Consider the following 50,984-nt stretch of genomic DNA (forward strand, 5'->3'; position numbering starts at 1 on the left):
GGCCGCGGGCGTCGGCTGCTCGGGCGGCGGCGCAGCGGCCCCCGCCGCCCCGTCGCCCGACGCCGCGGGCTGCATGCCCGGCTGCGCCATCGCGAGACTCGCGAGCTGATTGAATTGCGCCTGCAGCAGGTTCCACCAGCCGGCCGGGTCGAACGCCTGCGGCGCGGCGCCACCTTCCGGCGACGCATCAGAACCGGCCGCATCGCCGCCCGACGTAGCTGACGCAGCCGCCGCGGACGCCGCCGCATCCGGCTGTCGCGGCGCTTCGCCGAGCGGCGCGGATGCGGCCTTCGCGGCCGCCGTCGCCGCATCTTCGGCCGCCGACATCGAGCTTTGCGCGAACGCGCCGAACGCGCGCAGCGTCGCGAGCGTCGCGCGCTGCACTTCGAGCGCCTGGATCGCGGACTGCAGCATCCCGAGATTAAGCTTCAGCCACTGCTCGACCGCGCGCAGATCGGTGATCCGCTTGTCGAGCTCCTCGACGCTCGTGAGCGGTGCCATCATGTCGGACATCGCCGACAGCGACGGCGGCAGCCCCGCGGGCGCGCCGGGAAACGGCGCCATTGCGCCGAACGGCGACATCCGCATCATTTCCCACATCCGGTCGAGCATGTCGGCGGGCTGGAAGCCGGCAAAGCCGGCGAAAGGATTGGAGCCGGAGGCATCAGTCGTCATACGGGCATCCTGGTTGGCTGGGGAGCGGGCGGCCGGCATGCGCTGCACGGCCGCCGTGGTTCGATCATAGCGCGCGTCAGAACGGCGCGTCGCCGCGGAAATCGGGCGGCCGCCGCTCGCGCAGCGAACGGACGCCTTCGTGCACGTCCGGTCCGGAAAAGCCCATGAATTCGAGCGCGAGCGACGTATCGAACGCGGGCCCGGCGGTGCGCAGCCAGTTGTTCAGCGCGTACTTCGTCCAGCGGATCGCCGTCTGCGATCCGTTCGCCAGGCGCTCGGCCACTTCGTACGCCTTCGGCAGCAGATCGGCGGGCTCCACCGCGAGCGATACGAGACCGATCCGCTCGGCTTCGTCGCCGCTCACCGGCTCGCACAGCAGCAGGTAGTACTTCGCCTTCGCCATCCCGCACAGCAGCGGCCACACGATCGCCGCGTGATCGCCGGCCGCGACGCCGAGCCGCGTATGGCCGTCGATGATGCGCGCGTCCTTCGCGGCGATCGAGATGTCGGCGAGCAGCCCCGCGACGAGCCCTGCGCCCACAGCCGGCCCGTGCATCGCCGACACGATCGGCTTGCTGCAGTTGATCACGTTGTACACGAGGTCGCGCGCCTCGCGCCACACGCGCGCACGCACGTCGAAGTCGTTCGCCATCTGCTCGACGAGCGCGAGATCGCCGCCCGCGGAGAAGCCCTTGCCTTCGCCGCGGATCACCGCGACGCGCGTGTCGGGGTCGCGGTCGACGTCGCGCCAGATGTCGGCGAGCTCGCGATGCATGCGCGCGTCGGCCGTCGCGAGGCCGCTGCGGTTCGCGCCCTCGCCGCTCATCACGATGTCGAGCACGCCGTGGTCGCGGCGCGTCACCTTCAGTGCTTCGTAACTGCCGTATGCGGCGAGATCGGCCATGCGCGGCTCCTTGCTGGGTCTGTTTCGATCGGGAACGCGCGTGCGCAGCCGCGACAACGGTCGCATGCGATGCGCATCGCTGCGCGGCGAGCGGGCGCGTGCGTGCCTGAATCGAGTGTAGTCAAGCGCGCGCGGCCGAGCATCGGGCGAAACCCGGCGCGCGGCGCGGCCGCGCTTCGCGCTTCGCGCGTTCGCGTGCGCGGCGCGCGTCAAGCCGCGCCGTCCGGCGGCGCGACCGACTGCTCGATCGCACCGAAGATCGACTTGCCGGCCGCATCGAACATCTCGATGCGCACGGTGTCGCCGTAGCGCATGAATTCGGTCTGCGGCGCGCCGTGCTCGATCGTCTCGAGGCAGCGCTTCTCGGCGATGCAGCAGTAGCCGCGCTTCGCGTCCTTGTTCGACACCGTGCCCGAGCCGACGATCGAGCCGGCGCGCAGGTTGCGCGTCTTCGCCGCATGCGCGATCAATTGACCGAAGTGGAACACCATGTCCGTGCCGGCGTCCGGCTGGCCGACTTTCTTGCCGTTCCAGTGAACGATCATCGGCCGGTGCATGCGGCCGTCGTGCCATGCGTCGCCGAGTTCGTCGGGCGTCACGGCGACCGGCGCGAAAGCGGTGGCCGGCTTGCTCTGGAAGAAGCCGAAGCCTTTCGCGAGCTCGGCCGGAATCAGATTGCGCAGCGACACGTCGTTCACGAGCGTGACGAGCCGCACGGCCTTCAGCGCGTCGTCGGGCGACGTGCTCATCGGCACGTCGCCGGTGATCACCGCGACTTCGGCTTCGAAGTCGATGCCCCATGCTTCGGACGGACACACGATGTCGTCGCGCGCGCCGAGGAAATCGTCGCTGCCGCCCTGGTACATCAGCGGATCGGTCCAGAACTCGGGCGGCATCTCGGCGCCGCGCGCGCGGCGCACCAGCTCGACGTGATTCACGTATGCGGAGCCGTCGGCCCACTGGAACGCGCGCGGCAGCGGCGCCATGCAGTTGGCCGCATCGAACGCGAACGCGTTGCGCGCGCGGCCGTGGTTCAGCGCGTCGTACAGCTCGCGCAGCTGCGGCGCGTAGAACGCCCAGTCGTCGAGGACGCGCTGCAGCGTCGGCGCGATCGCGTCGGCGATCGCCGCGGTGTGCAGGTCGCGCGATACGACGATCAGCTGGCCGTCGCGCGTGCCGTCCTTCAGCGAAGCAAGTTTCATAGCGGGAGTCTGCCGTTGTAGTGACGATGGAGGGAATCTATTTTACGATGGTGAATCCGTGCGCCGCGCAACGATCGGGCGCGCCGCTTCCGTTCGATCCTAGCCGCGTTTTTTCGCCTCGCTGCCCATGCCTGCCAGCCCGCCTCCCGACGACGATCTCGTCGACCCCGACACCGACGACGCCGCGTCCGGCGACAACGGCGAAAAGGTCCGCTCCGGCATCCAGTCGATCGAGGTCGGCTTCCGGCTGCTCGACGTGCTGACGAGCGAGCCGCGCGCGATGATGCTGCGCGACCTCGCGCAGCGCGCGGGCATGAGCCCTGCGAAGGCGCACCGCTATCTGGTCAGCTTCTCACGGCTCGGCGTCGTGTCGCAGGATCCCGTGTCGGGACGCTACGAGCTCGGCGGCTTCGCGCTGCAGATGGGGCTCGCGCGGCTCGCGCGCGTCGACGGCGTGAAGCTCGCGCGGATCGCGCTGACCGAATTCCGCGACCGGCTCGATCAGACGGTCGGCATCGCGGTGTGGGGCAATCAGGGGCCGACGATCGTCCACTGGATGGAATCGAGCCATCCCGCGAAGGCGTCGCTGAAGCTTGGCGACGTGATGCCGCTGCTCGGCTCCGCGACCGGGCTGCTGTTCGCCGCGTACCTGCCGCGCAGCAAGACCGCGGCGATGATCGAGCGCGAGCTCGCCGACACGCGCCGCTCGCCGCATCATGGCGGCCCGCGCACGCTGGAAGAAGTCGAAGCGGTACTCGCGGACGTGCGCAAGCATCAGGCCGCGCGCGTCGAAGGGATGCTGCTGCCGACGATCCACGCGTTCTGCATGCCGGTGTTCGACGCGGTCGGCGAGCTGGCGCTCGCGATCGTCGCGCTCGGGCAGGAAGGCACGTTCGACATCGCGTGGGGCGGCGAAATCGACACCGCGCTGCGCGCGTGCGCGCAAAAGCTCTCTTACGAACTCGGCTATAGTTCGGACGCGCGCGACGCGTAGCACGCTGCACGGCGCGCGCGATGCATCGCGAACGCGTCGCGCATCCCGCGGTCCGACGCCTGTGGCTCGCCGTACGTGCCGCCGAATCACCGCTCAACCCGTTCCGATTGCCGATGTCGCGTGCCGATACCCGTTTTCGCCATACCTCGCCGCGCCGCTGGCTGCGTGCGGGCGTCGCGCTCGTCGTCGTGCTGGTACTGCACGCGCTCGCCGCATCGTGGCTCGTGCACAATCGCGAATCGTTCACGCCGCCCGACGCCGCCGACGTGCCGGTGCAGGTCGAGCTGCTGAAGCCGCAGCCGATCGAGCGCCGGCCGGCAGCCGCCGCGCCGAAGCCGGCCGAGCGCGCCGCGGCGCCGGCGCCGAAACCGGCCGCGCCGCAGCCCGCAGAGTCTCGCGAACCGGTGCTCACGTCGACGCAGACGGACGAACGCGGCGAACCGCCGCCCGCCGCGTCGGCGGCGAGCGCTGCATCGGGCACATCGGGTGCGTCGGGCACGCAGCCCGCATCGGCCGCCGGCGCAGGCAGCGCGGCGACGCCCGGCCCCGCGACGAACGGCGTCAAATTCTCGGTGCCGCCGTCGGCCGACCTGCAGTACGACACGTTCTACAACGGTATGCAAAACATGATCGGCACGATCCACTGGCGCACCGACGGGCGGACCTACGATCTGTCCGTGTCGATGCCGGTGCCGTTCGTCGGCCCGTTCAACTATCGGAGCGAGGGCCGCATCGACGCGTTCGGCATCGCGCCCGACCGCTATGTCGAGCAGCGCGGCAGGCGACCCGAGGACATCGCGATCTTCAACCGCGAGATCCACCAGGTCGTGTTCACGCGCACGCCGAACAATGCGCCGCTGCCGGACGGCGTGCAGGACCGCTTCAGCATGCTGATCCAGCTGTCGGCCCTCGTGCGCGGCAATCCGTCCGCGTACAAGCCCGGCGTCACGCAGCAGTTTTTCGTGATCGACAACAACAGCGGCGAAACGTGGCCGATCGCGGTGATCGGCGACGAGCGCGTGCAGACGCAGGCAGGCATCGTCGATGCGCGGCATTTCATGCGGCTGCCGCGCCGCGACGGCGACACGCGCCGCATCGACATGTGGCTCGCCCCGTCGCTCGGCTGGCTGCCGGTTCGACTCGTGCAGACCGAGCCGAACGGCGCGCAGATCGAGCTGCTGTGGCATGGCGCGCTCACGCCGCCGGGCGCGGGCGCGGACGTTGCACCGGAACGGCGCACGACGGACGCGCCCGCGGGCGCGTCGACGCCTGCGTCGCCATCGCCATCGCCATCGCCATCGCCATCGCCATCGCCATCGCCATCGCCATCGCCATCGCCATCGGCTTCGGCTTCGGCTTCGGCTTCGGCTTCGGCTTCGGCTTCGGCATCGCCATCGGCTTCGGCTTCGGCTTCGCCATCGGCAGAATCGACACAGTCGCCGCCCGCCGCCGCGCCGTCGGGGCCTTCGGCACCGGCTTCCGCGCCGTGAACGTGCCCGAATCGGCAATTTCGACCGATTAAAGTCCCGCGTGAAATAGCCGATGACATTCTTTAACAACTATTTCAGTCCACGGACCGACAATAAGAAACGTTTGATAGACATCGGCTTCTAACCGATACACCCCACGCACGCGGGAACGGGGTGTGCAGCGCAAGCCCCTTGAAACCGGCAACGCCTGCCCCACGTATGGGACAACAAGGCCAGATGCCACTGCGAAGAGGAGTGCCGCCATGCAAATGATCTACAACAGCCCCAACTACTGCGTCGTCGAGTTCGCGCCGCAGGCCGGCCACCATCTGATGAATGCCGGCGGATACGAAATCGTCGACAAGAACGCGCAGCGCGAGATCTTCATCGACGGCGAGCTCGCCGAACGCTTCCGCGCGCACGTGAAGCAGCTGATCGAGGAAGAACCGTCGCTCGATGAAGTCGACGAATTCCTGGGGCAATTCGACAGCCTGATGATGATGCCGGTCGTGCTGCACTGACCGGCCGCGGCCCGGCGCGCGAAGCGGCCAAGCCGCTCGTCTTCGCCACCGTTGCGCGCGGCGCCGCGCGCACTCCGATCATGCCCCCGCCCGGCCGCCGGACGGGGGTTTTCGTTTCCGAAGCGCGCACGCGGCGCGGTGCGCACAGGTTGCGCATACAACGCTCGCCATTCCACACGCGACACCGGCTCGAAACGTCGCGCCGCGTGCAATCCGCGTGCCGCTTCCCGCGGGCCGGCGCGCCCGCGCCGCGCCCGGCGGTGCGCCGGCGCAGCAGCTACAATGACGGTTTTCCCGTTTTCGACGGTCCCCCGCCATGTCTGCGACTCCTTCCGCCGCTTCCGCCGCCCCGCTCGACGCGCACTACACGCGCGGCGCCGAACTGCCCGCGCTGCTGAATTCGCGCATCCTGATCCTCGACGGCGCGATGGGCACGATGATCCAGCGCTACAAGCTCGACGAGGCCGCGTATCGCGGCGAGCGCTTCAAGGATTTTCCGCGCGACGTGAAGGGCAACAACGAGCTGCTGTCGATCACGCAGCCGCAGGTGATCCGCGAAATTCACGATCAATATTTCGCGGCCGGCGCGGACATCGTCGAAACCAACACGTTCGGCGCGACGTCGGTCGCGCAGGCCGACTACGGGATGGAAGACCTCGTCGTCGAGATGAACGTCGCGTCGGCGAAGCTCGCGCGCGAATCGGCCGCGAAGTACGCGACGCCGGACAAGCCGCGCTTCGTCGCGGGCGCGATCGGCCCGACGCCGAAGACGGCAAGCATCTCGCCGGACGTCAACGATCCGGGCGCGCGCAACGTCACGTTCGACGAGCTGCGCGACGCGTACTACACGCAGGCGAAGGCGCTGCTCGACGGCGGCGTCGACCTGTTCCTCGTCGAGACGATCTTCGACACGCTGAACGCGAAAGCCGCGCTGTTCGCGCTCGACCAGCTGTTCGAAGACACCGGCGAACGGCTGCCGATCATGATCTCCGGCACGGTGACCGACGCGTCGGGCCGCATTCTGTCGGGCCAGACCGTCGAGGCGTTCTGGAATTCGCTGCGCCATGCGAAGCCGCTCACGTTCGGGCTGAACTGCGCGCTCGGCGCGGCGCTGATGCGCCCGTACATCGCCGAGCTCGCGAAGCTGTGCGACACCTACGTGTCGTGCTACCCGAACGCGGGCCTGCCGAACCCGATGGCCGACACCGGCTTCGACGAGACGCCCGACGTCACGTCGGGCCTGCTGAAGGAATTCGCGCAGGCCGGCCTCGTGAACCTCGCGGGCGGCTGCTGCGGCACGACGCCCGAGCACATCGCGGAGATCGCGAAGGCGCTCGCCGACGTGAAGCCGCGCCGCTGGCCGAGCCAGTACAGCGAAGCCGCCTGATCCGATCGCCCCACCGCCCTTCATCACACGAATTCGCACCGCCATGACCGATCACATGATGCGCCTTGCCGGCCTCGAGCCGTTCAACGTCACGCCCGGAACGCTGTTCATCAACGTCGGCGAACGGACCAACGTCACCGGCTCGAAGGCGTTCGCGCGGATGATCCTCAACGGCCAGTTCGACGAGGCGCTCGCCGTCGCGCGCCAGCAGGTCGAGAACGGCGCGCAGGTGATCGACGTCAACATGGACGAGGCGATGCTCGATTCGAAGGCGGCGATGGTGCGCTTTCTGAACCTGATCGCGTCGGAGCCGGACATCGCGCGCGTGCCGATCATGATCGACTCGTCGAAGTGGGACGTGATCGAGGCCGGGCTCAAGTGCGTGCAGGGCAAGGCGATCGTGAATTCGATCTCGCTGAAGGAAGGCGAGGAAGCGTTCCGCCATCACGCGAAGCTGATCCGCCGCTACGGCGCGGCGGCCGTCGTGATGGCGTTCGACGAGCAGGGCCAGGCCGACACGTTCGCGCGCAAGACCGAGATCTGCAAGCGCTCGTACGACTTCCTCGTGAACGAAGTCGGCTTCCCGCCGGAAGACATCATCTTCGATCCGAACATCTTCGCAGTCGCGACCGGCATCGAAGAGCACAACAACTACGCGGTCGACTTCATCGAGGCGACGCGCTGGATCAAGCAGAACCTGCCGTACGCGAAGGTGAGCGGCGGCGTGTCGAACGTGTCGTTCTCGTTCCGCGGCAACGACCCGGTGCGCGAGGCGATCCACACCGTGTTCCTGTACCACGCGATCCAGGCCGGGATGGACATGGGGATCGTGAACGCCGGGCAGCTCGGCGTGTACGCGGAGCTCGACCCGGAACTGCGCGAGCGCGTCGAGGACGTGATCCTGAACCGCCGCCCCGATTCCACCGATCGGCTGCTCGAGATCGCCGACAAGTTCAAGACCGGCGCCGCGAAGAAGGAAGAAAACCTCGAGTGGCGCAATCAGCCGGTCGAGAAGCGCCTCGCGCACGCGCTCGTGCACGGGATCACGAACTTCATCGTCGAAGACACCGAAGAAGCGCGCGTGAAGATCGCCGCAGCCGGCGGCCGCCCGATCAACGTGATCGAAGGGCCGCTGATGGACGGGATGAACATCGTCGGCGACCTGTTCGGCCAGGGCAAGATGTTCCTGCCGCAGGTCGTGAAGTCCGCGCGCGTGATGAAGCAGGCGGTCGCGCACCTGATCCCGTTCATCGAGGAAGAAAAGCGGCTGCTCGCCGAGGCGGGCGGCGACGTGCGCGCGAAGGGCAAGATCGTCATCGCGACCGTGAAGGGCGACGTGCACGACATCGGCAAGAACATCGTGTCGGTCGTGCTCCAGTGCAACAACTTCGAAGTCGTCAACATGGGCGTGATGGTCCCGTGCAACGAGATCCTCGCGAAGGCGAAGGTCGAGGGCGCGGACATCGTCGGGCTGTCCGGCCTGATCACGCCGAGCCTCGAGGAAATGGCGTACGTCGCGTCCGAGATGCAGCGCGACGACTACTTCCGCGTGAAGAAGATCCCGCTGCTGATCGGCGGCGCGACGACGTCGCGCGTGCACACGGCCGTGAAGATCGCGCCGAACTACGAAGGGCCGGTCGTCTACGTGCCCGATGCGTCGCGCTCGGTGTCGGTCGCGTCGAGCCTGCTGTCCGACGAAGGCGCGGCGAAGTACCTCGACGAGCTGAAGGCCGACTACGAGCGCATCCGCGATCAGCACGCGAACCGCAAGGCGCAGCCGATGGTCACGCTCGCCGAAGCGCGCGCGAACAAGACGAAGATCGACTGGGCGAACTACACGCCGGTGAAGCCGAAGTTCATCGGCCGCCGCGTGTTCAGGAACTACGACCTGAACGAGCTCGCGAACTACATCGACTGGGGCCCGTTCTTCCAGACGTGGGACCTCGCCGGCCCGTATCCGGCGATCCTGAACGACGAGATCGTCGGCGAATCGGCGCGGCGCGTGTTCTCGGATGCGAAGTCGATGCTCGCGCGGCTGATCCAGGGCCGCTGGCTGACCGCGAACGGCGTGATCGCGCTGCTGCCGGCGAACACCGTGAACGACGACGACATCGAGATCTACACCGACGACTCGCGCTCCGAAGTGCTGCTCACGTGGCGCAACCTGCGCCAGCAGAGCGTGCGTCCGGTGGTCGACGGCGTGATGCGGCCGAACCGCTCGCTCGCCGACTTCATCGCACCGAAGGCATCCGGCGTGGCCGACTACATCGGGATGTTCGCGGTGACGGCCGGGCTCGGTGTCGACGCGAAGGAAAAGCAGTTCGAGGCCGATCACGACGACTACAGCGCGATCATGCTGAAGGCGCTCGCCGATCGTTTCGCGGAAGCGTTCGCCGAAGCGATGCACGCGCGCGTGCGCCGCGAGCTGTGGGGCTACGCGAGCGGCGAGACGCTCGACAACGATGCGCTGATCGCCGAAAAGTACACCGGAATCCGCCCGGCGCCCGGCTACCCGGCGTGCCCGGACCATCTCGTGAAGCGCGACATGTTCGCCGCGCTGCAGGCCGACGAGATCGGCATGAGCGTGACCGACTCGCTGGCGATGCTGCCAGCCGCGAGCGTGTCGGGCTTCTATCTCGCGCACCCGGACAGCCGGTATTTCTCGGTCGGGAAAATCGGGCAGGACCAGCTCGAGGACTACGCGCAGCGGATGGCGCTGTCGCTCGACGACGCGCGCCGCGCGCTCGCGCCGCAGCTCTGATCCGCCGTTTGGTCAGACGAAACGAAAAGCCCGCTCGAGAGCGGGCTTTTTTGCATTCCTGCGCGGCCTGCCGCCGCTCGACGGCGCTCAGAAGCCCCAGTGCACGTCGGCCTGAGCGGCCTTCGCTTCGCGCAGCATCGTGAGGAACGGCGCGACACGCTGCGCGAGACTCGGCGGCACTTCGTGGTGCGCGTGGTCGGCTTCGTCCTCGTGGTAATGGCCGGCGTGCTCGGCGCGCTCCTGCTTCGCCTGCGCGACCGCGTCTTCCAGCTTCGCGATCGCGTGGTCGAGTTCTTCGTGCGTAATCACGCCGCGCTCGCCGAGCTGCTTGCCGACGAGGCCCAGCACGTACACGGCGAAATCCTTCAGCACGTCGAGATCCTGTGCCGCCTTGCTCTTGAACGTAATCATGACAATTCCCTTTTCATCTTGTTGTGCCTGCGCGGCGAGGTTGGGGAACGCCGGCAGGCCGGCGTCCGGCCTCGCGGACGCGGGGCGCCTGAGCGGCATATTAGCACCTGTTAAAATTCTGCGATCCCTGAAACGCGCGCTTAAAAAGCCCGCCGGCGCGCCGGCATTTCCGGCCGCCACCAACGAAGCCTCCTACCAGCATGCTGCCAGCACACAAACAGACTCTCGAAGCCCTGCTCGCGGATAGCGTCAAGCAGGTCGCACACGCGCTGAAAGGCGCCGACGCGGCGTTCGTCCCCCCGGCCATCACGCTGGAGCGCCCGAAGGTCGCCGCGCACGGCGACGTCGCGTGCAACGTCGCGATGCAGCTCGCGAAGCCGCTCGGCACGAACCCGCGCCAGCTTGCCGAGCAGATCGTCGCGGCCGTCAACGCGCATCCGGCCGCGCAAGGGCTCGTCGAAGCCGCCGAGATCGCCGGCCCCGGCTTCATCAACCTGCGTCTGACGGCCGCCGCGAAGCAGGCGGTGATCGGCGCCGTATTCGCGCAAGGCAGCGCGTTCGGCACGTCCGACCGCGAGAAGGGCAAGCGGGTGCTGCTCGAATTCGTGTCCGCGAACCCGACCGGCCCGCTGCACGTCGGCCACGGCCGTCAGGCCGCGCTCGGCGACGTGCTCGCGAACGTGATCGCGAGCCAGGGCTACGCGGTGCATCGCGAGTTCTACTACAACGACGCCGGCGTGCAGATCGGCAACCTCGCGATCTCGACGCAGGCGCGCGCGCGCGGCCTGAAGCCGGGCGACGCGGGCTGGCCGGAAGCCGCGTACAACGGCGAATACATCGCCGACATCGCGCGCGACTACATGAACTGCGAGACGGTCGCCGCGAAGGACGGCGAGCCCGTGAAGGGCGCGGGCGACGTGGACGATCTCGACGCGATCCGCAAGTTCGCGGTCGCCTATCTGCGCCACGAGCAGGACATGGATCTGCAGGCGTTCGGCGTGAAGTTCGACCAGTACTACCTCGAGTCGTCGCTGTACAGCGAAGGCCGTGTCGAGAAGACGGTCGACGCGCTGATCAAGGCCGGCATGACGTACGAGCAGGACGGCGCGCTGTGGCTGCGCACGACCGACGAAGGCGACGACAAGGACCGCGTGATGCGCAAGTCCGACGGCACGTACACGTACTTCGTGCCGGACGTCGCGTATCACGTGACGAAGTGGGAGCGCGGCTTCACGAAGGTCATCAACATCCAGGGCTCCGATCACCACGGCACGATCGCGCGCGTGCGCGCGGGCCTGCAGGGCCTGCACATCGGAATTCCGAAAGGCTATCCCGACTACGTGCTGCACAAGATGGTCACCGTGATGCGCGACGGCCAGGAAGTGAAGATCTCGAAGCGCGCGGGCAGCTACGTGACGGTGCGCGACCTGATCGAATGGTCGGGCGGCGCGGCGCCGGGCCAGGAAGCGGCGCCCGATCTGATCGACGAAGCGACGATCACGCGCGGGCGCGACGCCGTGCGCTTCTTCCTGATCTCGCGCAAGGCCGACACCGAGTTCGTGTTCGACATCGATCTCGCGCTGAAACAGAACGACGAGAACCCGGTCTACTACGTGCAGTACGCGCATGCGCGGATCTGCTCGGTGCTGAACGAATGGCAGTCGCGCTACAACGGCGATCTCGCGCAGCTGCCGCATGCGGATCTGTCGCAGCTCACGAGCGCGCAGGCCGCATCGCTGATGCAGAAGCTCGCCGAGTATCCGGACATGCTCACGCACGCGGCGAACGAACTGGCGCCGCACGCGGTTGCGTTCTACCTGCGCGATCTCGCTGGTGAATTCCACTCGTTCTACAATGCGGAGCGCGTGCTGGTCGACGACGAAGCGCCGCGCAACGCGCGCGCCGCGCTGCTCGCCGCGACGCGTCAGGTGCTCGCGAACGGTCTGGCGATGCTCGGCGTGTCCGCGCCGGCCAAGATGTAAAGCGGCGCGAAACGCGCAGCGCACGGCTGCGGCAGCGCGCGGCACGCAATTCCGCCACCGGATCGCGCGCCGCAGGCCGCAGCCCTTTCACGATTCTTTTTGCAGGTGACTCAAGCAATGGCACAACCACGCCGCACTTCGAAGCAATCGAAACAAGCCGGAGGAACATTTCTTGGAATCGTGCTCGGCCTGATCGTCGGGCTCGCGATCGCCGTGGTGGTGGCGCTGTATATCACGCGTTCGCCGTCGCCGTTCGTGTCGAAGGTCGCGCCGCCGTCGGCCGACAACGGCGCGAGCCAGCCGCAGCAATTCGATCCGAACCGCGCGCTGCAAGGCAAGACGCCGGGCCAGCCGGTGCCGCAGGCCGCGCAGCCCGCGCCGCCCAATACCGCGCCGGGCCAGGCCGCGAACCAGACGCAGGGCGGGCTGCTGCCCGAGCCGCAGATCGTCGAAGTGCCGCCGTCGGCAAGCAGCGCCGGCAGCACGAGCGCGTCGAACAATGCATCGAACAACGGCGTCGCCGTCGCGCCGAAGCCGGCCGAAAACACGCCGCCGAAGAAGACGCAGCCGCCCGCGGGCGAAGACGACCTCGCGCGCTTCGCCGCGCAGAAGCAGGCGCAGCAGCAGGCCGCCGCGCAAAAGCAACAGCAACAGCAGCAGCAGGCAGCGAACGCATCGAAGCCGACGTCGTCGGCAACGGCCGCCGCGGCAGCGAAGCCGCCGAGCGCGAACGATGCGAATACCGGCTACTTCCTGCAGGTCGGCGCGTACAAAACGGAAGGCGACGCCGAGCAGCAGCGTGCGCGTCTCGGCTTCCAGGGCTTCGAATCGAAGGTGTCGAAGCGCGACGTGAGCGGCGTCACGTATTACCGCGTGCGCGTCGGTCCGTTCTCGAAGTTCGAGGATATGAACTCGGCCCGTCAGCGCCTGTCCGACGCTGGTGTCGACACGGCGGTGATCCGTTTCACGAAGCAGTAAGCAACCGGCCGCTCCCACGCAGAACCCGTTACGTTCCGTAACCCGAACAACCGATTCGACGCTCACAACATGAAAAAACTGCTTAGCACGCTCCTTCTGTCCCTGGGTCTCGTGGCCGGCCTCGCGCACGCGACGCCTGCCGCGCCGGTCGCCGGCAAGGACTTCGAGGTGATGAAGTCGCCGCAGCCGGTGTCCGCGCCGGCCGGCAAGGTCGAAGTGATCGAGTTCTTCTGGTACGGCTGCCCGCACTGCTACGAATTCGAGCCGACGATCGAAGCATGGGTGAAGAAGCAGGGCAGCAACATCGACTTCAAGCGCGTGCCGGTCGCGTTCCGCGACGACTTCGTCCCGCACTCGAAGCTGTTCTACGCGGTGTCCGCGCTCGGCATCGCCGAGAAGGTCACGCCGGCGATCTTCAACGCGATCCACAAGCAGAAGAACTATCTGCTGACGCCGCAGGCGCAGGCCGACTTCCTCGCGACGCAAGGCGTCGACAAGAAGCAGTTCATGGACGCGTACAACTCGTTCAGCGTGCAGAGCCAGGTCAAGCAGTCGGCCGAACTGCTGAAGAACTACGCGATCGACGGCGTGCCGACGATCGTCGTGCAGGGCAAGTACAAGACGGGTCCCGCTTACACGAACAGCATCCCCGGCACCGCGCAGGTGCTCGACTATCTCGTGAAGCAGGTTCAGGACAAGAAGCTCTGAGCGCCGCCCGCGCGCCGGCATGACCGCCCCGCTGAAAGTCTTCATCACCGGCGCATCGAGCGGCCTCGGCCTCGCGATCGCCGACGAATATGCGCGCCAGGGCGCGACGCTCGCGCTGGTCGCGCGGCGCGTCGACGCGCTCGAAGCGTTCGCGCGGCGTTTCCCCAAGCTGTCGATCTCGATCTACGCGGCCGACGTGCGCGATGCCGACGCGCTCGCGACGGCCGCCGCGTCGTTCATCGCCGCGCACGGCTGCCCGGACGTCGTGATCGCGAACGCGGGTATCAGCCAGGGCGCCGTCACCGGCCAGGGCGATCTCGCGACGTTCCGCGACGTGATGGACGTCAACTATTACGGGATGGTCGCGACGTTCGAGCCGTTCGTCGGCCCGATGACGGCCGCGCGGCACGGCACGCTGGTCGGCATCGCGAGCGTCGCCGGCGTGCGCGGCCTGCCCGGCTCCGGCGCGTACAGCGCGTCGAAATCCGCGGCGATCAAGTATCTCGAAGCGCTGCGGGTCGAATTGCGCCCGGCCGGCGTCGGTGTCGTGACGATCGCGCCCGGCTATATCCGCACGCCGATGACCGAGCACAACCCGTACCGGATGCCGTTCCTGATGGACGCCGATCGCTTTGCCGCCCACGCGGCGCGCGCGATCGCGCGACAGCACGCGTTTCGCGTGATTCCGTGGCAGATGGGCATCGTCGCGAAAGTGCTGCACGTACTGCCGCGCTGGCTCTACGACCGCCTGTTCGAAAAGGCGCCGCGCAAGCCGAAAGCCGGCACGCACTGACTGCCGGCCGGCGCATCGTGCGTGGCCGGCGCGCTTCCGCCGTCGCGCCGCGCGAACGCAGTACGGTTGCGCACGCACCGGTCGCACCGGGCGCCGCCGCCCTTCCCGCCTCCGTTCGTTCATCGGCCGCTTCGATGCGCGAACGCCCGTTCCGACGCGAACGCAGCCGTTTTTCGGCCAATTTGCCGCGTTCCGGCGCCTTTTTTCACGCGTCGCGCGCTTTGACGGTATGCTATTCGCCAGCCGCGCCGGCCGCCGCTTTCCCGGCCGCGCCCGCATCCGTCATCAAGCAACCAGCGCTCGTCACGTGGGAGATCCTATGCACGTCAAGCTGTTCGCCGCGGCCGCCATCGCCGCCGCCCTTGCCGCCCCCGGCGTCGTCGCCGCCAAGCCGCTCACCGTCTGCACGGAGTCGAGCCCGGACGGCTTCGACGTCGTGCAGTACAACTCGCTCGTCACGACCAATGCATCGGCCGACGTGATCTTCAACTCGCTCGTGTCGTACGACGAAGCCGCGAAGAAAGTCGTGCCCGCGCTCGCCGACAAATGGGAAGCGAGCGCCGACGGCCTCACGTACACGTTCCATCTGCGCCCGAACGTCGCGTTTCAGACAACCGACTACTTCAAGCCGAGCCGCCCGCTGAACGCGGACGACGTCGTGTTCACGTTCAGCCGGATGCTCGACGATTCGAATCCGTGGCACAAGGTCGCCGGCGCGAGCGGCTTTCCGCACGCGCAGTCGATGGGGCTCACGAAGCTCGTGAAGTCGGTGACGAAGGTCGACGACAGCACGGTGAAGTTCGTGCTGAACGAGCCGAACGCGACGTTCGTGCCGATCCTGACGATGGGTTTCGCGTCGATCTACTCGGCCGAATACGCGGACCAGCTGCTGAAGGCCGGCAAGCAGGCGGACCTGAACGCGAAGCCGATCGGCACCGGCCCGTTCGTGCTGAAGAGCTATACGAAAGACGCGCTGATCCGCTACGACGTGAATCCGACGTACTGGGGACCGAAGCCGAAGATCGACCGGCTGATCTACGCGATCACGCCCGACCCGTCGGTGCGCATGCAGAAGGTGAAGGCCGGCGAATGCCAGATCGCGCTGTCGCCGAAGCCGCAGGACGTGCTCGCCGCGAAGGGTGAAAGTGCGCTGAAGGTCGTGCAGACGCCCGCGTTCATGACCGCGTTCGTCGCACTGAACACGCAGAAGAAGCCGCTCGACAACGACAAGGTGCGCGAGGCGCTGAACCTCGCGTTCGATCGTGCGACGTATCTGAAGGTCGTGTTCGACAACACGGCGACGGCGGCGAACAATCCGTACCCGCCGAACACGTGGAGCTATGCGAAGGACGTCGCGCCGTACCCGTACGATCCCGCGAAGGCGAAGCAACTGCTCGCGTCGGCGGGCTTTCCGAACGGTTTCTCGACGACGATCTGGACGCGGCCGACCGGCAGCGTGCTGAACCCGAACCCGAAGGCCGGTGCGGAACTGCTGCAGGCCGATCTCGCGAAGATCGGCGTGAAGGCCGACGTGAAGGTGATCGAATGGGGCGAGCTGATCAAGCAGGCGAAGCTCGGCCAGCACGACATGCTGTTCATGGGCTGGGCCGGCGACAACGGCGACCCGGACAACTATCTGACGCCGCTGTTCAGCTGCAACGCGGTGAAATCGGGCATCAACTTCGCGCGCTTCTGCGACGCGCAGCTCGACAAGCTGATCGCCGACGGCAAGACGACCGCCGATCAGGCGAAGCGCGCGAAGCTGTACGAAGCCGCGCAGAAGATCATCCACGACGAAGCGCTGTGGATTCCGCTCGGCTATCCGACCGCGGCCGCGCTCACGCGCGCGAACGTGAGCGGCTATCGCGTGAGTCCGTTCGGACGTCAGAACTTCACGACGGTCGCCGTGCAGTAACGCGTAACCCGCGCCGCAACCGACGGCGATTGTCCGTCGCTTGCGGCGCACGTGCGGTGCTTGCTACACTGCGCACCTGTTTCCTCATACCGGACGCCAGCCAAAGTGAACAACTGAGCCTTCCCTAAATGTTTTCGCCGACGTGCGCCGCACGCCGCGCGAAGTGTTCCACGCATTTTCGGAGGTGCTCATGGCTGCTGCCACGCCGACCGGCGCGCTCGTCGCGCTTCATCACGTTTCCTTCCGCTTCGACGACGGCTTCACGCTGTTCGATTCGCTCGACCTCGTCGTCGACCGCGTGCCGACCGGCATCGTCGGCCGCAACGGCGCGGGCAAGAGCGTGCTCGCGCAACTGATCGCGGGCCGCTGCGCGCCGAGTTCCGGCGCGATCGACCGGCAGACGTCCGTCGCGTACGTCGCGCAGCAGCACGCCGACATGCCGGCCGGCTCGCAGAGCGTCGCCGCGATTGCCGAGCTCGACGTGCCGCTCGCGGCGCTTGCGCGGCTCGCGCAGGGCGAGGCCGACGCGCACGACTTCGACTCGATCGGCGAGCGCTGGGATCTCGCCGAACGGCTGCGCGCGGCGCTCGATGCGGCGGGCCTGCACGACGTGCAGCCCGACGCCGCTGCCGACACGCTGAGCGGCGGCCAGCTCGCACGCGTCGCGCTGATCGGCGCGCTGCTGTCCGGCGCGGGCCTGCTCGTGCTCGACGAACCGACCAACCACCTCGACGCGCCCGGCCGCGCATGGCTGCGCGCGGCACTCGACGGCTGGCGCGGCGGCCTCGTCGTCGTCAGCCACGATCGCGCGCTGCTCGGCAGCCTGCAGCGCATCGTCGAAGTGACGCCGCACGGCGTGCGCTCGTACGGCGGCAACTACGCGCTGTATCGCGCGCAGCGCGACGCCGAGGACGCCGCGGCGCAGGCTGCGCTCGATCACGCGCGCGCCGGGCGCAGCCGCGAGAAGAAACGGCTCGAGCGCGAGCACGACACGATCCAGCGCCACGCCGCCGGCTCGCTGCGCGACGCGAAGACGGCCAATCTGTCGTCGATGGCGCGCCAGAGCCGCAAGGGTGCCGCGCGCAGCATCATGGGCACGGTCCGGCGTCATCACGGCGAACTGAAGGCGACGCTCGACGAACGCGTACACGAAGCGGCCGCACGCGTCGACGCCGGCGCGCCCGTGCTCGTGTCGCTGCCGGGCACCGAAGTCAGCGCACGCCGGCAGTTGTTCACGCTCGAATGCGCGCAGCCGCCGTGGCCGGCCGACGCCGACGCGCCGCCGATCACGTGGTCGGCCAGCGGCGCCGTGCGCATCGCGCTGACCGGCCCGAACGGCTGCGGCAAATCGACGTTGCTGCGCATGCTCGCCGGCGAACTCGCGCCGCGCGCGGGCGAATGCCGCACGCACGTGAGCGCCGCGTATCTCGACCAGCGGCTCGCGCTGCTCGACCGCGACCGCTCGATCGTCGAGCAACTCGGGCTGCTCGATACGCCGCTCGCCGAAGGCGAGCTGCGCAGCCGTCTCGCACTGCTGCAGCTCGATGCGTCGCGCGCGACGCAGCCGGTGCATCGGCTGAGCGGCGGCGAGCGGCTGAAAGCCGCGCTCGCGTGCGCGTTGTGGCGCGGCACGCCCGCGCAGCTGCTGCTGCTCGACGAGCCGACCAATCATCTGGATCTCGAATCGGTACGCGCGATCGAAGCCGCGCTGACAGGTTTTCCCGGTGCGATCGTGGTCGCGTCGCACGACGCCGCGTTTCTCGCGGCGCTCGACCCGACGCACACGATGCAATGGCACCGCGACGGATGGCGCTACGAGCCCGTCGCGTCGCTCGCGTGACGACGGTGAAAAAACGCGTCAGTGCGCAATGCGAAAGCGCAGCACGCCGTCGTCGCGCTGCTCGCGCACGAGCTCGCCCGCGAGCCACAGCAGGTTCAGGTGCGCGATCGCCTCGCCGAGCGCGAACGTCATCTGATGAATGTCGAGCTCGCGGCGGCGGAACATGATCGGCACGATGTCGGCCGCGCTCATCGGCTGTTCCGCGCATGCGGCGCGCACCTCGTCGAGCCGCGCGTCGTGGTGCGCGCGCAGCTGCGCGATGCGCGTGCGCACGCCGCGAAACGGCTTGCCGTGCGACGGCAGCACGAGCGTGTCGGGCGCCATCGTGTCGTAGCGGCCGAGCGACTGCAGGTACAGCGCGAGCGGATTCGCTTCGGGCTCGAGGTCGAACACCGACACGTTCGTCGAAATGCGCGGCAGCACCATGTCGCCGGAAATCAGCACGCCGTCCACTTCGCTGTGCAGCGCGCAATGTTCCGGCGAATGGCCGTAGCCGGTAACGACGCGCCACGTGCGCGCACCGATCGTCACCGCGTCGCCGTCGCGCAGCCGCCGGTAGCGCGGCGGCACCGCGGGCACGAGATCCGAGTAGTAGCTGCGGCGGTTGCGCAGCTTGTCGAGCGCGGCGGAATCGGTCAGCCCGTGGCGCGCGAAGTGCTCGGCCGCAGCCGCGCCGCCGGCGTTCGAGCCGTTGCCGGCCGCCATCAGGCAGCCGAACAGGTATTCGCCGAGCGTCATCCACAGCCGCACGTTCCAGCGCTTTTTGTCGCCGCCTTCGCACAGCCAGTGCGCGAGGCCGAAGTGATCGGGGTGGCAGTGCGTGACGATCACGCGCAGCACCGGCAGCCCGTCCAGCTGCGTGTCGAAGATCCGTTCCCAGTGCGTGCGGATCGCGTCCGACGCGATCCCGCAGTCGACGACGGTCCAGCCGGCCTGTCCGTCGATTTCGTCGCGCAGCAGCCAGAGATTGATGTGATCGAGCGAGAACGGCAGCGGCATGCGCAGCCAGCGCACGCCGGGCGCGACTTCGAACGTGTCGCCCGCGGCGGGCAGCGTGTCGGCAAACGGATAGTCGAGTTGGTGTTCCAGGGCGTTCATCGGTAGGGCGTCTCGTCGTTGTCGGAGCGCGCGCGGCCGGCGGCCGCGGCGCGCGTTCCGCCGATTCTATCGCCGTATCGCCCGACGAGTCGCCGCCGCGACGGCGCAGAGTTCGCGCCGGAACCGCGCGTGTACCCGGATCTTTACGCGAAGATGCGCCGAACGGCTGCGAACGGCGCGCAACATGACGATCGAGCGCCGCGGCTGCGTCGGCGCAAAACGGCTTGAAACGCGCGCTTGAGCGCTAAAATGGCGAGGCTACAGCCCTTCCGGACGAGCGTGCCGCGATGAATCACTTCCCCAAACTGCTGTCGTCGCAGATCGGTTTCGACGTCGCGCAGACGATGCTCGAATACTTCGACCGCCACTACCGGATCTTCCGCGAAGCGGCCGTCGAAGCGAAGACGCGCTTCGAGCACGCCGACTGGCACGGGCTGCAGCGGCTCGCGCGCGAGCGGATCACGTCGTACGACGATCGCGTGAAGGAATGCGTCGAGGTGCTGCAGGACGAATACGACGCGGAAAACATCGACGACGAAGTGTGGCAGCAGATCAAGCTGCACTACATCGGCCTGCTCACGTCGCACCGGCAGCCCGAATGCGCGGAAACTTTCTTCAACTCCGTCTGCTGCAAGATCCTGCACCGCTCGTACTTCAACAACGACTTCATCTTCGTGCGGCCCGCGATCTCGACCGAGTATCTCGAGAACGACGAACCGGCCGCGAAACCGACCTACCGCGCGTACTACCCGGCCGCCGACGGGCTCGCGGTCACGCTCGAGCGCATCGTCACGAATTTCCAGCTCGAACCGCCGTTCGAGGATCTCGCGCGCGACATCGCGTGCGTGATGCAGGCGATCACCGACGAATTCGGCCGCTTCGACGAAGCGCCGAATTTCCAGATCCACGTGCTGTCGTCGCTGTTCTTCCGCAACAAGAGCGCGTACATCGTCGGGCGCATCATCAACGCCGACCGCGTGCTGCCGTTCGCGGTGCCGATCCGCCACGTGCGCGCCGGCCTGCTCGCGCTCGACACGGTGCTGCTGCGCCGCGACCAGCTGCAGATCATCTTCAGCTTCTCGCACTCGTATTTCCTCGTCGACATGGACGTGCCGTCCGCGTACGTGGATTTCCTGTGCACGATCATGCCGGGCAAGCCGAAGGCCGAGATCTACACGTCGGTCGGGCTGCAGAAGCAGGGCAAGAACCTGTTCTACCGCGACCTGCTGCATCACCTGTCGCACTCGAGCGACCGCTTCATCGTCGCGCCGGGGATCAAGGGCCTCGTGATGCTCGTGTTCACGCTGCCGTCGTTCCCGTACGTGTTCAAGATCATCAAGGACCACTTCCCGCCGCCGAAGGAGACGACGCGCGCGCAGATCATGGAGAAATACCAGCTCGTGAAGCGGCACGACCGCCTCGGCCGGATGGCCGATACGCTCGAGTATTCGAGCGTCGCGCTGCCGCTCGCGCGTCTCGACCATGCGCTGGTGCGCGAGCTCGAGAAGGAAGTGCCGTCGCTGCTCGAATACGAAGGCGACAACCTCGTGATCAAGCACCTGTACATCGAGCGCCGGATGACGCCGCTGAACCTGTATCTGCAGAACGGCACCGATGCCGACGTCGAGCACGGCGTGAAGGAGTACGGCAACGCGGTGAAGGAGCTGATGAAGGCCAACATCTTCCCCGGCGACATGCTGTACAAGAACTTCGGCGTCACGCGCCACGGGCGCGTCGTGTTCTACGACTACGACGAGATCGAGTACCTGACCGACTGCAACGTGCGCCGCGTGCCGCCGCCACGCAACGACGAAGACGAACTGTCGGGCGAGCCGTGGTATACCGTCGGCCCGCACGACATCTTTCCGGAAACCTACGGGCCGTTCCTGCTCGGCGACCCGCGCGTGCGTGCCGTCTTCATCAAGCATCACGCGGATTTCTTCGACCCCGCGCTGTGGCAGGCGAGCAAGGACAAGCTGCTGCAGGGCGAACTGCCCGATTTCTATCCGTACGACACGTCGCTGCGCTTTTGCATGCGCTACCCGGAGCGCTTCGCGGCGCGCGCCGGCGACCAACGCGACGGCGAAAGCGAAAGCAGCGCGCAACGTGCCGCATGACGCAGCGCGTCGACCGCGGTCGCGCCCGATATCACCCGATTCCCGCAGAGACCACACACCGATGAACACTCCAGACAACCCGCTCTCGCATCTGTTCGACAACAACGACGCGTGGGTCAAGCGCCAGCTCGCCGACGATCCGCAGTTCTTCGCGCGCCTCGCGGACCAGCAGGCGCCCGAATATCTGTGGATCGGCTGCTCGGATTCGCGCGTGCCCGCGAACCAGATCATCGGCCTGCCGCCCGGCGAAGTGTTCGTCCATCGCAACATCGCGAACGTGGTCGTGCACAGCGACCTGAACTGCCTGTCGGTGATCCAGTTCGCGGTCGACATCCTGCGCGTGAAGCACATCATGGTGGTCGGCCACTACGGGTGCTCGGGCGTCAACGCAGCGCTGCACAACCGGCGCGTCGGGCTCGCGGACAACTGGCTGCATCACGTGCAGGACGTGCGCGAGCGGCACGCGGCGCTGCTCGACGAATGGCCGGTCGGCGAGGCGCGCTATCGCCGGCTGATCGAGCTGAACGCGATCGAGCAGGTCGTCAACGTGTGCCGCACGACGATCGTCAACGACGCGTGGGCGCGCGGCCAGTCGCTGACCGTGCACGCGCTCGTATACGGCGTGCACGACGGACGGATGCGCAACCTCGGAATGGCCGTGTCGAACTTCGACGCGCTCGACGCGACGTATCGGCGCTGCGTCGCCGCGCTCACCGCGCGCGGCCAGCATGCGCCGGACAACGACATGGTCGCCGCCGACGCGGCGCGCCTCGACGAAGTCGCGCAGGCGGTCGCCGACACGCTGAAGCCCTGCGACGACGCGAAGTAGCGCGCGAACGTCGCGCGGCCGCGCCCGACGGCACCGCGCCGGGCACGGCCTGACACCGACACGCAACACGAAAGGAGCCGGGAACATGAAAACCGTACTGATCGTCGGCGCATCGCGCGGCCTCGGCCGCGAATTCGTCCGGCAATACCGGCGCGACGGCTGGAACGTGATCGCCACCGCACGCGACGACGCGTCGCTCGCCGCGTTGCGCGACCTCGGCGCGCACGCGCACGCGCTCGACATCACGCAGCCCGAGCAGATCGCGGCGCTCGGCTGGAAGCTCGACGGCGAACGGCTCGACGCGGCCGTGCTCGTTTCCGGCGTGTACGGGCCGCGCACCGAAGGGGTCGAAACCGTGACCGCCGAGGATTTCGACGCGGTCATGCATACGAACGTGCGCGGACCGATGCAGTTGCTGCCGATCGTGCTGCCGCTTGTCGAAGATGCACGCGGCGTGCTGGCCGTCGTGTCGAGCCGGATGGGCAGCATCGCGGACGCGACCGGCACGACCGGCTGGCTGTACCGGGCGAGCAAGGCCGCGCTGAACGACGTGCTGCGGATCGCGTCGCTGCAGACGCGCCACGCCGCGTGCATCTCGCTGCATCCGGGCTGGGTGCGCACCGACATGGGCGGCGCGCAGGCCGCGATCGACCCGCATACGAGCGTGACCGGCATGCGCCGCGTGATCGCCGAGGCCGCCGCCGACGTGGCGCAGGCGAACGGCCGTTTCTTCCAGTACGACGGCGTCGAGCTGAGCTGGTGAGCCGCGCTCACAACCGTCCGTCGTTAATTCCCGTTTCACATGACTTCGAACCGACCTGACGCGTGCCCGTGCGGCGGCGCGTCGCCCGCTCCCGCCGGCAAGGCGCCGGCCCCGCGCTACGCGGCCTGCTGCGGCCGTTTCATCGACGGCGGCGAAGCCGCACCGGGCGCGCTCGAGTTGATGCGTTCGCGGTACACCGCGTACGTGCTCGGCGCGACCGACTACCTGCGCGCGACCTGGGACGCGCGCACCTGTCCGTCCGATCTCGACGCCGATCCGCAGGCGCCCGACGCGCCGCGCTGGCTCGGGCTCGCGATAAAGCGCGCGGCGGCGACCGGCGAACGGCGCGCGGAGGTCGAATTCGTCGCGCGCTACAAGGTCGGCGGACGCGCGTACCGGCTGCACGAGACGAGCCGCTTCGAGCGCGACGAGCACGGTTTCTGGCGCTACGTCGACGGAGACGTAAGCGATCACTAGCAAATGCTTGCTGTGTCAGACGCCGGGTAATTCCTGCATTGCACAACCTGAATTTGTCGGGCTAGGATGGCCGACAGTTTGGTCACGTTGGCTGGCAGGGCTTACGAATGGCGTTCAGCAAGGTATTGGTGGGATGGATGGCGGCCTGTGCGCTGTCGGCCGCTCAGGCCGGTACGCTGCCGAACGCAAACGCGACTGCGGGCGCCGCAGCCGGCTCGCTCGCGCATGCCGAGCGCTTCGATTACGGTGCGTCGGGCCTGCCGCAAGTCGCCGCCGACCTCAACGAGCAGATCCTCCGCATTCCGGCCGACGCGTCGGGCGCCGTCACGCTCGAGGCGACGCTGTTCAAGCCCGACGGCCCCGGCCCGTTCCCGCTCGTCGTGTTCAACCACGGCAAGAACACCGGCGATCTCCATCTGCAGCCGCGCAGCCGGCCGATCGCGTTCGCGCGCGAATTCGTGCGCCGCGGCTATGCGGTGATCGCGCCGAACCGCCAGGGTTTTGCCGGTTCCGGCGGCACGTATCGGCAGGAAGGCTGCAACGTCGAAAAGAACGGCCTCGCGCAGGCGGCGGACGTCGACGCGACGATCCGCTACATGTCTCGCCAGCCGTACGTCGACGCGGCGCGCATCGTCGTCGCCGGCACGTCGCACGGCGGGCTCGTATCGGTCGCGTACGGCACCGAAGCCGCGCCCGGCGTGCGCGGGATCATCAATTTCTCCGGCGGGCTGCGCCAGGATCTGTGCGACGGCTGGCAGCGCAATCTCGTCGACGCGTTCGACCGCTACGGCGCGCACACGGCCGTCCGGTCGCTGTGGCTGTACGGCGACAACGATTCGGTATGGACGCCCGAGCTCGTCGCGCAGATGCATGACGCGTACGTGTCGCACGGCACGCAGGCGCAGTTCGTCGATTTCGGCCGCTACAAGAACGACGCGCACCGGCTGATCGTCGATCGCGACGGCGTGTCGGTCTGGTGGCCGGCCGTGCACGCATTCCTCGCGCAGCTCGGCATGCCGACCGCCGTGCGTTATGCGGTCGCGAATCCGCATGAGCCGAACGCGACCGGCTATGCGTCGATCGACGCGGTCGATGCGGTGCCGTATCTCGACGAAGCCGGCCGCGAAGGCTATCGCCGCTTCCTCGGCCAGCATCCGAGCCGCGCGTTCGCGGTGTCCGCCGAAGGCGCGTGGTCGTGGGCCGAAGGCGGCGACGATCCGATGGCGCTCGCGCTCGACAACTGCGCGAAACAGGGCGCGGGCCCGTGCCGGCTGTATGCGGTCGACGATCGCGTCGTGTGGAATGCGAACGCGACGCAGACGGCCGACAGCGGCGCCGTCGCTGCGCGCGACGCCGATACGCACGCGCTCGCCTCGCGCTGACGCGCGTTTTCTCCTGCCGCTTTCATTCCCCTTTCTTGGCGCGCTTCGCGCATGCGCCCCGTGAGCGTGCTCGAGCGCGGCGCGGTCGTGCCGTTCCCCGCTCTTTTTTCGCGCTTCACGCACGCGTCGCGCGTTATCGCCGGCCTGCGCAACGCGCTCGCGCCCCCTTCGCTCCCCAATTTTCGCCATCGCGCGCCGCCCGCGCCGCACGATTTTTTCTGTCGGGCGGGCGCACTCGGACGTCGTCATCTGCGCGCATTTCGGCACATCTGAACCGTACCGTCCGAAGCTGCTCCGAACTACGCCGAACTCCCGCCCAGCAAGGCTTTGCGCCGTTTGTAACCGGTAGTGCAACGCGCGGCGGAACACGCTAATCTCAGCGCGTTTTTGTGTCGCCGCGCGGATCCCGAGCGATGCCGCGCCACCCGGAGTTGCCTTGAGTACGCGAACCCCCGACGACTGGGTCGCGCGCAGCCTGCGCGCGGTCTGGCATCCCTGCACCCAGATGAAGCACCACGAGCGGCTGCCGCTCGTTCCCGTCGCGCGCGGCGCGGGCGTATGGCTGTACGACCGCGACGGCCGCCGCTACTTCGACGCGATCAGCTCGTGGTGGGTCAACCTGTTCGGCCATGCGAACCCCGACATCAACGCGGCGCTGAAGCAGCAGCTCGACACGCTCGAACACGCGATGCTCGCCGGCTGCACGCACGAACCGGCGATCGAACTCGCGGAGCGGCTGCATGCGCTCACCGCGCATACGCTGGGCCATGCGTTCTTCGCGTCCGACGGCGCGTCCGCAGTCGAGATCGCGCTGAAGATGAGCTTCCACGCGTGGCGCAACCGCGGCCGCGCGGACAAGCGCGAATTCGTCTGCGTCGCGAACGGCTATCACGGCGAGACGATCGGCGCGCTCGGCGTGACCGACGTCGCGCTATTCAAGGACGCGTACGACCCGCTGATCCGCCACGCGCACGTCGTCGCGTCGCCCGATGCGCGCGGCGCGCAGCCGGGCGAGACCGCCGCCGACGTCGCGGGCCGCGCGCTCGCCGACGTGCGCAAGCTGTTCGCCGAACGCGCGGACCGGATCGCCGCGCTGATCGTCGAGCCGCTCGTGCAATGCGCGGCCGGCATGGCGATGCACGATCCGTCCTACGTGCGCGGGCTACGCGCGCTGTGCGACGAATTCGGCGTGCATCTGATCGCCGACGAGATCGCGGTCGGCTGCGGCCGCACCGGCACGTTCTTCGCGTGCGAGCAGGCCGGCGTATGGCCCGACTTCCTGTGCCTGTCCAAAGGCATCAGCGGCGGCTATCTGCCGCTGTCGCTGGTGCTCACGCGCGACGACGTCTACGCGGCGTTCTACGACGACGACACGACGCGCGGCTTCCTGCATTCGCATTCGTACACCGGCAATCCGCTCGCGTGCCGCGCGGCGCTCGCGACGCTCGATCTGTTCGCGCGCGACGACGTGCTCGCGCGCAATGCACGCAAGTCGGCCGCGCTGCGCGCCGCGCTCGCGCCGCTCGACACGCATCCGCAGGTGCGCCATCTGCGCGAACGCGGCACGCTGTTCGCGTTCGACGTCGCGCTCGACGGCGACGCCGCACGCGGCTTCTCGCGGCGCTTCTTCGAGCGCGCACTCGAACGCGAGCTGCTGCTGCGCCCGATCGGCACGACCGTCTATTTGATGCCGCCGTACGTGATGACCGACGACGACATCGCATGGCTCGCGCAGCGCACGCGCGACACGCTCGACGCGACGCTCGAGGAGATCGGCCGATGAACCTGCTCGACACGCTGCAGCGCGGGCTCGCCGATCTCGATGCGCAAGGGCTGCGCCGCGTACGCCGCATCGCCGATACCGCGTGCGATGCGCACATGAGCGTCGACGGCCGCAAAATCGTCGGCTTCGCGAGCAACGACTATCTCGGCCTCGCCGCGCACCCGGCGCTCGTCGCCGCGTTCGGCGAAGGCGCGCAGCGCTACGGATCGGGCAGCGGCGGCTCGCACCTGCTCGGCGGCCATTCGCGCGCGCACGCGAAGCTCGAGGACGAGCTCGCCGGCTTCGCGGGCGGCTTCTGCGACGCGCCGCGCGCGCTGTACTTCAGCACCGGCTACATGGCGAACCTCGCGGCGCTGACCGCGCTGACCGGCAAGCAAGCGGCGATCTTCTCCGACGCGCTGAACCACGCGTCGCTGATCGACGGCGCGCGGCTGTCGCGCGCGCACGTGCACGTCTATCCGCACGCGGACACGGCCGCGCTCGCCGCGCTGCTCGAAGCGTCCGACGCCGACACCAAGCTGATCGTCACCGACACCGTGTTCAGCATGGACGGCGACGTCGCACCGCTCGCCGAACTCGTCGCGCTCGCCGAGCGCCACGGCGCGTGGCTCGTCGTCGACGACGCGCACGGCTTCGGCGTGCTCGGCCCGCAGGGCCGCGGCTCGCTCGCGGCCGCCGCGCTGCGCTCGCCGCACATCGTGTACGTCGGCACGCTCGGCAAGGCGGCCGGCGTCGCGGGCGCATTCGTCGTCGCGCACGAGACGGTGATCGAATGGCTGATCCAGCGCGCGCGCAGCTACATCTTCACGACGGCCGCGCCGCCGGCCGTCGCGCACGCGGTGTCGGCGAGCCTGACGATCATCGCCGGCGACGAAGGCGACGCGCGCCGCGCGCATCTGGCCGCGCTGATCGAGCGCACGCGCGCGCTGCTGCGCGCGACGCGCTGGCAGCCGGTCGATTCGCACACGGCCGTGCAGCCGCTCGTGATCGGCAGCAACGATGCGACGCTCGCTGCGATGCGCGCGCTGGATGCGCACGGCCTGTGGGTGCCCGCGATCCGGCCGCCGACGGTGCCGGCCGGCACGTCGCGGCTGCGCATCTCGTTGTCGGCCGCGCATTCGTTCGACGATCTCGCGCGGCTCGAGGCCGCGCTGATCGAAGCCAGCGAGGGTGCAGCATGAACGCACCGCTTTCGCTTTTCGTGACCGGCACCGATACCGAGATCGGCAAGACGTTCGTGTCGGCCGCGATGCTGCACGGCTTCGCGCGGCACGGGCTGCGCGCCGCAGCACTCAAGCCGGTCGCGGCCGGCGCATACGAGCGCGATGGCGTATGGCGCAACGAGGATGCCGATCAGCTCGACGCGGCCGCGAACGTCGTGCTGCCGCCCGCGCTGCGCACGCCGTTCCTGCTGAAGGCGCCGGCTGCGCCGCACATCGTCGCCGCGCACGAAGGCGTGACGCTCGACATCGACACGATCGTCGCGTGCCATCGCGAAGCGATGACGCGCGCGGACGTCGTCGTCGTCGAAGGCGTCGGCGGCTTTCGCGTGCCGCTGAACGACGCGCAGGACACCGCCGATCTGGCCGTCGCGCTCGGCCTGCCGGTCGTGCTCGTCGTCGGCGTGCGGCTCGGCTGCATCAGCCACGCGCTACTGACCGCCGACGCGATCGCCGCACGCGGCCTCACGCTGGCGGGCTGGGTCGCGAACCACGTCGATCCGGCGATGTCGTTCGCGGACGAGAACGTCGCGACGATCCGCGACTGGCTCGCACGCGAGCATCGTGCGCCGCTCGTCGGCCGCATTGCGCACATGAACCCGGCCGAACCCGAATCCGCCGCGTCGATGCTCGACATCGCCGCGCTCGTCGACACGCTGCGCGCCGCGCAGCGTTGACGCCTCCTTCCCGCATTCACGACAGGAAAACCACCATGACTCAAGCCCAGACCGCCGCCGTGCAGCCCGACGCGATCGCCGTGGCCGCGCCGGCTCCGCAGCGCTGGCGCGTCGCCGACGTCGTCGCGCTGTTCGAACTCCCGTTCAACGATCTGATCTTCCGCGCGCAGCAGGTGCATCGCGAGCACTTCGACGCGAATGCGGTGCAGCTGTCGACGCTGCTGTCGATCAAGACCGGCGGCTGCGAGGAAGACTGCGGCTACTGCTCGCAATCGGCCCATCACGACACGGGCCTGAAGGCGGAGAAGCTGATGGACGTCGACGCGGTGCTCGACGCCGCACGCGCGGCGAAGGCGAACGGCGCGAGCCGCTTCTGCATGGGCGCCGCGTGGCGCAACCCGAAGGAGCGTCACATGCCGGCGCTGACCGAGATGGTGCGCGGCGTGAAGGCGCTCGGCCTCGAAACCTGCATGACGCTCGGCATGCTCGAGGACGAGCAGGCGCAGCAGCTCGCCGAAGCGGGCCTCGACTACTACAACCACAACCTCGACACGTCGCCCGAGTTCTACGGACAGGTGATCTCGACGCGCACGTACCAGGATCGCCTCGACACGCTCGACCGCGTGCGCGACGCGGGGATCAACGTGTGCTGCGGCGGCATCATCGGAATGGGCGAGTCGCGCCGCGAGCGCGCGGGGCTGATTTCGCAGCTCGCGAACCTGAATCCGTATCCGGAATCGGTGCCGATCAACAATCTCGTCGCGATCGAAGGCACACCGCTCGCCGGCACCGCGCCGCTCGACCCGTTCGAGTTCGTGCGCACGATCGCGGTCGCGCGCATCACGATGCCGAAGGCCGTCGTGCGTCTGTCGGCCGGGCGCGAGCAGCTCGACGACGCGATGCAGGCGCTGTGCTTCCTCGCGGGCGCGAACTCGATGTTCTACGGCGACCAGTTGCTGACGACGAGCAACCCGCAGACGCAGAAGGACCGGCAGCTGTTCGAGCGTCTCGGGATCCGCGCGAGTCAGCCGGATGCGCTCGCGGAAGGGGTGTGATGCTACGCGGGGTGTGATGGAAAGCCGGGGTGGGTCCCGGCTTTTTTGTTCTTTGGGGATTTCTGTGGATGGCCCTTGTCGAACCGGAGCGGTCGGTCATGGAGTGACGCATCCAAGGGCGACTATCCGAGTGGTCCGGTCATACAAGTCGGCGCCTCCGAAACAGCGGTGGGTCAATGTGGCTGTTCGAGTATCGCCGTATGATTGGCAGACATCCCCGTACCGCTTATTCGGACGGACACCTCGATTTAGGAGGCGTGACCTACGAGGCATATGGCAAGCGAAGGCGTTGGGGGTTGAATTACGGTTTCTGTTCGTGATGTGGGCTGCATCGCATGATCCATCAGCCCGCTGAACTGCGGCTCGTTTCGCGACCGGCAATGAAACACATGGTAGCCAAACCGCCTGCACGCAAAAAAACGACGTATCAGAGCGGCCAGACGCAAATCTGTGCCGCTCGTAGTACAGTCCTTGGCGCAACGATCTTAATGCTGTATTACGTATAACTTACGGTGACGCTTCATAAGCGCTATAAAAATGCCAAATACAATAGAGATCAATAACCTAAAACACATTCGCACGCTCTCCTTCGAAGTACCCCCGCACGGCGTCCACTTGCTGTCCGGCTCGAACGGTGCAGGGAAAACATCGGTCCTAGCGTGCTTGCGAAGGATCGGTCACCCCAACGCTTTTGCGCAGCATTTTCGGCCGTCACAAATTTCCGATGCACTCGACAACTTCGACGGGGCAGAGATCGTCTATACGGTAAACGGCCGTCGCGTCACCTATGCTTACGCTGGTGAACGATGGGTGCCTCGCCCAAGGTCTGCTACCCGCCTGCTGCAAAATTTTGGATATCCGACCGTTATCTATGTTGGCGCAACGGCTGACCGCATCACTCCTCGACCTGAGGATTTTCGACCTGCTCGCATAAGGCCGGCCCCACAGGCTCTACGTGATGCTGCGAACGAAATACTTGAGACCAACAAATTTGAGGCACTCAAGGTCATTAACTTAACGCCCGGTGGCGGTAACCCTGCGTTTGTGCTGCAGACCAAGGCCCCCCCTCAAGCGAAGTACATATCTGAGCGCAATCTCAGTCTTGGCGAGCTTTGCGTTGTGAAGCTAATCCGCAGTTTGCTGACTTGCGCCAACAACTCTCTGATTCTGATAGATGAACTGGAGCTTGCTCTTCATCCGCGAGCACAGATTGGCCTTTTGCGGTACCTGCAGACGATCGCGCAGGACAAGCAGTTGACAATCATTTTTTCGACGCATTCTGTCAGCCTGTTGAAGCGAGTGCCTCGCGAAAGGATCATTTTTCTAGAGGCTGACAATGGCAACGTTTCGACGGTAAAAGGATGTTTCCCCACGTATGCTCTGGGCAATATCGCGTACGATGAAGAACGTGGCCCCGACCTCGTTATATACGTTGAAGACGAGGCAGCCTTGTATGCGACGGAAGCACTGACTCAACTTGCAATCAGCCATAGGTTCAGGGATGACGAGCCTCTTTTTCCCACGGTACACGTGATTCCAATCGGTCCTTTCATGAGCGTCGTCCGGTTTCTTGATCGAAGCCGAGCCTTGCTTCCCATATCGTGTACCTCGGTGGCGCTTCTTGACCGAGACGTCAAGGCAGAGACCATCGCGAATTGGGAAGCGGAACACAATCACGCCGCTCTTGCTGAATTTCAGCGACACGAACAAACCATCGACTATCTGCCATGGACGCCCGAGGTAGCTTTTGTCGATTTTCTGAGAAATCACCGACAAACAGCACTCAGATCGATTCAGCAGCATTTCCGTAACGTTCACCTTAACTACAGCAATGCCGACATCGGTGATATCCCAGTCGCCGCAGGCAGCGACCAACGCAATAGGTGTAAGACAGCCTTCCGCAACGTCGTTGCCCGGATCGCTGGCGGATTACCGAATGACTCTGAGGCCGACGTTCGCAAAGCCTTGATTCGCCTGTTCGCGCAATGGTACTGGGACAATAACAGGGCGACGGTGCTGCAACTTGTCGGACCTCACCTTGCAGCAGCGATGAGGCAGCAGCAATAGAAGAGATGGAAAGGCAAGACCGGCGGGGAACTCGCCAGTCGCAAGTGGCTGATGCCGAAGTCGAAGCCGCCACCCAGAGGTGGCGACCATAACGTCAGTCATGCAATCACGGAGAGCATATGGCAATTGAAATCGACGCGGAGACAGAGCTTAAGCTGCTTGAAAATTCGATGCGCGATGTTATTCAGATCGTTCTCAAGAATAAATTCGGCCCTCAGTGGCTCAACAACCTGAAAGTGAGTCCAGAGAGAGTTGAGCGGTGGAGGGAACGGCTGGAGACTGAGAAAAAAAGGCTCCCTGGCAAGGCGCTTGACGGTCGATTGCTCTACTATTCCGATTTTTACGACATTAATACAATCATAAGAAAACACTGGAGCGATGGATTTAGCGATGTATTTGGCGATCTTAAAACAATAGAGATTTTTCTGGGGCAAATGGAGAAGCTACGCGATCCCAATGCACACAGACGGGAACTTACGAATCACCAGAAATGCCTGATTGCGGGCATTTCTGGCGAATTGAGAATTCAAATCATGCAGTACCGTGGAAAAGGGGAAAACGTGGATAGTTATTTTGCGGTTATCGAAGCGATCAAGGACAATCTGGGAAATAGTTATCCCTGTCCCCACGGCGGCAACATGGTGATTGCAGAGCAGATACTGCGTGTAGGTGACACCATCGAGTTCTACGTCACTTCAACCGATCCTAACGGCGGGCAGCTTGAGTACTCGATTGCACGCAGTGGCAAGCCGGAAGATTGGCAGAAGGAAAATCACAAGACGATCACGCTAACTGAAGAGCACATCGGAAAGTTCTGTGATTTCAGCATAAGAATTCGCACTGACAAACCTTATACGGCGCTCAACGGTTACGACGACATTGTGTCCTTTCGATACACCGTCTTGCCGGTCGAGAAGTAATGTGAGCGGCGGATTGTGGCCGAATGCCGACGGTCGCGCTACGCTCCCCGGCAATCCCCGAAGGGCCTTTTTCATAGAACCGTCCACACCGCATCGCGCGCAGCACGTGCCGTTGCTGCCCCACCAGCACTGACCGCAGCCCCCTCACACCCTCGCCGCCGCCCCATCGATCGTCGCGCGCACCTTCGCCACCAGCACTTCGTCCACCGGCGCCAGCACCTCGCCGCGCGGCCGCACGCCCGAGCCGAAATGCACCGCGCGCACGCCGGTGGCCCGCACGAAATCGCCGACCGCGTCGACGGTCAGCCCCGAGCCGGCCAGCACCGTGCACGTCGAGCCCGCAGCCTGCCGCACCATCCGCGCGATCGTCGTCACCGCGTCGAGCACCGACGGACGGCCGCCCGACGTCAGCACCGACGTGACGGCCGGCACGCGCAGCAGCGCGTCGAATGCCGCATTGAGGTCGCGCGACACGTCGAACGCGCGATGGAACGTCAGATCGCGCCCGTCGGCCGCGGCAGCAACGCGCGCGAGCGCGTCGGCGTCGATCTCGCCGCGCGCATTCAGCGCGCCGAACACGACGCCGTTCGCACCCGCCGCGACCGCTGCGCGCACGTCGCGCTCGATCACGCGCAGATCGTCGGCGTCGTAGACGAACGAGCGGCTGTGCGGACGCACGATCACGTTGACGGGAATCGGCACCGCGGCCACGACGGCCTCGATCAGGCCGACGCTCGGCGTCAGCCCGCCTTCGCCGATCGCGGTCACGAGTTCGAGGCGGTCGGCGCCCGCGCGGGCGGCGGCCTTTGCATCGCCGACGGTCGTGGCGATCACTTCGAGGAGGACGGAGGATGCGGCGGTTCGGTTCATCGGCGGCTCGCGAATCGTCAGGACGATTCGCATCCTAGCCGAGCGACGCAATCGACACCAGCGCGGCACCGACGCGGCAGCGAGCGCCGCGCCGGCACACGGCCCGCGCTACACGACCTCCGCCGCGTCGCTCCAGTCGATATCGCCGCACAGCACACGCTGCGTATCGCCGACGCGCACCGCGACCGACAGCGTCACGCACGGCTGCGCCTCGTTGATCGACAGGTACGGACGCGTGACCTGCACGCGCCCCGGCTCGGCGATCGCCGTGCGGAAATACGGCCGGCGCAGCCAGTTCGCGCCCTGCGCGTCCGCGAGCGGCGAGAAGCGCGCCTCGCTCAGCGCGCGATCGGCGCGCAGCACGACGTTGCGGCCGGCCTGCCGTCCGTGCGCGTCGAGCAGGAAGCAGCGCGCGGCCGCATCGAGCGCGAGGAAGTTCCAGCACACCTCGTCGAGCGGCTCGCCGGCCGCAAGGCGCTCCGCCGCGCGCTCGAACGCGCGCACGTACGGCGCGAGCCGCTGCGCGTCGCGCCGCTCGCGCGCTTCGGTCTGTTGCCGGAAGCGCTCGGTCAGCTCGTCGATGCAGCCGGTCGCGGCCGCGCTGTCCGGCAAGCCGGGCGCCGGCCGGCCGAAGTAGTAGCCCTGCACGAAATCGGCTTCGCACGACAGCGCGATCTGCGCTTCGTGCTCGGTCTCGATCCCCTCGACGAGCACGAGCTTGCCGGCCTCGTGCAGCAGCGTGACGAGGCCGTGCAGGATCGCGGTCAGCCCGGTGCGATGCGCGGCATGCGACAGCATGATCCGGTCGAGCTTCACGATGTCCGGATTCAGCTGCCAGATCCGCTCGATGTTCGAATGCCCTGCGCCGAAATCGTCGAGCGCGATCAGGAAGCCCTGCGCGCGGAATTCGCGCACGGCATCGGCGAGCCGTTCGACGTCGTCCGCGCGCTGTTCGAGCACTTCGAGCACGACGCGGCGCGGCGGCATGCCGACCCGTTTCAGGTTCGCGAGCAGCGCGGCGGCCTGGAACGGATCGGTGAGCACGCCGGGATGCACGTTCAGAAACAGCCATTCGCGCTCCGCGCCGAGCAGCGCGAAGTTCTCGAGATGCAGCGCCTGCGCGAGCCGGTCGAGCTGCAGCAGCTCGCCGTGGCGCGCGGCGTCGCCGAACACGTCGAGCGGCGACACCGGCCGGTCGAGCGCGTCATGCGCGCGAAGCAGCGCTTCGAAGCCGACCGCACGCTGGTGCGACAAGCTGAATATCGGCTGGAATACGGTCGTGAGCGTCAGGTCGCGGTGCTGCGTCGCGAGCCGTTCGAGTCCGGAGCTCATCTCCCGCTCGAAACGGTACGGCGACGCGGCGGCCGGACGCTCCTGTTGCACGATCGTCATGCGTTCCTCCTCGTGATGCACTCGAGCGCGGCGGCTGACGAAACGGGCGGCGTGCGCAATGTCATGGTAAGACCCTCGGTTGTCCGGCTTGGCCGGATGGCGGACAACGATCAAGCAAGCTCCGTGCAAGGTGCACACGCACCGCACACGCACGCGCGCCGTCGCGCGGCACCATTGCGGCGCATCGGCGATGCACCGTTTTCGTGCGAGCGCACCGGCACACGCGAGCGCATCGGCCGCGCGGTCACGCTACACTCCGTACGGTCGTTTCGTTCCCCGCATTCCCCCGCATTCGCCGTATCGATGGAAATCGTCTTCACAGTCCTGATCCTGCTGCTCGCCGTCGCCCTGTCCGGCGCCGTCACGCGCGTGCTGCCGTGGCGGCTGCCGCTGCCGCTGATGCAGATCGCGTTCGGCGCGGTGCTCGCGTGGCCGCAGCTGAACCTGCACGTCACGTTCGATCCCGAAATCTTCATGCTGCTGTTCATCCCGCCGCTGCTGTTCGCGGACGGCTGGCGGATTCCGAAACGCGAGCTGTATCTGCAGCGCCGCGCGATCCTGATGCTCGCGTTCGGTCTCGTGTTCATGACGGTACTCGCGGTCGGCTATTTCGCGCATTGGCTGATTCCCGGGTTGCCGCTGCCGGTCGCGTTCGCGCTCGCGGCCGTGCTGTCGCCGACCGACGCGGTCGCGCTGTCCGGCATCGCCGGCAAGGGACGGATTCCGCCGCAGCTGATGCACATCCTCGAAGGCGAAGCGCTGATGAACGACGCATCGGGCCTCGTCGCGCTGAAGTTCGCGGTCGCGGCCGCGCTGACGGGCGTGTTCTCGCTGCGCGACGCGTCGATCACGTTCGTGATCGTCGCGGCCGGCGGGCTCGCGACGGGCGCGGCGGTCGCGTGGCTGTTCAGCGCGCTGTCGACGCGCTTTCTGAACGCCGAGCAGGAAGGCGATCCGGCGCCCGGCATCGTGATGACGCTGCTCGTGCCGTTCGCCGCGTATCTGTTCGCCGAGCATCTCGATCTGTCGGGCGTGCTCGCGGCCGTCGCGGCCGGGATGATGATGAATTACACGAGCTTCGCGCGCAAAAGCACGGTCGCGTCGCGCGTGCGCGCGGAAAGCACGTGGGCGATGATCGAGTTCGTGTTCAACGGCATGGTGTTCATCATGCTCGGGCTGCAGATGCCGCAGATCATCGGCCGCGCGCTCGTCGACGCGCATCACACGAGCGACGCGCTCGTCGGCCGGATGATCTTCAACGCGTGCGCGATGATGGTCGCGCTGTACGCGATCCGCTTCCTGTGGGTGTGGCTGCTGCGCTGGTTCGCGAGCCGCCGCGCGGCGCGGCACGGGCTCGCGGGCACGATGGCCGGCGTGCGCACGATCGCGGTGATGACGGTCGGCGGCGTGCGCGGCGCGGTCACGCTCGCGGGCGTGCTGTCGATTCCGGTCGCGCTCGGCGACGGCACGCCGCTGCCTGGCCGCGACACGGCGATCTTCATCGCGTCGGCGGTGATCCTCGGCTCGCTGTTCATCGCGGTGATCGGGCTGCCGGCGCTGCTGCGCGGCGTGCGCTCGACGCGCAATCCGCTCGCCGCCGAAGAACGCGCGGCGCGTGCGGCGGCCGCGCAGGCCGCGATCCGCGCGATCGACGCATCGCACGACGCGATCTCCGCCGAGCTCGACGAATCGGGTGCCGCGCGCTGCGCGGACGTATCGGCCCGCGTGATGGATCAGTATCGCCGCCGCCTCGCCGCGCTCGCCGACGACGGTCCGACGCCGCGCGCGGAAGCGAAGCAGGCGGAGACGATGGAACTGCAGATGCGGATCGCCGCGGTGCGTGCGGAACGTTCGGTGCTGTACCGGCTGCGCACCGAGAGCAAGATTTCGGACGAAACGCTGACGAAGCTGATCCGCGAGATCGATCTGTCCGAAACGGCGCTGTCGACGCGCAAGAAAGGGATCGTCTGACGGCGCGCGCATCGCGCGTGCGACCTCTGAGCCGCGCATAAAGAAACGGCGACGCCGAAGCGTCGCCGCACGTGCATCCGCCCGCGTGCGTCACTTCGCGACGACGACCGGAATCCCCTTCAGCGTTCCCGCCCCCTTCATCTCGTCGAGCGCGTGCTGCACGGCCGCGCTCGTCGCCGCGTCGATGCCGAGCTGCAGCGCAAGCTCGCGCTCCGCGCGCTTCACGCCGGCGAGGTTGCGCATCTTCACGTGACCGAAGCCGCGCACGCGCGCGTGCAGTTCGGCAAGCTGCGCGACCTGCGCCGCGTTGTCCGCCGTCGTTACCGCGAACGCGCTCGTGAGCGTCGTCTCGTAATCGTCCGCGAGCGCGCGCTCCATCCTGCGTTCGACCGTACGGCCGAACGGATCGGCCCACGTGCCGCGCAGTCCGCGCACGCGCGCGAGCAGCCGGAACACCGGCCACATCCACTGGCCGAACACGCGCTTCTTCGGCGCGCTGCCGTCGCGCCCGGCCTTCGCGACCGTCGGCGGCGCGAGGTTGAACTTCACGCGATAGTCGTGCCCCGGCACGCCTTCGAACTGCGCTTCGAGCGCGGCACGGAACGCGTCGTCCGCATAAAGCCGCGCGACCTCGTATTCGTCCTTCACCGCGAGCAGCCGGTAGAACGTCGTCGCGACCGCGCGCGTCAATGCTTCGTCGCCCGTCGCGCGCGCCGCGTTCACGAGCTTGCGGTACCGCTCAACGTAGCGCGCGCCGCCGTAGGCGTCGAGCCGCGCTTCGCGGTCGGCGACCAGTTCGGCGAGCGTCTGCGGCGCCGCGTGCACGGTCGTCGCGTGACGCGCATTCCACAACGCGTCGAGGCCGGCCGCATCGCCGGCCGCCATCCGGCCGATCGAAAACGCGAGCTTGTTCATCGGCACCGCGACGTTGTTCAGCTCGATCGCGCGCATCATCGCGGCGAGCGATACCGGCACGAGCCCGAGCTGCCACGCATAGCCGAGCATCAGGATGTTCGCGCCGATCGAATCGCCGAGGAACTTCGTCGCGAGCGCCTGCGCGTCGCAGCTCGACAGGTAGCCGTCGCCGGCCGCGTGACGCATCTTCGCGAGCAGCGCATCGGCGTGCAGATCCGCGTCGGGGTTCTGCACGAACGATGCGTTCGGAATGCGGTGCGTGTTGACGACGATTCGCGAGCGTTCGCGGCGCACGGTCTGCAGCGCCTCGGCGCTCGCGCCGACGACCATGTCGCACGCGAGCAGCACGTCGGCCTGCTGCGTGTCGATACGCACCTGGTTCAACCATTGGTCGCTCGACGCGATCCGCACGAACGACAGCACCGAGCCGCCCTTCTGCGCAAAGCCCATGAAGTCGAGCACCGACGCGCTCTTGCCTTCGAGATGCGCGGCCATGCTGATCAGCGCGCCGACCGTCACGACGCCGGTGCCGCCGACGCCCGTCACCAGCATGTCGTACGGCGCCGCATCGAGATGCGTGGCGGGAACCGGCAGCGCGTCGACGCGCGCGGCGAGCGCCGCTTCGTCGAACGCCGCGCCCGCGGCCTTCTTCAGCGCCGCGCCTTCGACCGTCACGAAGCTCGGGCAGAAGCCGTTCACGCACGAGTAGTCCTTGTTGCACGACGACTGATCGATCCGGCGCTTGCGACCGAGCGGCGTTTCGAGCGGCTCGACCGACAGGCAGTTCGACTGCACGCCGCAGTCGCCGCAGCCTTCGCACACGGCATCGTTGATGAACAGGCGCTTGTCCGGATCGGGGAATTCGCCCTTCTTGCGGCGACGCCGCTTCTCCGCCGCGCACGTCTGGTCGTAGATGAGCACGGTCACGCCCGGCGTCTCGCGCAGTTCGCGCTGCACGGCGTCGAGCTCGCTGCGGTGATGGAACGTCGTGCCTTTCGGGAACAGCGCGTGATGGCCGTCGTACTTCTGCGGCTCGTCCGACACGACGACGAAGCGCGACACGCCCTCGGCCTCGACCTGCCGCGCGATCTGCGGCACCGAGATGCTGCCGTCGACGGGCTGGCCGCCGGTCATCGCGACCGCGTCGTTGTACAGAATCTTGTACGTAATGTTCGCCTTCGCGGCGACCGCCTGACGGATCGCGAGAATGCCCGAGTGGAAGTAGGTGCCGTCGCCGAGATTCTGGAACACGTGCTTCGTGTTCGTGAACATCGCGTGCGCGGCCCAGTCGACGCCTTCGCCGCCCATCTGGATCAGCCCGGTCGTGTCGCGCTCCATCCACGACGCCATGAAGTGGCAACCGATGCCGGCCTGCGCGATCGAGCCTTCCGGCACCTTCGTCGATGTGTTGTGCGGGCAGCCCGAGCAGAAATACGGCGTGCGCTTCACCGCGTCGGCCTCGTTCGACAGGATCTGCGGCGCGACGAGATCGACGACGCGCTCGCGGCGATCGAGCGCCGGCTTGTGCCGCGCGAGCCATTCCGCGAACACCGGCAGGATCCGCGACGGACGCAGCTCGCCGAGCGCCGACAGCAGGCATGCGCCGGCCGCATCGTGCTTGCCGAGCACGCGCGGGCGCGCGCCGTCCGGGCGGTTGTACAGGTAGTCCTTGATCTGCTGCTCGATGACCGGCCCCTTCTCCTCGATCACGAGCACTTCGGCGAGGCCGTCGACGAAGGTCTCGATGCGCGTCATCTCGAGCGGATACGACAGCCCGACCTTGTAGATCCGCACGCCGGCCGCATCGAGATCGGCGACCGTCAGGTCGAGACGGCGCAGCGCTTCCATGAGATCCAGGTGCGCCTTGCCGCAGGTCACGATGCCGACGTTCGCGTGCGTGCTCGGCGCGATCCATTTGTCGATGCTGTTGGTGCGCGCGAAATGGCGCACCGCGTCGAGCTTCGCGGCGAGGCGCGCTTCGATCGTCAGGCTCGGCAAATCGGGCCAGCGGTTGTGCAGGCCGCCCGGCGGCGGCGTAAAGCCGGCCGGCGCGGGCCACTGCGTGCGCAGCGCGTCGAGGTCGACCGTCGAGCCCGATTCGACCGTCTCCGAGATCGCCTTGAAGCCGACCCACGCGCCCGAATAGCGCGACAGCGCCCAGCCGTACAGCCCGAATTCGAGCATGTCCGCGATGTTCGACGGGTTCACGATCGGCATATGCCACGCGATCATCGCGAAGTCGCTCTGGTGCGGCATCGACGACGACACGCAGCCGTGATCGTCGCCCGCGACCACCAGCACGCCGCCGTGCGGCGACGAACCGTACGCGTTGCCGTGCTTCAGCGCATCGCCCGCGCGATCGACGCCGGGGCCCTTGCCGTACCACATCGCGTACACGCCGTCGACGGTGCGCTCCGGATCGGCCTCGACGCGCTGCGTGCCGAGCACCGCGGTGCCGCCGAGTTCTTCGTTGATCGCCGGCAGAAAGCGCACGCCGCTGCTGTCGAGCAGCTTCTTCGCCTTCCACAGCTGCTGATCGACCATCCCGAGCGGCGAGCCGCGATAGCCGCTGACGAAGCCGGCGGTGTTCAGCCCCTGCGCGGCATCGGCCGCGCGCTGCATCAGCAGCAGGCGCACCAGCGCCTGCGTGCCGGTCAGGAAGATCCGGCCGCGCGTCGCGGTCAGGTTGTCGGTCAGACGATAGTCGGACAAGGCGGGCGTGCCGTCGACGGGCAAGCGGGCGGTCATGGGGAACGTCTCCTGATTGTGCTGTTCTGGGCTGCGCGGCCGGACGTCGGGCGACGTCCGCGGCGGCGGCAGCGGGACGGCTCTATTCTTTCGCGCGGCGACAGGAATGTTTTTTCTCATCTTGCGCGAACGGGTGGTGGGGGAGAAAAACTGCGCAGGTTTTTGGCGGGAATTGAGAGAGTTTTCGCGCGGGCGTGGGTGGCTCGGGGGCTCGGGGGGCTCGGGGGGCTCGGGGGGCTCGGGGGGCTCGGGGGGCTCGGGGGGCTTGGTCGGCTTGGTCGGCTTGGTCGGCTTGATCGGGTTGATCGGGTTGGTCGGCTTGATTGGGTTGGTCGGCTTGATCGGTGCGCGGCGGGCGATTCCCCGCAAGGGTGGGCGGCGGACCCGCGATGGTATGGCCGCACGTTCCGGTCCGTGCGCTGCTGGTCGTCGGTGCGAAAGCCCCGCGCGGTGCGGGTTTCCGCTGTTGAACGCAGGGCCGCTCACCGTCGAAAACCACAGCGTTTCGAGTCGCTGCCGAAGGCGGATGTCCACAACCCCGCTTCGTTCGGTCGATCGCTCGCATGCTCACCGTTCGAATGCACAGCATTTCGAGTGGCGTGGAGATGCGGATATCCACCGTGTCGGAATCGACCGGCGTTTCGATCCCGGACGACGCTCACCGTTGAAATTCACAGCGCGCAGAGTGAGTTTTCGATCGCCGATCGGCGCATCGACGGCGCGTCTTTCTTCGATACGCCGCATGCACTCACCTTTCATCTGCACAGGGTTGCGAGTCGGTTCGAGCGCATTTGCGAACCGGCTTGCCGCCGCTCGAGCGCTCGCCGGGACTGGACACGCCGAGGATGTGGACATCGCCCGCCCGAAACAACTCGAAGCACTGTGCTTTTGAATGGTGAGCGTCGATGCGCAATCGGCCGCGGCGCTCGTGCCGGTGCGGATCGCCAGTCATCGACGGGCGTCGAAGTGCTCGGCATCCCGATCGCTACGTGAATGCACGATCGAACCGACGCGCGCGTCGCGATGTGGATATCCCGCGCGCAAATCGACTCGATGTGCTGTGCATTTCGAAGGTGAGCACGACGAGGATGGAGCGGAACGCACGATCCCCGCCAGTACCAAGCTCGTGCAACCGGTTCGACCCGAAGCGCATGAAGCCGTAGTCGCGCTGCCGACTTCTCGGTCGGAGCCGGTCCGCGCGCCGATGTGGACATCTCAAGCACAACGCAACTCGAAACGCTGTGCATTTCAACGGTGAGCGGGTCAGCGTTCGGCTGGCCCATCTGCGCCCGCGCGGATATACGAGCCTCGACACCACTCGCGACGCTGTGCATTTCAATGGTGAACGGGTCAGCGTCCGGCCGGCCTGTCTGCGCCCGTGTGGATATCCGGGCGGCGACACCACTCGCAACGCTGTGCATTTCAATGGTGAGCGGGTCAGCGTCCGGCTGGCCTGTCTGCGCCCGTGTGGATATCCGGGCGCCGACACCACTCGCGACGCTGTGCATTTCAATGGTGAGCGGATCAGCGTCCGGCCGGCCTGTCTGCGCCCGTGTGGATATCCGCGCGCCGACACCACTCGCAACGCTGTGCATTTGAATGGTGAGCATGAGCGCTCGATCGGTCGGTACGCCGACCAGGAACAGAGTCTTGTCGGCGATGCGTGTCGGTGCGCGGCGCATCCGCCCGGTAAAAACCGACATTCGACCGAGCTGACGGCGCACACATGAATGTGGATATCGTCGCCTCGACTCAACTCGAAGTACTGTGCTTTTGGATGGTGAGCGCCGACGCTCATTCGGCGGCGAGCGCCGATTCCGTTGTCCGCATCCGATCTCTGAAGTGCGACAGCGCGCCGTCGATTTCCATGGCCGGACGCATATTCACGATTACTGCCGCATCCTCGTGCGTTGTGGATATCCCGCACGCGACACCAATCGAAGCGCTGTGCATTTCAACGGTGAGCATCAGCGTCAAGCCAATGCCGACGCGGGGCCCGCGGGAATCTCGACGACCGGCACGCGCCGTTCCTGCGCACCGGCACGAAAGCGTTCAAAGGGAACCGCTCGGTTGTGCCGCATGGAAGTCGGCCGAACGAACCGGCCCGCACTACCGCGCGTTCCACGATTTCTCTCGCGGCATGCGGTTAGAATGCCCGGCGCCGCAAGCCAGGCGGACTGCGGACATTCCGCAGCGCGACGGGCATGAAAGTCGACTCCGCCCGACGCTCACCGTCGAAAAGCACAGTTCTTCGCGTCGTTTCGGGCGCCGGTTGTCCACATCGCGATGCCAGCGTCGATTCGGTCGCGCATTCGCGACGCCGTGAGAATGCAACGCGCTTCAAGCGACGCTGGACGCCCGAGCGCTGCGTCCGAACGGGCGCCGCCGCCGATCGAACATCGACGCTCACCATCCAAAAGCACAGCACTTCGAGTCGCTTCGGACTCGGGATATCCACACATCAACATCGGCGTGCTGCGACGTCGCATCGTCCTGAACGGTTAGAATGCCGGGCGCGTTGAGCACCGACTGCGTGCGACAACCGGCGCCGGAGCCGCCACGTCAGTCGATCGAGCGCCGACGCTCACCATTGAAAAGCACAGCGCTTCGAGTCGTTTCGGCGGCCGGATATCCACATCGCGGTGCGCACCCGAGCCGCGTATGCAGTCGCGCATCGCGTGACCGGCGGCCGGCGGCCGGCGGCCGGCACTCGAACCCGTCATCGCACACCGCGAATCCGTACTGAGTCAAGCCTGTCGCCCGACTGGCGCCGACGCTCACCGTTCGGATGCACAGCATTTCGCGTCGTTTCGTGCCGGGGTTGTCCACACGGGACGTCGCAAGTCGGCTCGCGTCCGCGATCCTCACCGATCGAATGCACAGCGTGCCGAGTCGTTTCGACGCGCGGATATCCACACCCGAGACCGTGGAACGGTCCGCCGGCGTTACGCCGGCAATCGGGATTCGCGATCCGGCCCGAAGCGGTGGAAAAAGGGCGGAGCTCACGCATGTACGGCTTCGATCCGCCCGCTCACCATTCGAATGCACAGCATTCCGAGTGATCCCGGGCGCCGGTTGTCCACATCCGCTCGCCGAGCACGCTTCACGCTAACGCTCTATTTGGTCGGCCCTTGGCCGGCGATCGATGATCACATCGTTGCCAAAGTCGACTCCGTCGACGCCATACGACGTGCACTTCAACGCTACTTCAGCGGCAAATTGGACACCGCGTCGCGCAATTGCGCTGCGCGCGTCATATTCAGCTCCGCGACACAGGCCAATCGCCCCATTTCGTAAGCGTTGCCAGCTGCACCGCCACTGAGGGAAGCGGAGAACTTACATTGGGCGGTGCGGTACTTGATAAATTCCCTGTTCGATATCGCCAATGCCGCGCCGGATGCGCGAATGTATTTACCTTCTTCGCCCCACTTTTTTATGGCAACGAACGCATCGGCCTCCGCTTTCTTCAAAAATTCCTGACTATCATGGACCTTCTTCACAAGACACTCTTTCATTCCTTGCTGCGAATAAGCACCACATTCGTCGTATAGATCTTTCCCGCCTTTAACGACTACAACAGATTTGGCGATCGAGAGCAGTGGAAACAGTATCGCAAAACCGACACCTATTATCGTTATTTGTCGCATGACAGCCCTGCCCTCTGGTTTATCAAACTCAGCGCGAAATGCAACTTCTTCGCATAATTTTTATCTTGTCGCATCGAATTGTAGCGCAATGCTACCGATTCCGCGTATATTGCCCGCCACCCTGTAATCACACGGCGGATCGAGGCTTTCCGGCATTTCAGGATTTGCCCGGGCCGCAATATTGTGATCCCTGGATTCAGACGCTTTAGCACTTCAATAGTGCTGCCATGTGCGTTGGCGATCTTGTGAAAGCTGTCGCCCGGTCTGACGATGATGTCGCGAACGATAGTGTCTGCTACAGGCATGCTGCGATGTTCAAAGGTCGTCATGCGCATAAGCAGATATGCCGACTCCCGCCATGATATTGTGTACAGGATTCGATCTCGCCGACGCCATAGTCAATTTCCCCTTCCAGGTTGTTGGCAGAATCAAGTCGCCCCCCTCGTTGCCGTGAAGGAACGATGCCAAACCTGGGTCGCCCGGCACGCCGATTTGTAATGGCTTAATTCTCCATTCAGAACTATTTTCCCCCGTTTCAACCCATGTCATTGCCTTCACCAGACGCCAATCCAGAGGTCTGTACCCGGCAACTCCCGATAAATGACGATTATATTCATTTACTGCCATCTGAATTTCGCAATCCCAGCTATCCCAGCTAGCATTTCCGACAGCCCTGCCGATTCCATCCTGCCATTTTTCAAATCCACTCCTCACCGATTCTTTAGTCTCCATGCTCGTCTTCCCGTCCATTTGAGTACGCAGACGCAGATACGCCAGATATTCGTATCTGGCATACCGCACACTCAACACCCTAAATAGAAAAATCGAAACGGAATGAACATCGCACATAGTCCGATCACGGTTCAATTTTCTGGATAACGGTCAAACAGCACAGTTACGGGCAGAAAACGCTGCAAGCCGGCGACGCGCGTAAAAAAAGATCGCAAAAGGTCAACGACCATGCGCCCGAGAGCCAAGCATGGACGACACTGGCTCGTTGCGGCGCCCAGCCAAAGGTCGCATCGTCAGCAGTTGCAACCTGGATGCTAGCTATCGCGGCCAGGCGGCTGAGAAACCACATCAGTTGACGCACTTCTCTCCCCGACCACCCCTCCCGGCATCCCACGCTCATCCGCATCGCCGTCCACCGGCACCACCTCATGAAAATGCGTGTAGTCGATGTGCGTGATCCCGTCCTCGTCGTGCATCAGATCGACGTAGCGATGCGCCCAGCGAATCCGGTCGTGCGGCCATGCATAGCGCGCCTGCATCATCTGCGCGGTCGTCTCGTCCGATCCCTCGATCGTGATCAGCAGCGACGCGTCGCGCGCGGCGAGCGATTCGGGCGTCTCGCCGAACAGCGGACTCGCTTCGTCGATCACGTGCATCAGGTTCCAGCCGAGCAGGAAGATCGGATGCTCGCTACGAACGAGCGGCAAATCGTGAATCTTGCGCAGCGTGTAGCCTTCGTGCGTGCCCTCGACACGCATCAGCCGCAGCTTCGCCTGCGCCTCGGCGATCACGTTCTGGCGCGCGTTCGCGGCGCGCACCATCAGCGTCATCCGGCCGTTCAGCGGCCGCACGATCGCGTAGCGCGCGAACAGAATCTTCGCCTGCGGCCGCGAGAACCGCGCGAACACGAGCCCGGTGGCCAGCGCGATGCCCGACATCCCGACGAAGATCTCGAGCGTCGAGACGACGTGCGCATAGACGGTCTGCGGATGCATGTCGCCGTAGCCGACCGTCGCGAGCGTCTCGACACTGAAGAAGAACGCGCCGGCGAAGCCGGGCGGCGACTGGTTCGCGATCGGCGCGCGGCCGAGCAGGTAGAGCGCCGCGAAGCCGCTGTTCAGCAGCAGGAACAGCACGGCGAGCGACAGGAAGAACACCGGCCAGCTCACGGTCAGCGCGCGGTGATACAGGTCGCGCCAGCCGAGCGGCGGCATCCCGTAAGCGACGACCGGCCGGGTGCCCGACCAGATCTTGCGGCCACGGCCGCGGGAAGCGGGGGAATACGATTCGGCGTTCATCGCGCGGCACCTGAAGCAGGAAGGCGATGAGCGTAGCACGCGGTGCGCGTCGGCCGTCGCCGCGCAGCGCTGGCCGGCATCAGCGCGCGTACCGCGCCAAAAAAAACGCCGGCCGCATCGCGGGCCGGCGTCGTCGCTACCGTACGGCCGCTCGCCGTATCACTTGCGGTCGACGATCACGCGATCGAACGTGCCGCCGTCGGCGAAGTGCGTCTTCTGCGCGTTCGCCCAGCTGCCGAAAATCTGCTCGACGCTGAAGGTCTTCAGCGGCTTGAATTCGGCCTCGTGCTTCTTCAGCACGTTCGCGTCGCGCGGACGCAGATGATGCTGCGCGATGATCTCCTGCGCCTGCGGCGTGTACAGATAGTCGAGATACGCCTGCGCGACCTTGCGCGTGCCCTTCTTGTCGACGACCTTGTCGACCACGGCCACCGGCGGCTCCGCGAGGATGCTCGCCGACGGATACACGGCGTCGAACTGCGCGCCCGACGCGCCGGTGTCCATCAGCGCGACTTCGTTCTCGAACGTGACGAGCACGTCGCCGATCCCGCGCTGCGTGAACGTGGTCGTCGCGCCGCGGCCGCCGGAGTCGAGCACCGGCACGTTGCGGAAGATCGCCTTCTCGAAGTCGAGCGCCTGCTGGTCGGTCGCGCCCTTCTGCTTCTGGTAGCCCCACGCGGCCAGATACGCGTAGCGGCCGTTGCCCGACGTCTTCGGGTTCGCGATGATCACCTGCACGCCGGGCTTCGCGAGGTCGCTCCAGTCCTTGATCGCCTTCGGATTGCCCTTGCGCACGAGGAACACCATCGTCGTCGAATACGGCGAGCTGTTGTCCGGAAAGCGCGTGCGCCAGTCCTTCGGCAGCAGCTGGCCGCGCTCCGCGAGCAGGTCGATGTCGTTCGGCTGGTTCATCGTCACGACGTCGGCCTGCAGCCCCTGCAGCACCGACAGCGCCTGCGCGCTCGACGCGCCGTGCGACTGCTTGATCGTCACCGTCTCGCCGGTCTTCTGCTTGTACGCGGCGACGAAGCCGGCATTGATGTCCTTGTACAGCTCGCGCGTCACGTCGTACGACACGTTCAGGATCGACGTGTCGGCGTGCGCGGCCGTCGCCGCGACGATCAGCGCCGCCGCCGCGCCCGCGTGCAGCCAGCGGCCGATTCCGTTGATGCTTACCATCGTGATATGCCCCGTTTCCAGTGGTGGTCGATATGCGTGACCGCGCTCGCGCGCCGTCATCCAAACGTAAGCGGGCATTCTAGCGGCCGCGCGCAGCGGCCCTTCCAATCTGTGGTGGAAAGCAAATCTCGAATTCTGCTAACGCGCGGCGGCCGCTCGCGCGGGCGCGCGATCGAGTGTTAAGATCGCCGCTCAGCCCAACTCCACGGTTCATCCATGTCCGCTGCCCTGCGTTCGTCCACGATCGTCGCCGCCGTCGCGGCAGGCGCGCGCGCGGCCGGGCTGAAACTGAAAAAACGACTCCTCGACTGACGGGGATGTCGCGTCCCGTCAGGCGAATGCCGGACGGGATGCCCGCAGGTCGTTGTTCTTCTCCTCGCTTGCACGCCTCGCTCCGGCACCGCGCCGGCGGAACGGTTCCTCCCCACTCCGTTTCCACCATGAGGCTTTGCATGCACACACGTTTCGAAGGTATCTGGCTGCCGATCATCACGCCGTTTCATCGCGGCGAAGTCGACCACGCGGCGCTCGCGCGGCTCGCGCGCCGCTACGCGGACGCCGGCATCGCGGGGTTCGTCGCCGGAGCGACGACCGGCGAAGGCGTGCTGCTCGACGCGCGCGAACAGGACGCGGTGTTCGCGACGCTGCGCGACGCGGTGCCCGACCGGCCGATCGTCGTCGGGCTGACTGCGAGCGCGACGCACGCGGCAGCCGCCCGCGCCCGCGAACTCGCGGCGCTGCGGCCGGACGGGCTGCTCGTCACGCCGCCCGTCTACGTGCGGCCGACGCAGGACGGCATCCGCCGGCACGTCGAGGCGATCGTCGACGCGGCCGATCTGCCGGTGCTCGTCTACAACATTCCGTATCGCACCGGCGTGAACGTCGAACTCGACACGCTGCAGGCGCTCGCGCGTGACCCGCGCGTCGCCGGCATCAAGGAATGCGGCGGCACGCTCGACCGGATGAGCCGGCTCGTGCACGACACGCCGCTCGCGGTGCTGTCCGGCGACGACAACCAGAATTTCGCGGCGTTGTGCGCGGGCGCGCACGGCACGATCGCGAGCAGCGCGCACGTGCTGCCCGAATGGCACGTGCGGATCCATGCGCTGCTGCGCGACGGGCGGCTCGCGGACGCGCGGCGCATGTCGGCCGCGCTGCAGCCGCTCGTCGCCGCGCTGTTCGCCGAGCCGAACCCGGCGCCGGTGAAGGCCGTGCTCGCTGCGCAAGCATGGTGCGAGAACGAGCTGCGGCTGCCGTTCGTGCCGGCGAGCGACGGGTTGTGCGCCACGCTGGCGCAACTCTGCGCGGAACTCGACGCGCACGCGCCGGCCGCCGCGCTCGCGTAGCTGCCGGCGTCGCAGTCAAGCGGCGGCCGCGAGTGCGGTGGTCGCGCGCGTGTGCGTCGCGTCGGCCACCGCCTGCGTGACGATGCGCGCGAGCCGGTCGATGGTCGGCGTCGCGGACGACGCACGCCGCAACAGTATCAGCGGCACGCTCGGCAGTTCCGGCAACCCGCACGTCGCCGCGTCGAGCGCGCGCACTGACGCGGGCAGCCCGTAATGCGACCGCACCGTCAGGCCGAGACCGGCCGCCGCGGCTGCCCACAGCCCGGCCAGACTCGGCGTCGTGAACGCGACGCGCCACGGCACGCCGGCGCGATCGAGCGCGTCGGTCGCCGCGCTGAAAAACCGGCACGGCCGATCGAACACGACGAGCGGCAGCGGCTCGCCCGCCGCGGCCGGTGCTCGTGCGTTCGTCGCGCGACGTGCGATCGCGGCCGATCCGGACGCGGCGCTGCCCGGCCCCGCATCGCCGCCGTCCGGCACGCCGAAGCCCGCGGCGCGCGCGCCGACCGCCGCGATCCACCGCATCGGCACCTGCGCAATCGCTTCGCTGTCGATTCCCGCCCGCGACTCGAGCGCCGCCGACGCCGGATCGCCCCACACGAGCGCGAGATCGAGCTGATTCGCGTCGAGCCGCTCGAGCAGATCGGCGTTGCGCGCGACGCGCGCCTCGATCCTCACCTTCGGATGCGCGCGCGCGAAGCGCCCGAGCACGTCGGGCAGGATCGCTTCGCCGAAATCCTCCTGCAGCCCGACCCGCACCCAGCCGTCCAGCTTCACGCCGCGCACGGCCGCAGCCGCCTCGTCGTTCAGCTCGACGATCCGCCGCGCATAGCGCAGCATCGCGTCGCCGGCATCGGTCAGCGCCAACCCGCGGCCGGACTTCACGAACAGCGGCGTGCCGGCCTGCTCCTCGAGCTTGCGGATCTGCGCGCTCACCGCCGACGTCGAGCGCGCGACGCGATCGGCCGCCTTCGCGAAGCTGCCGAGATCGACGCCCGCAACGAGGCTGCGCAACGCGGCGATGTCGAAATTTGGACGGGCCAGCGCGGCATCGGCCGCGGCGGGCGACGTCGCGTCGTCGTCGGACACGCTCTGTGCACACATGTCGATCATCCTGTTTTGTCGAACGGTTCGTTAAAAACTTTCCGATTTTCAGGATCAATGTAGGCGGCGAGACTGTGACTGTCAATTTCCGGTTCAGGTCCGTCGCCATGAATACGCAATCCATCGCTTCGTCCCGTTCTCCCGTTCGGGCCGCCCGCGTCGCGCGCGGCGCCGCGCATCGCTGGCGCGTGCTCGCGGCCGGCGTCGCCGCGAACATGAGCTTTTCGGCTGCCGCGGCCGGCATTCCGACCACCGCCGTCTGGATGCGCAGCGCGTATCGCCTCGACAACGGCGCGCTCGGGCTCGTGCTCGGCGCGCTCGGCTTCGGCGTCGCGTTGTCCGAGCTGCCGTGGGGCATCGCCGCCGATCGCTTCGGCGATCGCCGCGTGCTGCTGACCGGCCTCGTCGCGACGGCCGCGATGCTCGCGCTGATGGTGTGCGCGATCGTCCCGAACGCGCATGCGGTGCCGCCGCTTGCGCGCGTCGTCGCGGCGATGGGTTGCGTCGGGCTGCTCGGCGGCAGCGTGAACGGCTCGAGCGGACGCGCGGTGATGCGCTGGTTCGGCGAGCGCGAACGCGGGCTCGCGATGAGCATTCGCCAGACCGCCGTCCCGCTCGGCGGCGGCGTCGGCGCCGCGCTGCTGCCCGCGCTCGCGTCGCATGTCGGGTTCGCGGCGGTGTACGGCGCGCTGATGCTGCTATGCGCGGGGTCGGCGGTGCTGACGTGGCGCTGGCTGCACGAGCCGCCCGATGCGCCGGCCATTGCGGCTTCGGCTTCTTCGGCTTCTTCGGCTTCTTCGGCTTCTTCGGCTTCTTCGGCTTCTTCGGCTTCTTCGGCTTCTTCGGCTTCTTCG

41 protein-coding genes are annotated in these 50,984 nt (G+C 67.0%); 26 read left to right on the plus strand and 15 right to left on the minus strand.

Features of this window, described 5'->3' with window-relative positions:
* The 3 genes from BUB20358_RS18930 to BUB20358_RS18940 form a co-directional block, all read right to left on the minus strand.
* The coding region (locus BUB20358_RS18930) for a PhaM family polyhydroxyalkanoate granule multifunctional regulatory protein (protein WP_174905099.1) at nt 1-675 on the minus strand (675 nt) is incomplete at its 3' end.
* A 76-nt stretch (nt 676-751) separates the two neighbouring features.
* Nucleotides 752-1,579, minus strand: coding sequence for an enoyl-CoA hydratase/isomerase family protein (locus BUB20358_RS18935; RefSeq protein ID WP_006763272.1), 828 nt, complete (start codon nt 1,577-1,579; stop codon nt 752-754).
* A 209-nt stretch (nt 1,580-1,788) separates the two neighbouring features.
* Nucleotides 1,789-2,781, minus strand: a complete 993-nt coding sequence (locus BUB20358_RS18940; RefSeq protein ID WP_006763271.1) for a fumarylacetoacetate hydrolase family protein — start codon at nt 2,779-2,781, stop codon at nt 1,789-1,791.
* A 127-nt stretch (nt 2,782-2,908) separates the two neighbouring features.
* On the opposite strand from BUB20358_RS18940, the gene BUB20358_RS18945 reads away from it, so the two are divergent.
* The 5 genes from BUB20358_RS18945 to metH all read left to right on the plus strand — a co-directional run bounded on the left by BUB20358_RS18945 (nt 2,909) and on the right by metH (nt 9,913).
* A complete protein-coding gene (locus BUB20358_RS18945; protein WP_035971638.1) occupies nt 2,909-3,775 on the plus strand; it encodes an IclR family transcriptional regulator in 867 nt (288 codons plus the stop codon).
* A 107-nt stretch (nt 3,776-3,882) separates the two neighbouring features.
* Entirely contained in the window at nt 3,883-5,265 is a 1,383-nt protein-coding gene (locus BUB20358_RS18950) for a DUF3108 domain-containing protein (protein WP_094190607.1), read from the plus strand.
* 242 nt (nt 5,266-5,507) lie between these two features.
* On the plus strand, nt 5,508-5,765 hold the full coding sequence (locus BUB20358_RS18955; RefSeq protein ID WP_009693455.1) for a BTH_I0359 family protein: 258 nt from the start codon (nt 5,508-5,510) through the stop codon (nt 5,763-5,765).
* 316 nt (nt 5,766-6,081) lie between these two features.
* Complete coding sequence (locus BUB20358_RS18960; RefSeq protein WP_006763267.1) at nt 6,082-7,152, plus strand: homocysteine S-methyltransferase family protein; 1,071 nt, start codon at nt 6,082-6,084, stop codon at nt 7,150-7,152.
* A gap of 43 nt (nt 7,153-7,195) precedes the next feature.
* Nucleotides 7,196-9,913 (plus strand): methionine synthase, encoded by a 2,718-nt coding sequence (metH, locus tag BUB20358_RS18965; protein ID WP_006763266.1) that lies wholly within the window; start codon nt 7,196-7,198, stop codon nt 9,911-9,913.
* 87 nt (nt 9,914-10,000) lie between these two features.
* On the opposite strand, the gene BUB20358_RS18970 is transcribed toward metH, so the two are convergent.
* Nucleotides 10,001-10,324: a DUF1840 domain-containing protein gene (locus BUB20358_RS18970; protein ID WP_035971637.1), complete on the minus strand. Its 324-nt coding sequence runs from the start codon at nt 10,322-10,324 to the stop codon at nt 10,001-10,003.
* 200 nt (nt 10,325-10,524) lie between these two features.
* On the opposite strand from BUB20358_RS18970, the gene argS reads away from it, so the two are divergent.
* The 6 genes from argS to BUB20358_RS19000 all read left to right on the plus strand — a co-directional run bounded on the left by argS (nt 10,525) and on the right by BUB20358_RS19000 (nt 18,540).
* Nucleotides 10,525-12,306, plus strand: coding sequence for an arginine--tRNA ligase (gene argS, locus BUB20358_RS18975; RefSeq protein WP_006763264.1), 1,782 nt, complete (start codon nt 10,525-10,527; stop codon nt 12,304-12,306).
* A gap of 117 nt (nt 12,307-12,423) precedes the next feature.
* Complete coding sequence (locus BUB20358_RS18980; protein WP_035971636.1) at nt 12,424-13,284, plus strand: SPOR domain-containing protein; 861 nt, start codon at nt 12,424-12,426, stop codon at nt 13,282-13,284.
* Between the two features lie 69 nt (nt 13,285-13,353).
* Complete coding sequence (locus BUB20358_RS18985; RefSeq protein WP_006763262.1) at nt 13,354-13,992, plus strand: thiol:disulfide interchange protein DsbA/DsbL; 639 nt, start codon at nt 13,354-13,356, stop codon at nt 13,990-13,992.
* Nucleotides 13,993-14,011: 19 nt separating this feature from the next.
* On the plus strand, nt 14,012-14,785 hold the full coding sequence (locus BUB20358_RS18990; protein WP_006763261.1) for an SDR family oxidoreductase: 774 nt from the start codon (nt 14,012-14,014) through the stop codon (nt 14,783-14,785).
* 319 nt (nt 14,786-15,104) lie between these two features.
* Nucleotides 15,105-16,700 carry an ABC transporter substrate-binding protein gene (locus tag BUB20358_RS18995; RefSeq protein WP_035971634.1) on the plus strand — a complete coding sequence of 532 codons (1,596 nt, stop codon included), beginning with the start codon at nt 15,105-15,107 and terminating at the stop codon, nt 16,698-16,700.
* A 190-nt stretch (nt 16,701-16,890) separates the two neighbouring features.
* On the plus strand, nt 16,891-18,540 hold the full coding sequence (locus tag BUB20358_RS19000; protein ID WP_035973257.1) for an ABC-F family ATP-binding cassette domain-containing protein: 1,650 nt from the start codon (nt 16,891-16,893) through the stop codon (nt 18,538-18,540).
* 18 nt (nt 18,541-18,558) lie between these two features.
* On the opposite strand, the gene BUB20358_RS19005 is transcribed toward BUB20358_RS19000, so the two are convergent.
* On the minus strand, nt 18,559-19,638 hold the full coding sequence (locus BUB20358_RS19005) for an MBL fold metallo-hydrolase (protein WP_006763259.1): 1,080 nt from the start codon (nt 19,636-19,638) through the stop codon (nt 18,559-18,561).
* Between the two features lie 287 nt (nt 19,639-19,925).
* Between BUB20358_RS19005 and aceK the strand changes: the two genes are divergently transcribed.
* The 11 genes from aceK (at nt 19,926) to BUB20358_RS19060 (ending at nt 32,928) form a co-directional block, all read left to right on the plus strand.
* Nucleotides 19,926-21,755 carry a bifunctional isocitrate dehydrogenase kinase/phosphatase gene (aceK, locus tag BUB20358_RS19010; protein WP_006763258.1) on the plus strand — a complete coding sequence of 610 codons (1,830 nt, stop codon included), beginning with the start codon at nt 19,926-19,928 and terminating at the stop codon, nt 21,753-21,755.
* A 61-nt stretch (nt 21,756-21,816) separates the two neighbouring features.
* A complete protein-coding gene (gene can, locus BUB20358_RS19015) occupies nt 21,817-22,584 on the plus strand; it encodes a carbonate dehydratase (protein ID WP_035971632.1) in 768 nt (255 codons plus the stop codon).
* An 85-nt stretch (nt 22,585-22,669) separates the two neighbouring features.
* Nucleotides 22,670-23,347: an SDR family oxidoreductase gene (locus BUB20358_RS19020; protein ID WP_006763256.1), complete on the plus strand. Its 678-nt coding sequence runs from the start codon at nt 22,670-22,672 to the stop codon at nt 23,345-23,347.
* A gap of 39 nt (nt 23,348-23,386) precedes the next feature.
* Nucleotides 23,387-23,824: a YchJ family protein gene (locus BUB20358_RS19025; protein ID WP_006763255.1), complete on the plus strand. Its 438-nt coding sequence runs from the start codon at nt 23,387-23,389 to the stop codon at nt 23,822-23,824.
* Between the two features lie 107 nt (nt 23,825-23,931).
* Complete coding sequence (locus tag BUB20358_RS19030) at nt 23,932-25,206, plus strand: dienelactone hydrolase family protein (RefSeq protein ID WP_006763254.1); 1,275 nt, start codon at nt 23,932-23,934, stop codon at nt 25,204-25,206.
* A 436-nt stretch (nt 25,207-25,642) separates the two neighbouring features.
* A complete protein-coding gene (gene bioA, locus BUB20358_RS19035; protein WP_035971630.1) occupies nt 25,643-26,989 on the plus strand; it encodes an adenosylmethionine--8-amino-7-oxononanoate transaminase in 1,347 nt (448 codons plus the stop codon).
* The gene (gene bioF, locus BUB20358_RS19040) at nt 26,986-28,170 is read left to right on the plus strand and encodes an 8-amino-7-oxononanoate synthase (protein ID WP_035971629.1); all 1,185 of its coding nucleotides are present in this window, start codon (nt 26,986-26,988) and stop codon (nt 28,168-28,170) included. The genes bioA and bioF overlap by 4 nt, the downstream gene beginning before the upstream one ends.
* The gene (gene bioD, locus BUB20358_RS19045) at nt 28,167-28,886 is read left to right on the plus strand and encodes a dethiobiotin synthase (protein WP_006763251.1); all 720 of its coding nucleotides are present in this window, start codon (nt 28,167-28,169) and stop codon (nt 28,884-28,886) included. The genes bioF and bioD overlap by 4 nt, the downstream gene beginning before the upstream one ends.
* 35 nt (nt 28,887-28,921) lie before the next feature.
* The gene (gene bioB / locus BUB20358_RS19050; protein ID WP_006763250.1) at nt 28,922-29,941 is read left to right on the plus strand and encodes a biotin synthase BioB; all 1,020 of its coding nucleotides are present in this window, start codon (nt 28,922-28,924) and stop codon (nt 29,939-29,941) included.
* Between the two features lie 537 nt (nt 29,942-30,478).
* Complete coding sequence (locus BUB20358_RS19055) at nt 30,479-32,008, plus strand: ATP-dependent nuclease (protein WP_035971628.1); 1,530 nt, start codon at nt 30,479-30,481, stop codon at nt 32,006-32,008.
* A gap of 119 nt (nt 32,009-32,127) precedes the next feature.
* Nucleotides 32,128-32,928: a Swt1 family HEPN domain-containing protein gene (locus tag BUB20358_RS19060; protein WP_035971625.1), complete on the plus strand. Its 801-nt coding sequence runs from the start codon at nt 32,128-32,130 to the stop codon at nt 32,926-32,928.
* 144 nt (nt 32,929-33,072) lie between these two features.
* Here BUB20358_RS19060 and BUB20358_RS19065 read toward each other — a convergent pair whose 3' ends face one another.
* Entirely contained in the window at nt 33,073-33,798 is a 726-nt protein-coding gene (locus BUB20358_RS19065) for a copper homeostasis protein CutC (protein WP_035973256.1), read from the minus strand.
* A 108-nt stretch (nt 33,799-33,906) separates the two neighbouring features.
* Nucleotides 33,907-35,190, minus strand: coding sequence for a sensor domain-containing phosphodiesterase (locus BUB20358_RS19070; RefSeq protein ID WP_035973255.1), 1,284 nt, complete (start codon nt 35,188-35,190; stop codon nt 33,907-33,909).
* Between the two features lie 303 nt (nt 35,191-35,493).
* On the opposite strand from BUB20358_RS19070, the gene BUB20358_RS19075 reads away from it, so the two are divergent.
* The gene (locus BUB20358_RS19075) at nt 35,494-37,161 is read left to right on the plus strand and encodes a Na+/H+ antiporter (RefSeq protein ID WP_035971624.1); all 1,668 of its coding nucleotides are present in this window, start codon (nt 35,494-35,496) and stop codon (nt 37,159-37,161) included.
* A 90-nt stretch (nt 37,162-37,251) separates the two neighbouring features.
* Here the strand turns inward: BUB20358_RS19075 and BUB20358_RS19080 are convergent, their stop codons facing one another.
* The gene (locus BUB20358_RS19080; RefSeq protein ID WP_006763247.1) at nt 37,252-40,824 is read right to left on the minus strand and encodes an indolepyruvate ferredoxin oxidoreductase family protein; all 3,573 of its coding nucleotides are present in this window, start codon (nt 40,822-40,824) and stop codon (nt 37,252-37,254) included.
* 1,241 nt (nt 40,825-42,065) lie between these two features.
* Between BUB20358_RS19080 and BUB20358_RS19085 the strand changes: the two genes are divergently transcribed.
* On the plus strand, nt 42,066-42,554 hold the full coding sequence (locus BUB20358_RS19085; protein WP_123806812.1) for a hypothetical protein: 489 nt from the start codon (nt 42,066-42,068) through the stop codon (nt 42,552-42,554).
* Nucleotides 42,555-42,618: 64 nt separating this feature from the next.
* Here BUB20358_RS19085 and BUB20358_RS19090 read toward each other — a convergent pair whose 3' ends face one another.
* From BUB20358_RS19090 to BUB20358_RS19110, 6 genes are all read right to left on the minus strand, one after another.
* Nucleotides 42,619-42,801 (minus strand): hypothetical protein, encoded by a 183-nt coding sequence (locus tag BUB20358_RS19090; RefSeq protein WP_045552407.1) that lies wholly within the window; start codon nt 42,799-42,801, stop codon nt 42,619-42,621.
* A 1,226-nt stretch (nt 42,802-44,027) separates the two neighbouring features.
* On the minus strand, nt 44,028-44,471 hold the full coding sequence (locus tag BUB20358_RS19095; protein WP_035971623.1) for a lysozyme inhibitor LprI family protein: 444 nt from the start codon (nt 44,469-44,471) through the stop codon (nt 44,028-44,030).
* On the minus strand, nt 44,459-44,800 hold the full coding sequence (locus tag BUB20358_RS28720) for a LysM peptidoglycan-binding domain-containing protein (RefSeq protein ID WP_308810678.1): 342 nt from the start codon (nt 44,798-44,800) through the stop codon (nt 44,459-44,461). Before BUB20358_RS28720 ends, BUB20358_RS19095 begins: the two co-directional genes overlap by 13 nt.
* On the minus strand, nt 44,787-45,203 hold the full coding sequence (locus BUB20358_RS28725; protein WP_308810677.1) for a hypothetical protein: 417 nt from the start codon (nt 45,201-45,203) through the stop codon (nt 44,787-44,789). Before BUB20358_RS28725 ends, BUB20358_RS28720 begins: the two co-directional genes overlap by 14 nt.
* Before the next feature lie 314 nt (nt 45,204-45,517).
* The gene (locus BUB20358_RS19105; RefSeq protein WP_045552406.1) at nt 45,518-46,501 is read right to left on the minus strand and encodes an ion channel; all 984 of its coding nucleotides are present in this window, start codon (nt 46,499-46,501) and stop codon (nt 45,518-45,520) included.
* Nucleotides 46,502-46,660: 159 nt separating this feature from the next.
* The gene (locus tag BUB20358_RS19110; protein WP_006763244.1) at nt 46,661-47,680 is read right to left on the minus strand and encodes a sulfate ABC transporter substrate-binding protein; all 1,020 of its coding nucleotides are present in this window, start codon (nt 47,678-47,680) and stop codon (nt 46,661-46,663) included.
* Nucleotides 47,681-48,132: 452 nt separating this feature from the next.
* On the opposite strand from BUB20358_RS19110, the gene dapA reads away from it, so the two are divergent.
* Nucleotides 48,133-49,026: a 4-hydroxy-tetrahydrodipicolinate synthase gene (dapA, locus tag BUB20358_RS19120; RefSeq protein ID WP_035971622.1), complete on the plus strand. Its 894-nt coding sequence runs from the start codon at nt 48,133-48,135 to the stop codon at nt 49,024-49,026.
* A gap of 15 nt (nt 49,027-49,041) precedes the next feature.
* On the opposite strand, the gene BUB20358_RS19125 is transcribed toward dapA, so the two are convergent.
* Nucleotides 49,042-50,130: a LysR substrate-binding domain-containing protein gene (locus BUB20358_RS19125; protein ID WP_035973253.1), complete on the minus strand. Its 1,089-nt coding sequence runs from the start codon at nt 50,128-50,130 to the stop codon at nt 49,042-49,044.
* Nucleotides 50,131-50,237: 107 nt separating this feature from the next.
* Between BUB20358_RS19125 and BUB20358_RS19130 the strand changes: the two genes are divergently transcribed.
* Nucleotides 50,238-50,984, plus strand: a 747-nt coding sequence (locus BUB20358_RS19130; RefSeq protein WP_174905100.1) for an MFS transporter, incomplete at its 3' end; no start/stop codon positions are given.

The organism is Burkholderia dolosa, assembly GCF_902499135.1.
Classification (GTDB): domain Bacteria; phylum Pseudomonadota; class Gammaproteobacteria; order Burkholderiales; family Burkholderiaceae; genus Burkholderia; species Burkholderia dolosa.

Bases quoted from the DNA above. Each gene is read 5' to 3' on its own strand.
- metH (WP_006763266.1), top strand. From the start codon at position 7,196: ATGACCGATCACATGATGCGCCTTGCCGGCCTCGAGCCGTTCAACGTC.
- BUB20358_RS18985 (WP_006763262.1), top strand. From the start codon at position 13,354: ATGAAAAAACTGCTTAGCACGCTCCTTCTGTCCCTGGGTCTCGTGGCC.
- bioF (WP_035971629.1), top strand. From the start codon at position 26,986: ATGAACCTGCTCGACACGCTGCAGCGCGGGCTCGCCGATCTCGATGCG.
- can (WP_035971632.1), top strand. From the start codon at position 21,817: ATGAACACTCCAGACAACCCGCTCTCGCATCTGTTCGACAACAACGAC.
- BUB20358_RS28720 (WP_308810678.1), bottom strand. From the start codon at position 44,800: ATGACGACCTTTGAACATCGCAGCATGCCTGTAGCAGACACTATCGTT.
- BUB20358_RS18995 (WP_035971634.1), top strand. From the start codon at position 15,105: ATGCACGTCAAGCTGTTCGCCGCGGCCGCCATCGCCGCCGCCCTTGCC.
- BUB20358_RS18955 (WP_009693455.1), top strand. From the start codon at position 5,508: ATGCAAATGATCTACAACAGCCCCAACTACTGCGTCGTCGAGTTCGCG.
- bioD (WP_006763251.1), top strand. From the start codon at position 28,167: ATGAACGCACCGCTTTCGCTTTTCGTGACCGGCACCGATACCGAGATC.
- BUB20358_RS19125 (WP_035973253.1), bottom strand. From the start codon at position 50,130: ATGTGTGCACAGAGCGTGTCCGACGACGACGCGACGTCGCCCGCCGCG.
- BUB20358_RS19030 (WP_006763254.1), top strand. From the start codon at position 23,932: ATGGCGTTCAGCAAGGTATTGGTGGGATGGATGGCGGCCTGTGCGCTG.
- BUB20358_RS18940 (WP_006763271.1), bottom strand. From the start codon at position 2,781: ATGAAACTTGCTTCGCTGAAGGACGGCACGCGCGACGGCCAGCTGATC.
- BUB20358_RS19080 (WP_006763247.1), bottom strand. From the start codon at position 40,824: ATGACCGCCCGCTTGCCCGTCGACGGCACGCCCGCCTTGTCCGACTAT.
- BUB20358_RS19005 (WP_006763259.1), bottom strand. From the start codon at position 19,638: ATGAACGCCCTGGAACACCAACTCGACTATCCGTTTGCCGACACGCTG.
- aceK (WP_006763258.1), top strand. From the start codon at position 19,926: ATGAATCACTTCCCCAAACTGCTGTCGTCGCAGATCGGTTTCGACGTC.
- argS (WP_006763264.1), top strand. From the start codon at position 10,525: ATGCTGCCAGCACACAAACAGACTCTCGAAGCCCTGCTCGCGGATAGC.
- BUB20358_RS18980 (WP_035971636.1), top strand. From the start codon at position 12,424: ATGGCACAACCACGCCGCACTTCGAAGCAATCGAAACAAGCCGGAGGA.
- dapA (WP_035971622.1), top strand. From the start codon at position 48,133: ATGCACACACGTTTCGAAGGTATCTGGCTGCCGATCATCACGCCGTTT.
- BUB20358_RS18945 (WP_035971638.1), top strand. From the start codon at position 2,909: ATGCCTGCCAGCCCGCCTCCCGACGACGATCTCGTCGACCCCGACACC.
- BUB20358_RS19065 (WP_035973256.1), bottom strand. From the start codon at position 33,798: ATGAACCGAACCGCCGCATCCTCCGTCCTCCTCGAAGTGATCGCCACG.
- BUB20358_RS19055 (WP_035971628.1), top strand. From the start codon at position 30,479: ATGCCAAATACAATAGAGATCAATAACCTAAAACACATTCGCACGCTC.
- BUB20358_RS19095 (WP_035971623.1), bottom strand. From the start codon at position 44,471: ATGCGACAAATAACGATAATAGGTGTCGGTTTTGCGATACTGTTTCCA.
- BUB20358_RS19020 (WP_006763256.1), top strand. From the start codon at position 22,670: ATGAAAACCGTACTGATCGTCGGCGCATCGCGCGGCCTCGGCCGCGAA.
- BUB20358_RS18960 (WP_006763267.1), top strand. From the start codon at position 6,082: ATGTCTGCGACTCCTTCCGCCGCTTCCGCCGCCCCGCTCGACGCGCAC.
- BUB20358_RS19070 (WP_035973255.1), bottom strand. From the start codon at position 35,190: ATGACGATCGTGCAACAGGAGCGTCCGGCCGCCGCGTCGCCGTACCGT.
- BUB20358_RS18990 (WP_006763261.1), top strand. From the start codon at position 14,012: ATGACCGCCCCGCTGAAAGTCTTCATCACCGGCGCATCGAGCGGCCTC.
- BUB20358_RS19105 (WP_045552406.1), bottom strand. From the start codon at position 46,501: ATGAACGCCGAATCGTATTCCCCCGCTTCCCGCGGCCGTGGCCGCAAG.
- BUB20358_RS18970 (WP_035971637.1), bottom strand. From the start codon at position 10,324: ATGATTACGTTCAAGAGCAAGGCGGCACAGGATCTCGACGTGCTGAAG.
- BUB20358_RS19000 (WP_035973257.1), top strand. From the start codon at position 16,891: ATGGCTGCTGCCACGCCGACCGGCGCGCTCGTCGCGCTTCATCACGTT.
- BUB20358_RS19110 (WP_006763244.1), bottom strand. From the start codon at position 47,680: ATGGTAAGCATCAACGGAATCGGCCGCTGGCTGCACGCGGGCGCGGCG.
- BUB20358_RS19025 (WP_006763255.1), top strand. From the start codon at position 23,387: ATGACTTCGAACCGACCTGACGCGTGCCCGTGCGGCGGCGCGTCGCCC.
- BUB20358_RS18935 (WP_006763272.1), bottom strand. From the start codon at position 1,579: ATGGCCGATCTCGCCGCATACGGCAGTTACGAAGCACTGAAGGTGACG.
- BUB20358_RS19060 (WP_035971625.1), top strand. From the start codon at position 32,128: ATGGCAATTGAAATCGACGCGGAGACAGAGCTTAAGCTGCTTGAAAAT.
- BUB20358_RS28725 (WP_308810677.1), bottom strand. From the start codon at position 45,203: ATGGAGACTAAAGAATCGGTGAGGAGTGGATTTGAAAAATGGCAGGAT.
- BUB20358_RS19075 (WP_035971624.1), top strand. From the start codon at position 35,494: ATGGAAATCGTCTTCACAGTCCTGATCCTGCTGCTCGCCGTCGCCCTG.
- bioB (WP_006763250.1), top strand. From the start codon at position 28,922: ATGACTCAAGCCCAGACCGCCGCCGTGCAGCCCGACGCGATCGCCGTG.